51 protein-coding genes are annotated in these 54867 nt (G+C 39.9%); 30 read left to right on the top strand and 21 right to left on the bottom strand.

The window, feature by feature from the left end:
• Window positions 1-165: 165 nt before the first annotated feature.
• The 6 genes from hemF to H5159_RS18350 form a co-directional block, all read right to left on the bottom strand.
• Window positions 166-1116, bottom strand: coding sequence for an oxygen-dependent coproporphyrinogen oxidase (hemF, locus tag H5159_RS18375; RefSeq protein ID WP_024594982.1), 951 nt, complete (start codon window positions 1114-1116; stop codon window positions 166-168).
• Window position 1117: 1 nt separating this feature from the next.
• Window positions 1118-1681, bottom strand: coding sequence for an L-threonylcarbamoyladenylate synthase (locus H5159_RS18370; RefSeq protein ID WP_004335153.1), 564 nt, complete (start codon window positions 1679-1681; stop codon window positions 1118-1120).
• Window positions 1682-1706: 25 nt separating this feature from the next.
• Entirely contained in the window at window positions 1707-2282 is a 576-nt protein-coding gene (locus tag H5159_RS18365) for a type I DNA topoisomerase (protein ID WP_004335155.1), read from the bottom strand.
• Between the two features lie 114 nt (window positions 2283-2396).
• Window positions 2397-2870, bottom strand: coding sequence for a DUF494 family protein (locus H5159_RS18360; RefSeq protein ID WP_182780807.1), 474 nt, complete (start codon window positions 2868-2870; stop codon window positions 2397-2399).
• Between the two features lies 1 nt (window position 2871).
• On the bottom strand, window positions 2872-3963 hold the full coding sequence (dprA, locus tag H5159_RS18355; RefSeq protein WP_024594983.1) for a DNA-processing protein DprA: 1092 nt from the start codon (window positions 3961-3963) through the stop codon (window positions 2872-2874).
• Window positions 3964-3994: 31 nt separating this feature from the next.
• Window positions 3995-5113 carry a LysM peptidoglycan-binding domain-containing protein gene (locus H5159_RS18350; RefSeq protein ID WP_138489867.1) on the bottom strand — a complete coding sequence of 373 codons (1119 nt, stop codon included), beginning with the start codon at window positions 5111-5113 and terminating at the stop codon, window positions 3995-3997.
• A gap of 118 nt (window positions 5114-5231) precedes the next feature.
• Between H5159_RS18350 and def the strand changes: the two genes are divergently transcribed.
• From def to trkA, 4 genes are all read left to right on the top strand, one after another.
• Window positions 5232-5738 (top strand): peptide deformylase, encoded by a 507-nt coding sequence (gene def, locus H5159_RS18345; RefSeq protein WP_004335162.1) that lies wholly within the window; start codon window positions 5232-5234, stop codon window positions 5736-5738.
• Between the two features lie 21 nt (window positions 5739-5759).
• Entirely contained in the window at window positions 5760-6713 is a 954-nt protein-coding gene (gene fmt / locus H5159_RS18340; RefSeq protein ID WP_182738246.1) for a methionyl-tRNA formyltransferase, read from the top strand.
• Window positions 6706-8001 (top strand): 16S rRNA (cytosine(967)-C(5))-methyltransferase RsmB, encoded by a 1296-nt coding sequence (rsmB, locus tag H5159_RS18335; protein WP_182780806.1) that lies wholly within the window; start codon window positions 6706-6708, stop codon window positions 7999-8001. Before fmt ends, rsmB begins: the two co-directional genes overlap by 8 nt.
• Window positions 8002-8087: 86 nt before the next feature.
• On the top strand, window positions 8088-9464 hold the full coding sequence (trkA, locus tag H5159_RS18330; protein WP_154904167.1) for a Trk system potassium transporter TrkA: 1377 nt from the start codon (window positions 8088-8090) through the stop codon (window positions 9462-9464).
• Between the two features lie 85 nt (window positions 9465-9549).
• Here the strand turns inward: trkA and H5159_RS18325 are convergent, their stop codons facing one another.
• The 8 genes from H5159_RS18325 to H5159_RS18290 form a co-directional block, all read right to left on the bottom strand.
• Window positions 9550-9765 carry an EF-hand domain-containing protein gene (locus H5159_RS18325; RefSeq protein WP_182694279.1) on the bottom strand — a complete coding sequence of 72 codons (216 nt, stop codon included), beginning with the start codon at window positions 9763-9765 and terminating at the stop codon, window positions 9550-9552.
• A gap of 63 nt (window positions 9766-9828) precedes the next feature.
• Complete coding sequence (locus tag H5159_RS18320) at window positions 9829-10041, bottom strand: calmodulin (RefSeq protein ID WP_004335174.1); 213 nt, start codon at window positions 10039-10041, stop codon at window positions 9829-9831.
• Between the two features lie 140 nt (window positions 10042-10181).
• Window positions 10182-10394: an EF-hand domain-containing protein gene (locus H5159_RS18315; RefSeq protein WP_004335175.1), complete on the bottom strand. Its 213-nt coding sequence runs from the start codon at window positions 10392-10394 to the stop codon at window positions 10182-10184.
• A gap of 465 nt (window positions 10395-10859) precedes the next feature.
• On the bottom strand, window positions 10860-11519 hold the full coding sequence (locus H5159_RS18310) for a flagellar brake protein (RefSeq protein ID WP_024597190.1): 660 nt from the start codon (window positions 11517-11519) through the stop codon (window positions 10860-10862).
• 45 nt (window positions 11520-11564) lie between these two features.
• Window positions 11565-13016: a TrkH family potassium uptake protein gene (locus tag H5159_RS18305; protein ID WP_004335179.1), complete on the bottom strand. Its 1452-nt coding sequence runs from the start codon at window positions 13014-13016 to the stop codon at window positions 11565-11567.
• A gap of 96 nt (window positions 13017-13112) precedes the next feature.
• Window positions 13113-13727 (bottom strand): YigZ family protein, encoded by a 615-nt coding sequence (locus H5159_RS18300; protein WP_182780805.1) that lies wholly within the window; start codon window positions 13725-13727, stop codon window positions 13113-13115.
• 88 nt (window positions 13728-13815) lie between these two features.
• Window positions 13816-15138 carry a Xaa-Pro dipeptidase gene (pepQ, locus tag H5159_RS18295; protein ID WP_024599951.1) on the bottom strand — a complete coding sequence of 441 codons (1323 nt, stop codon included), beginning with the start codon at window positions 15136-15138 and terminating at the stop codon, window positions 13816-13818.
• 276 nt (window positions 15139-15414) lie between these two features.
• Window positions 15415-17301 (bottom strand): transglycosylase SLT domain-containing protein, encoded by a 1887-nt coding sequence (locus H5159_RS18290; protein ID WP_149601906.1) that lies wholly within the window; start codon window positions 17299-17301, stop codon window positions 15415-15417.
• Between the two features lie 192 nt (window positions 17302-17493).
• Between H5159_RS18290 and fadB the strand changes: the two genes are divergently transcribed.
• From fadB to tusA, 3 genes are all read left to right on the top strand, one after another.
• A complete protein-coding gene (gene fadB, locus H5159_RS18285; RefSeq protein WP_138489862.1) occupies window positions 17494-19653 on the top strand; it encodes a fatty acid oxidation complex subunit alpha FadB in 2160 nt (719 codons plus the stop codon).
• 4 nt (window positions 19654-19657) lie between these two features.
• Window positions 19658-20827 (top strand): acetyl-CoA C-acyltransferase FadA, encoded by a 1170-nt coding sequence (gene fadA / locus H5159_RS18280; protein WP_024597185.1) that lies wholly within the window; start codon window positions 19658-19660, stop codon window positions 20825-20827.
• 292 nt (window positions 20828-21119) lie between these two features.
• Complete coding sequence (gene tusA, locus H5159_RS18275; RefSeq protein WP_182696209.1) at window positions 21120-21359, top strand: sulfurtransferase TusA; 240 nt, start codon at window positions 21120-21122, stop codon at window positions 21357-21359.
• A 196-nt stretch (window positions 21360-21555) separates the two neighbouring features.
• On the opposite strand, the gene H5159_RS18270 is transcribed toward tusA, so the two are convergent.
• From H5159_RS18270 to dnaA, 7 genes are all read right to left on the bottom strand, one after another.
• Window positions 21556-22005 (bottom strand): hypothetical protein, encoded by a 450-nt coding sequence (locus tag H5159_RS18270; RefSeq protein ID WP_004335197.1) that lies wholly within the window; start codon window positions 22003-22005, stop codon window positions 21556-21558.
• Between the two features lie 74 nt (window positions 22006-22079).
• Window positions 22080-24149 (bottom strand): glycine--tRNA ligase subunit beta, encoded by a 2070-nt coding sequence (gene glyS / locus H5159_RS18265; protein ID WP_024597184.1) that lies wholly within the window; start codon window positions 24147-24149, stop codon window positions 22080-22082.
• A gap of 1 nt (window position 24150) precedes the next feature.
• The gene (gene glyQ, locus H5159_RS18260) at window positions 24151-25053 is read right to left on the bottom strand and encodes a glycine--tRNA ligase subunit alpha (RefSeq protein WP_004335201.1); all 903 of its coding nucleotides are present in this window, start codon (window positions 25051-25053) and stop codon (window positions 24151-24153) included.
• Between the two features lie 140 nt (window positions 25054-25193).
• Window positions 25194-27620, bottom strand: coding sequence for a DNA topoisomerase (ATP-hydrolyzing) subunit B (gene gyrB, locus H5159_RS18255; RefSeq protein ID WP_182738746.1), 2427 nt, complete (start codon window positions 27618-27620; stop codon window positions 25194-25196).
• Window positions 27621-27632: 12 nt separating this feature from the next.
• Window positions 27633-28727, bottom strand: coding sequence for a DNA replication/repair protein RecF (gene recF / locus H5159_RS18250; protein WP_004335205.1), 1095 nt, complete (start codon window positions 28725-28727; stop codon window positions 27633-27635).
• Between the two features lie 15 nt (window positions 28728-28742).
• Window positions 28743-29846, bottom strand: coding sequence for a DNA polymerase III subunit beta (gene dnaN / locus H5159_RS18245; RefSeq protein WP_004335206.1), 1104 nt, complete (start codon window positions 29844-29846; stop codon window positions 28743-28745).
• A 13-nt stretch (window positions 29847-29859) separates the two neighbouring features.
• A complete protein-coding gene (gene dnaA / locus H5159_RS18240; protein ID WP_004335207.1) occupies window positions 29860-31242 on the bottom strand; it encodes a chromosomal replication initiator protein DnaA in 1383 nt (460 codons plus the stop codon).
• Window positions 31243-31760: 518 nt separating this feature from the next.
• Between dnaA and rpmH the strand changes: the two genes are divergently transcribed.
• The 23 genes from rpmH (at window position 31761) to H5159_RS18125 (ending at window position 54453) form a co-directional block, all read left to right on the top strand.
• Window positions 31761-31895, top strand: a complete 135-nt coding sequence (rpmH, locus tag H5159_RS18235; RefSeq protein ID WP_004335215.1) for a 50S ribosomal protein L34 — start codon at window positions 31761-31763, stop codon at window positions 31893-31895.
• Between the two features lie 7 nt (window positions 31896-31902).
• On the top strand, window positions 31903-32325 hold the full coding sequence (gene rnpA, locus H5159_RS18230) for a ribonuclease P protein component (protein ID WP_004335217.1): 423 nt from the start codon (window positions 31903-31905) through the stop codon (window positions 32323-32325).
• Window positions 32326-32454: 129 nt separating this feature from the next.
• On the top strand, window positions 32455-32730 hold the full coding sequence (gene yidD / locus H5159_RS18225) for a membrane protein insertion efficiency factor YidD (RefSeq protein WP_004335219.1): 276 nt from the start codon (window positions 32455-32457) through the stop codon (window positions 32728-32730).
• Window positions 32731-32738: 8 nt separating this feature from the next.
• Window positions 32739-34376: a membrane protein insertase YidC gene (yidC, locus tag H5159_RS18220; RefSeq protein ID WP_182780804.1), complete on the top strand. Its 1638-nt coding sequence runs from the start codon at window positions 32739-32741 to the stop codon at window positions 34374-34376.
• A gap of 134 nt (window positions 34377-34510) precedes the next feature.
• Window positions 34511-35875 carry a tRNA uridine-5-carboxymethylaminomethyl(34) synthesis GTPase MnmE gene (gene mnmE / locus H5159_RS18215; protein ID WP_007584209.1) on the top strand — a complete coding sequence of 455 codons (1365 nt, stop codon included), beginning with the start codon at window positions 34511-34513 and terminating at the stop codon, window positions 35873-35875.
• Between the two features lie 1061 nt (window positions 35876-36936).
• Entirely contained in the window at window positions 36937-37386 is a 450-nt protein-coding gene (gene mioC / locus H5159_RS18210) for an FMN-binding protein MioC (protein ID WP_024604761.1), read from the top strand.
• Window positions 37387-37814: 428 nt separating this feature from the next.
• On the top strand, window positions 37815-39704 hold the full coding sequence (gene mnmG, locus H5159_RS18205) for a tRNA uridine-5-carboxymethylaminomethyl(34) synthesis enzyme MnmG (protein WP_182725189.1): 1890 nt from the start codon (window positions 37815-37817) through the stop codon (window positions 39702-39704).
• 15 nt (window positions 39705-39719) lie between these two features.
• Complete coding sequence (gene rsmG, locus H5159_RS18200; RefSeq protein WP_004335232.1) at window positions 39720-40340, top strand: 16S rRNA (guanine(527)-N(7))-methyltransferase RsmG; 621 nt, start codon at window positions 39720-39722, stop codon at window positions 40338-40340.
• A 14-nt stretch (window positions 40341-40354) separates the two neighbouring features.
• Complete coding sequence (locus H5159_RS18195; RefSeq protein ID WP_004335235.1) at window positions 40355-41140, top strand: ParA family protein; 786 nt, start codon at window positions 40355-40357, stop codon at window positions 41138-41140.
• Window positions 41141-41160: 20 nt separating this feature from the next.
• A complete protein-coding gene (locus tag H5159_RS18190) occupies window positions 41161-42087 on the top strand; it encodes a ParB/RepB/Spo0J family partition protein (protein ID WP_039488567.1) in 927 nt (308 codons plus the stop codon).
• A gap of 142 nt (window positions 42088-42229) precedes the next feature.
• Window positions 42230-42610, top strand: coding sequence for an ATP synthase subunit I (locus H5159_RS18185; protein WP_004335240.1), 381 nt, complete (start codon window positions 42230-42232; stop codon window positions 42608-42610).
• A 14-nt stretch (window positions 42611-42624) separates the two neighbouring features.
• On the top strand, window positions 42625-43482 hold the full coding sequence (gene atpB, locus H5159_RS18180) for a F0F1 ATP synthase subunit A (protein ID WP_024597178.1): 858 nt from the start codon (window positions 42625-42627) through the stop codon (window positions 43480-43482).
• 61 nt (window positions 43483-43543) lie between these two features.
• Window positions 43544-43786: a F0F1 ATP synthase subunit C gene (atpE, locus tag H5159_RS18175; protein ID WP_008112128.1), complete on the top strand. Its 243-nt coding sequence runs from the start codon at window positions 43544-43546 to the stop codon at window positions 43784-43786.
• A 41-nt stretch (window positions 43787-43827) separates the two neighbouring features.
• Window positions 43828-44298 carry a F0F1 ATP synthase subunit B gene (gene atpF, locus H5159_RS18170; protein WP_004335264.1) on the top strand — a complete coding sequence of 157 codons (471 nt, stop codon included), beginning with the start codon at window positions 43828-43830 and terminating at the stop codon, window positions 44296-44298.
• A gap of 16 nt (window positions 44299-44314) precedes the next feature.
• Window positions 44315-44848 carry a F0F1 ATP synthase subunit delta gene (gene atpH, locus H5159_RS18165; protein WP_004335267.1) on the top strand — a complete coding sequence of 178 codons (534 nt, stop codon included), beginning with the start codon at window positions 44315-44317 and terminating at the stop codon, window positions 44846-44848.
• A gap of 14 nt (window positions 44849-44862) precedes the next feature.
• Window positions 44863-46404, top strand: a complete 1542-nt coding sequence (gene atpA / locus H5159_RS18160; protein WP_004335270.1) for a F0F1 ATP synthase subunit alpha — start codon at window positions 44863-44865, stop codon at window positions 46402-46404.
• A 60-nt stretch (window positions 46405-46464) separates the two neighbouring features.
• The gene (atpG, locus tag H5159_RS18155) at window positions 46465-47325 is read left to right on the top strand and encodes a F0F1 ATP synthase subunit gamma (RefSeq protein WP_024597176.1); all 861 of its coding nucleotides are present in this window, start codon (window positions 46465-46467) and stop codon (window positions 47323-47325) included.
• Window positions 47326-47358: 33 nt separating this feature from the next.
• The gene (gene atpD, locus H5159_RS18150) at window positions 47359-48744 is read left to right on the top strand and encodes a F0F1 ATP synthase subunit beta (RefSeq protein WP_182780803.1); all 1386 of its coding nucleotides are present in this window, start codon (window positions 47359-47361) and stop codon (window positions 48742-48744) included.
• Window positions 48745-48757: 13 nt separating this feature from the next.
• Window positions 48758-49180, top strand: coding sequence for a F0F1 ATP synthase subunit epsilon (locus H5159_RS18145; protein WP_007377666.1), 423 nt, complete (start codon window positions 48758-48760; stop codon window positions 49178-49180).
• A 304-nt stretch (window positions 49181-49484) separates the two neighbouring features.
• Window positions 49485-50843 carry a bifunctional UDP-N-acetylglucosamine diphosphorylase/glucosamine-1-phosphate N-acetyltransferase GlmU gene (glmU, locus tag H5159_RS18140; protein WP_182780802.1) on the top strand — a complete coding sequence of 453 codons (1359 nt, stop codon included), beginning with the start codon at window positions 49485-49487 and terminating at the stop codon, window positions 50841-50843.
• Window positions 50844-50955: 112 nt separating this feature from the next.
• Complete coding sequence (locus tag H5159_RS18135; protein ID WP_024597175.1) at window positions 50956-51900, top strand: hypothetical protein; 945 nt, start codon at window positions 50956-50958, stop codon at window positions 51898-51900.
• Entirely contained in the window at window positions 51897-52502 is a 606-nt protein-coding gene (locus H5159_RS18130; RefSeq protein ID WP_024597174.1) for a DUF1240 domain-containing protein, read from the top strand. Before H5159_RS18135 ends, H5159_RS18130 begins: the two co-directional genes overlap by 4 nt.
• Before the next feature lie 157 nt (window positions 52503-52659).
• Window positions 52660-54453 (top strand): choice-of-anchor I family protein, encoded by a 1794-nt coding sequence (locus tag H5159_RS18125; protein ID WP_182780801.1) that lies wholly within the window; start codon window positions 52660-52662, stop codon window positions 54451-54453.
• The last annotated feature ends 414 nt before the right edge of the window (window positions 54454-54867 follow it).

Genomic DNA, 54867 nt, shown 5'->3' with positions numbered 1-54867 from the left:
CTGGAAAGATACCAAGCGCACAGGGCGTGCATCTGTGAAAGTGTTATGGCAAGGATGGCTTAAGTTACAAGCCATCCTGGAAGGCTACGATTTAGCAAAATCTCTTGAGTCAGACTTGTGATCAAAAGACAGCTAATTAGCGCCTTTTTGATTATTGTTTAATTTTTATAATTGCCACTCTCTGGCTATCAGCTCACTTGGTTGACTCGTTAACCACTCTTGCGGGCGTAAGTAATACTGATATAGGTTAGCTTCTGGGCTACTTGGCTCTGGTTTATAGTTATATTCCCAGCGTGCAAGTGGTGGCATAGACATTAATATAGACTCAGTGCGCCCGCCACTTTGCAATCCAAATAAAGTGCCCCTATCCCATACTAAATTAAACTCAACGTAGCGCCCGCGACGATAAAGCTGAAAATCACGTTGTTGCTCTGTGTATTCGTCATTTTTGCGACGTTCAATAATAGGTAAATAGGCATCTAAAAATCCATTACCCACCGATTGCATAAACGCAAAACTCTTTTCAAAACCAAGTTCGTTTAAATCGTCAAAGAATAAACCGCCTACTCCGCGAGTCTCATCTCTGTGCTTTAAATAAAAGTACTCGTCGCACCAGGTTTTGTATTTTGGATAAACGTCGCTGCCAAAAGGCGCACAAATGTCGTGAGCAACTTGATGCCAATGTTGTACGTCTTCTAATACTGGATAAAAAGGAGTGAGATCAAACCCGCCACCAAACCACCATATTGGCTCTTCGCCTTCTTTTTCGGCTATAAAAAAGCGCACATTGGCATGACTTGTTGGTACATGAGGGTTTTTAGGGTGAATAACTAACGACACACCACACGCATGAAAGCTGCGCCCTGCAAGCTCTGGTCTGTGCGCTGTTGCCGAACCAGGCATTGAAGCGCCAAATACATGAGAGTAATTAACTCCGCCTTGCTCTATTACAGTGCCATTAGTGGTTACGCGTGTACGACCACCACCGCCTTCTGCTCGCTGCCAGTTATCTTCTATAAATTTAGCACTGCCATCTGCAGCCTCCAAACCTTGGCAAATAGTGTCTTGCAAAGCCATAAAGTATGCTTTTACTTGATTTAATAATTCGCTTTGCATATTAACCTCTAAATATTTTGCCAGTCATGGCGTCTTTGATTGTGCTTGGTTGAGTATTACCACCTAACGGCTCGTCAACGTAAAAGCCAACTTGTTCTGCAAATTGCGCTTTGGCTTGCTCAATACTAATTACCGTTTCTTGACCGGTTAAGTTTGCACTGGTTGATACTAATGGCTTACCAAACTCTTGGCACAAACGCTTTACTGTTGGATGGTTTGTTACTCTTACCGCGATGGTATCAAACTGCCCTGTGAGCCATTTAGGCGTATTTTTAGATGCAGGCATAACCCATGTAATTGCAGCAGGCCAACTCGAAAAAATATCAGCGCGTTTATCCATTGGTATTTTTGCATCATCTACGTATTTTAATAATTGTCCGTAGTTATCAGCGATTAAAATAAGCCCTTTTTCAACCGGGCGCTGCTTAATAGCTAATAGTGCCTCAACGGCTTGTTGATTATCTGGATCACAACCTAAACCATATACAGCTTCTGTTGGGTATAAAATAACTTCGCCTTGCGTTAAGCATGTTATTGCAGTGGGCGTATTTGAAAGGTCTGACAAAGTAGTCTCCAGATATAATTAAACGTTATTCAGTTGGGGTGAGCTTATGCATGCAGCTTTTTTGTGGGCATTGCAATAATATGCCGTTTGCCATATTTCTTTCTATGACGATAGGCCAGTCACATTCAGGACACGGATGTTCAACCGGTTTATTATTAAGCGTGTATTTACAACTTGGGTAGCAATCACAAGAATAAAATACTTTACCAAACTTATTACTGCGCGCGACTAAATGACCTTTTTTGCATTTAGGGCAACTAGGCAAAGTATCTTCGCTTTGCTTTTCTTCATTTTCGTTAGCAATGTAATGACACTCTGGATAACCCGTACACCCAATAAACATACCATAGCGGCCATTTTTAACCACCAGCGGTTTGCTACACTCAGGACATGCTGAATCTTCTAATATTTTGATTTCGTTACTGTCGTGATGTGCCAGCGGCCTAATAAAGTCGCATTTGGGATAACTTGCGCATCCTAAAAAAGGGCCTGATTTACTATTGCGGATCACTAACTCTGAACCACACTGTGGGCATATCTCGTATTCTTTTTCGAGGGCGTGCTTGTTCGCCGAGAAAAGCGAATGGTCGATTTTACTCATGGTGATCCTAATAGGTTGGTGAATTTTCGCCTAATATACCCAAACCACTTAAAGATACAAGCAATGCCGTGCTTATCCTTTTGAGTAATTTGAGTACAATCAAGATAATTATCTCTAATGAAGAAGTTCGCTGGGTTCATCAAAAATCAAATCTTCCATTTGCTCATATGCCTCTTCAGAGCCAGGAACGTTAAACAAGATCATAAGTACAATCCACTTTAAGTCTTCTAGGCTTATAGTTGGTTTATCGAGAGAGGCTAAACAGTCCATTACCATTTCACGTGTTACATTGTTAATTACGCCTATTTGTTCAATAAACATTAAAAAGCCAAGACACTCAGCGCTGAGCCTTTGGCATTCACTATCGGTAAATATACGCACAGCATCTTTAGGGTTAGCAATAAGATAAGGAGACTCATCGCTGTGTTGTAAATCGGCTAGTTGCTCTAACCAATCAAGAGCTTTAAATATCTCAGGCTTATTAAAGCCAGCACGCAGTAGCTCATCGGTTAACTCATTTTGCTCTGCAAATATATCCGCTTCGCTATGAATGTAATTTTCAAAAAGATACAAAAGAATATCAAACATATTACCTTCCTGCGCTTAACTTGATGTAACCATCTAACACTCGCTCAATCTGATCGTCTAATTCTAAATCGAGCAACCTACTGAGTACTTTATCTATTGGCCACTGCGCACGACGCACAATGTCATCTACACTGGTTACTTCAAAGCCAATACTATTTAAAACCTCACATTGAGAATTGGCTTGAATCGGCTGCTCTTTATTAAATACATTATTGTCGTAAGTAAAACTCACCTCATCAAGAATGTCAGCCACGTTTTCTACCAGCTTAGCACCTTGCTTTATTAAAAAGTGACTTGCCTGCGCTAATGGGTTTTTAATAGAACCCGGTACTGCAAATACCTCTTTATTTTGTTCAAGTGCATAGCGTACTGTAATTAACGAACCACTTTTAATTTCAGCTTCAACAATAAGCACTCCTAACGATAATCCAGAAATAATACGATTACGGCGCGGAAAGTTGTGCGCATGAGCAGCTGTGCCTGGTAAAAACTCACTCACCAGCAAACCGCTTTCTAAAACTTGGTCTGTTAATAGTTTATGGCGTTTGGGGTAGTAAATATCAACCCCAGTACCAAGCACCGCTATGGTTTTCCCCGTACCAGCAAGAGAGCCTTTGTGTGCTGCACCATCTATTCCCCGCGCCATACCTGAAGTAACTGTAATACCCGCCAAAGTTAACTCGTATGCAAATTCTGAGGCTATTTCAAGCCCGGTAGGTGTAGCATTACGACTGCCAACAATTGCAATTTGTGGAGTTGATAATAACGAGACATCTCCCCTGCAAAATAGTAATAAAGGCGCACTGGCAATCTGCCGGAGATCTTCTGGGTAAAGCGCATCAAAAATACAGACAACAGTAATGTTGTTCAGCGCTATTAATTGCTCATAATGACTGACTTGTTGCCAATTGGTGTTGAGTAAATTACTCGCTTGATTAGCGGTTAACCCAAGCTGTAAAAGCTTGTCATGAGATAAGTCGAATAACGACCCAAGGGAATAGTTTGTAGATAGTGCTAAAAGGGTTTTTATACCCAACCCTTTACACATATAAAAGGCAAGCCAGTGGGCTAGCTTGCCAGATGACTGATCCATGCTCTCTCCTAGAACACCGACTCGCTACTTCTTAATGAATAACTGCAATATCTCCAATGCGAATTGGGTGCTGGTTTTTAGTTATTAATGCATAACTTACTTTGTCATACACTTTAAAGACAATTAGCTCACCAACTTTTTCTTTAGGCATGGTCCACGTTGTGTTTTGTTCGTCAGACTCATCACCAAATAATTGGCTCACATCAGATAAAAGCTTCTCATATTTACTAGAATCTTCTGGGTAACGAGGGCCACGAGGACCATCAATAACCGTTGGTGATTGACGCTCTAGATCTAATACATGACCCGCTTCTATATTTTGTTCACTGCCTAAGTTTAGCACCACAACATCCATTGTGCTGAATTCTCTAACTTCGCGTGGTGAAGCAATAATATTACCTGTTACAGGTTCTAAAGGACGGTGTATATCAAAGTACGCAGGAAGCATTTGGCCTTCCATTGCCGGCATTAAAAAATCACCTTGCTGAATTTCTCGTTTAACAGACTCAACACGTAATGATGAAGGCACGCCATTTTTCTCATCGCCCGCTCTAAAAGCACGTGCTATACCCACATAAGATGCACGCGTTGCTAACACCTCACCGGTTAAGTCAGTGTAGGGGTCACCTTTATGGTAAATGGCATATGCTTTATGTACTTGTAAGTCGCCTTTAACATATAAAATATGGCCTAGCGTTTGTGTTTTAGTATTTTCGTTTGCACCTAAAATATAAGGTTTACCTTTAATATCGTCACTGTTCATTGCTTGCTCATAACTGATATAAGGTTTGATCATTTCAAGCGGCAAAGTAGTAATAGCATCACGCCCTTTTGGTGTAATACGACCCTGAGGAGATAGCTTTCTATATCCTTTATTGATCACTAAACGTGGGTTTCCATCTGCATCGTATATCAACGCTAATGCATCACCGGGGTAAATTAGGTGTGGGTTGTCAATTTGTGGATTCATTTGCCAAAGTTCAGGCCATAGCCAAGGCTCATCTAAATAGATGCCAGAAATATCCCAAAGTGTATCGCCTTTTTTTACAACATACTGTTTTGGTGCGTCTTTTTTTATTTTAAGTACATCAGCAACTGCGGGAAACGCAGCGCTTAACGTAAGCATGATTGCAAGTAGTGGAGATTTCATCGAGCTTCCTTGTATTGTTTTTTCATTATTATTGCCCAAAACCTGTTAAAGGTGAACGCGAATGGCTAAAATAAGAGCATACAATACCCTAAATTAAGCACAAGTGAAAAAGGTAACTATGGCTAGGTTAGAAGTTTTAAGATTTCCAGATGAACGTTTACGTACTGTAGCAAAAGATGTTGTACAAGTTGATGACACAGTACGCCAAATTGTAAAAGACATGCTAGAGACAATGTACGATGAAAATGGCATTGGTCTTGCGGCCACGCAAGTAGATATTCATCAACGAATCGTTGTTATTGATGTATCAGAAGAGCGCAATGAGCCACTGGTATTAATTAATCCACAAATCATTAAAAAAGACGGCTCTACCGTTAGCGAAGAAGGCTGTTTATCAGTACCTAACTCTTATGCAAAAGTAGATCGCGCAGAAACAGTAACAGTCGCTGCACTTAACGAAAACGGTGAAGAATTTGTATTAGATGCAGATGAATTATTGGCTATTTGTATTCAACATGAACTAGATCACCTTCAAGGTAAGCTATTCATTGATTACTTATCTCCATTAAAGCGCCAACGTATTCGTAAAAAGCTTGAAAAAGAAGCCAAGTTTGCAGAACAGTAATAAGCACCTTAGGAAAACTCAGTGACTCAACCATTACGCATTATATTTGCCGGTACGCCGGACTTTGCCGCACGTCATTTACAAGCGCTGATACAAAGCGAACACCAAATAGTGGGTGTATATAGCCAGCCAGATCGCCCTGCAGGTCGTGGTAAAAAATTAAAAGCCAGTGAAGTGAAAGAGCTAGCGCTTGAGCACAACTTACCGGTTTTTCAGCCACAGTCATTAAAAAATGATGAAGCACTAGCTGAGCTAACAAGCTTAAATGCCGACATTATGATTGTTGTAGCATATGGCTTAATTTTACCTAAAGCTATTTTAGAAGCGCCACGTTTAGGTTGTTTAAATGTGCATGGCTCTATATTACCGCGCTGGCGCGGTGCTGCACCTATTCAACGCGCAATTTGGGCAGGTGATGAACAAACCGGCGTAACAATAATGCAAATGGATGAAGGGCTAGATACCGGCGATATGCTACATATAAGCCGCTGCCCTATTAGCACAACAGAAACTAGCGCAAGCTTATATACAAAGCTTGCTGAGCTAGGTCCAGATGCGTTAATTGAAACCATTAATAAATTAGCTAATGGTGAGATCACCCCTGAACCTCAAAACGATGAACTTGCTAACTACGCTAAAAAGCTTTCTAAAGAGGAAGCTGATATCGACTGGTCCATGAGTGCGCTTCAAATCGAGCGAAACATTCGCTCTTTTAACCCGTGGCCAATGTGCTTTACCCAAATGGGTGGGCAAACAGTAAAAATTCATCAAGCGCAGGTTATGCTGCAATCAGGTGATCCTGGGCAAATTTTATCAAGCGACAAAAATGGCGTAGTAGTGGCGTGTGGCGAACACGCTTTATGTATTACGCAATTACAGCCGCAAGGTAAAAAACCAATGGCAATTAACGACTTTTTAAATGGTCGTAGTGACTGGGTTACTCCTGGCACAATATTAGGCGAAAACAATGAGTAATGTTCCAAACGTACGAGCGCTTGCCGCTGAAACTTTATATAACGTAGTTGATAAAGGCGCATCGCTTAATCAAGAACTTCCATTTGCAAGCCAAGGCTTGCCGCCTAAAGATAAAGCGTTGCTACAGCAAATTTGTTATGGCGTTTTACGCTACTTACCGAGCCTTGAAAATTACTGCCAACACTTAGTAGAGCAGCCATTAAAAGGTAAACGTAGAATATTTCAGTTTTTATTATACGTAGGTATTTATCAACTGCAGCATATGCGCGTACCACCTCATGCTGCCATTTCAGAAACGGTTAACGCACTGGCTCAACTACGCGCTTTAGGATTAAAAGGACTGATAAACGCCATTTTACGTAGCTTTCAGCGTCAACAAGCTGAGCTTGAAGAAAAAGCGAAGCTTATTCCGGTATGTTTATACAACCATCCAAATTGGTTTATTAAACAGGTGCAAACAGCCTACCCAGATAGCTGGGAAGCACTACTTGAAGAAAACCAGCAACAAGCGCCAATGTGGCTTCGTGTCAATCAAGCCCAATTTAGCACGCAAGAATACAGTGACATGCTCAGCGCTAACGATATTGAACACACCTTAAACCCTGATTTTATTGATGGGATTAAGCTTGCCAAACCACGTGATGTATTTTCGTTACCTGAGTTTGATACAGGTGCATGTTCAGTACAAGATGCTGCAGCACAGTTGGCAGCCCGCTTTTTAGAACCTAAAGCAGACGACTATATTTTGGATGCCTGCGCAGCCCCTGGCGGTAAAACATGTCATATTTTAGAGCTTGCTGATGCTGATGTACTTGCACTTGATAGCGACTCAACTCGCCTTGAACGTGTTAAGCAAAACTTAACTCGTATTGGCTTAGGTGCAGACCTACAATGTGGCGATGCATCGCAACCACATATCTGGTGGGATGAAAAATTATTTGATCGTATTTTACTTGATGTGCCTTGTTCGGCCACTGGCGTAATTCGCCGTCACCCTGACATAAAATGGTTACGTCGCGCATCAGATATCGAAGACTTAGCCAAGTTACAAAGCGATATTCTTGATAGCATTTGGCCACTGTTAAAACCAGGTGGCACATTGGTATATGCTACGTGTTCAGTTCTTCCACAAGAAAACCAACAGCAAGTTGCTAAGTTTTTAGCTAATAACGATGATGTAGAACATATACCTCTACACGAAAACGATACCGTAACAACGCCAGGTTTGCAGTTACTGCCCGGTGAAAGTGATGGATTTTATTACGCTAAGCTAGTTAAAAAAGCCTAATAGCCGTACACTAAATAGTTAGCCATTTATGAAACATTAAATGGCTATTTTTTTAATTAAATTATGATCAATACCACGGGTAAATAATGAAAATAATTATACTCGGTGCCGGGCAAGTTGGTGCTACGCTTGCTGAAAACTTAGTTGGCGAACAAAACGAAATTACCGTTGTTGATATAGACGGTAACCGATTACGTGAACTTCAAGATAAGTACGACTTACAAGGGGTTATGGGCCACAGCGCGCATCCTGATGTATTACGCCGCGCAGGTGCTGAAGATGCCGATATGATTATAGCGGTAACCAGTTCAGATGAAGTGAACATGGTTGCATGCCAAGTGGCATACAGTATTTTTAAAACGCCTACTAAAATTGCTCGTATTCGCTCAGAGCAATACTTAAAATACCGCGAAAAACTTTTTCAAAACGATGATTTACCAATCGATCATTACATTGCTCCCGAAGCACTGGTCACTAAGTATATTCGCCGTTTAATTGACTACCCTGGTGCTCTGCAAGTATTGCAGTTTGCTGATGGCATGCTCTCGTTAGTAGCCGTAAAAGCTTACTATGGCGGTTTACTTGTAGGTTATGCGTTATCTGCACTTAAAGAACATATTCCTAATGTAGAAACTCGTGTTGCCGCTATTTATCGTCAAGGTAAAGCAATAAAACCATTGGGTACCACCGTTATTGAAGCCGATGACGAAGTATTCTTTATTGCCGCTACAAAACATATACGCGCAGTAATGAACGAGCTACAAAAACTTGAGCGTTCGTACAAAAAAATTATGATAGCTGGTGGCGGTAACATTGGGGCAGGCCTTGCCCGCTCACTTGAAAAAAACCACACCGTTAAACTAATTGAACGCAGTAAAGAACGTGCTGAGCAACTCTCAGAAATGCTCGATAACACGGTCGTTTTTTGTGGTGACGCATCTGATCAAGAACTGCTCTCAGAAGAGCATATTGAACAAGTAGATGTGTTTATTGCCGTAACCAATGACGATGAAGCAAACATTATGTCGGCTATGCTTGCAAAACGTATGGGCGCACAAAAAACCATGGTGCTTATCCAGCGTGGAGCTTACGTTGATTTGGTACAAGGCGGCGAAATAGACATTGCCATATCGCCACAACAAGCAACTATATCAGCGTTATTAACGCACGTACGCCGTGGTGATATTGTTAACGTGTATTCACTGCGTAAAGGCGCAGCAGAAGCCATAGAAGCGGTAGCTCATGGTGATGAAAGCACATCTAAAGTGGTTGGTCGTGCGATTGCCGACATAAAACTTCCTGCGGGTACAACTATTGGCGCAATAGTACGTAATGACGATGTACTGATAGCCCACGATGATACAATTATTATGTCGGGCGATCATGTCATCATGTTTTTAATCGACAAAAAACATATTACCGTTGTAGAAAAACTATTCCAAGTAAGTGCTATATTCCTTTAACTAGTTACGCTAATTAGTTAGTTAATTTAAAATACAAAAAAGCCGCTGACTAAGGCGGCTTTAGTGGAGTATCTTCGAATATTGATTACTGTACCTTTGAAAACTCTTCTTTAGAGATTTCACCATTTCCATCAGTATCTAAATCATCAAAAATCTTCACAAGTTGAGGGTTAACCTTCGCTTCTTCCATTGAAATCGCACCGTCGCCATCTGCATCAAAAGAGGCAAAATCTACTGCAGCATATGCTGCTGATGAAGATGCTAAAACGATAACTGCAAGTGTTGTATTGAATGTTTTCATAATAATATTCCTAGTAATATGGGAAGTCCTTTTCAAAGATCCCTGACTGTGAAAAATGTTTAATTAGTAATTAGCGAACTCTTCTTTAGAAAGCTCGCCGCTACCGTCGGTATCTAGCTCAATAAATTCAGCCATTAAATCGGTATCGACTGCCGCTTCGCTTGGGCTAATTGTGCCGCTACCATCGATATCAAGGCTGTCAAAATCTGATGCTGCAAATGCAGCTGAAGAAGATGCTAGTACTATAAGTGCTAATGCTTTATTTAAATGTTTCATAACTTAATCCTTCAATGTTCTATCAAAAAAATTGCTTCGTTTAACTTAAAACGTAATTTTTCACTTCCTTGTTATCCTCTTTCGTAAGCTCCCTTGCCTACTTAGGTTGTCTTTGGCAACTCAGGATAAATACTTTTTAATTAAGCTTCTGAAAATTCTTCTTTTGATAACTCACCATTTTGGTCAGTATCAAGCTCAGAAAACATGCTCATTAATTTTGCGTCTACTGATGCTTCTGCTTGGCTAATTGTGCCACTGCCGTCTACATCAAGTGTGTCAAAATCTGTTGCTGCAAAAGCGGCTGAAGAAGATGCAATAGCGATAAGTGCTAAAGTTTTATTAATGCTTTTCATAATATGTATCCTTCAAATTTATGTGTGTGCGATTAAGTGTTTCACTTTGAATCACGATTTCGTTCAGTACACCCTGACTATTACAACTTAAATGCCAACATTGAAAAGCCATTAAATTTCAAGAAGTTAAAAAGAATACGTACAATAAGTAGGAATTTTCAGAGTCATTACTGTTGCCTTTTCGCAACACGCTTTAGAGGTAAAGAACTAAAGTCATTAAAAACAACTAGTTATGTTTATATAAAAAGATACATTTTAAAATGTAGAGCTATAAAAGGAGGGATTTTAAAAAATAATTAAGGTTAATTTTAACGAAGTAGCTATAACAACAAAAAACAAGCCATAACAAAAAATACGTAAAACATTGTTTTATCTGAATAATATTTTTAATTATATAAAAACAAAAAAACACTTTATAAATACTCACGTAAAACGACATTTTGTTGCAAATAAGCGAAAAACGATTTAGTCAACGGTGGGCTCAAGCGCAGATGGGTCTATAAAATGCTCTTTCATAAAGGTTTTCATTTCATCCTCGCTTGCTAGTAGCTTAATTCCGCAGTGCACACCTGCGACATGCTCTTTAACACTGCAAATTTCACCTTCAAAATCTTTATCACTACTATTGAGTACGACAGTGCATTGCATATCTTTAATACCTTCAGCTTGCTGATCGCCTCTAATATCAAACATTACACCAGTGAGTGAAATGTCCTTAATAAGGCCTTCAAGCACTCTATCGTCACTTAGTTTTAACTTTGCAGGTAACAAGGTAGGTATGCGTGTTTGCGAGCGTAGCGCAAATAGCTGCACTTGCTTAGGAAAATTAATAAAGACGAGTTTAGCGGGATGAGAGGCTACTGACATAATTTGCTGGCGAAACGCAATAACTTGCCCGCCACTGCCTTCAATCAGTGCTCTTACAACAACCATTACACCATCACGTAAATAGTCACTCGCTGCAGGTAAACGCTTAGCATTGGGATAATTTAAAATAATAAACTGTTTATCGAGTAAACCAACTAATTCAGTTTTAACACGCTTACTGCTTGTAGGTGTTAATATTTCTAGGTCAACTAAACTGCCTACACCTATATGCTTTAGCTTTTCTAAATTTGTTGGCATATCCCTTTTTCCAATATTTTGTAATTTAAAACTTAAGCCGCTCGTTTATCCACGCCAAAAAGTAGGCGTAAATAACACTAATAAAGTAAATATTTCTAGGCGACCAAACACCATTGCAATAGTAAGCAACCATTTAGCACCATCGGTTATAGCACCATAATGCGACGCTACATCTCCTAAGCCAGGCCCTAAGTTATTTAAACAAGCCGCAGTGGCTGAGAACGCAGTTATGTTATCCATACCCGTGCCCATAAGCGCTAACATGATAATAATAAATACAAGCGCATATGCAGAGAAAAATCCCCACACGGCTTCTACTACTTTGTCTGGCAACGCCTTACGACCCAGCTTGATTGAATATATAGCCCGTGGGTGCACTAAACGATTGAGCTCACGCACGCCCTGCAAATAAAGTAAAAATACGCGCACTACTTTCATACCACCACCGGTAGAGCCTGCACAGCCACCAATAAAGCTCGAAAATATAAGTAAAATAGGTAAAAACAAAGGCCATGTTGAAAAGTTATCAGTAGCAAAGCCTGCTGTTGTACTCATTGAAACAGCTTGAAATAACGCCTGATCGAGGGTTTCATCGCCATTAGCAAATATTTCGTTAGAGGAAAGTACGGTAAAACAAATAACCACCAGCGCTAATTGAATACACAAAAACACCTTAAACTCTGGGTCTCTAATATAAACTTGTATATTTCGGCTCGCCACTGCGGCGTAATGCAGGGAGAAGTTAACAGCGGCAATAATTAAAAAGAACACACAAATAAAGTTAATTACAGGGCTGTCAAAGTGCCCCATGGAGGCGTCGTAAGTAGAAAAACCACCTATCGCCACCGTTGAGAATGCATGGCATATAGCATCAAACCACTCCATTCCTGCAGCCCAATAAGCCAGCATACAAGTAATAGTCAACGACACATAAATATACCAAAGGTGCTTTGCAGTATCGGCAATTCGCGGGGTCATTTTAGAATCTTTTACAGGCCCTGGTATTTCAGCGCGGTACAACTGCATACCACCAACACCTAGCATTGGGAGTATAGCAACAGCGAGTACGATTATACCCATACCGCCAAACCACTGGAGTTGCTGGCGATAAAACAATACCGACTTGGGTAAATACTCAATACCGGTAAGCACCGTAGCGCCGGTGGTTGTTAAGCCAGAAAATGCTTCAAATACCGCATCGGCGAGCGATAAGTTAGGTTCTTGTAAAAAGATAAGCGGCAAGGACGCAAACGCCCCAAGTACCAGCCAAAACAAAACAACAATTAAAAAGCCTTCACGTGCTTTTAAGTCACCGTTTTCATGGCGGTTTGGGTAATAAGCCATCATGCCAATAACAACACTAAAGATAAATGCTAAAACAAAAGGAACACCACCACCGTCTTTATATATTAAAGACACCAGTGCCGGTGGCACCATGGTAATACTAAACAGCGCAACAAGTTGGCCAAGAATTTTTATGATGGTACGAAATTGCATTTAGCTTGTCGCTTTTATTATTAGTAAATTCAGGCTGAGTAGTATCAACCAAATTAAATAGGGTCAGTATGCATTACATGCAATTTGTCTAGGTTATTACTCTTTAATAGTTAACTCAACTGCGCCGTGACTTAAATCAAAAATATCTTTGATTGCTTGCTGAGCTTCGCGACTATCTATTGTAATCACCCAATCAATATTAGCAGTAAATTGCTTATCAATATTAAGCACTTGATACTTTGTTTTTAATAGCTGCTCAATCGCGCCTTGCATGCTGTACTCACTACTCCCTATAATTTCAACACTGGGAACTTTAAGCACTGTTTGCAATTTTACTAATGCATTATTTAATGAGCCACCATAAGCACGTACTAATCCGCCTGTGCCTAATTTTATACCGCCAAAGTAACGTGTGACTACAGCTGTGATTTCGCCAAGGCCTGAACCCACCAGTACATTTAACATAGGCTTTCCTGCCGTGCCATTGGGTTCACCATCGTCCGAAAAACCATAAACATGACTACCACCGGGGTTGCCTGCCACATGTGCCCAGCAGTTATGACGCGCATCGCTATACTTTTCTTCAATGCTTTTAATAAATGCTTTGGCTGAATTTAAATCGGGGGTATGTGCAATGTGGACTATAAACGTACTTTTTTTAATTTCTTCTTGGTGAAAAACGTTAGCAGCAGGATATTTATATTCAGACATATTTTAAACTTGTAAAAAGGGGGCCAAAAGGCCCCTTTAAGTAATGTACGTATTTTAACGTGTATAAATTAATTAGTGTTAACTAGAATTAATCGAGTTCTAAATTACGCGTCATATTCTCTAGGCTATCTTCGTGAACAATAATGTTATCTTCAATACGAATACCGCCAAATGGTTTGAATGACTCAACCTTTTCCCAATTAATAAACTGTTTATTATCGGTTTGCGCTAAATCACTAAGCAGTGAGTCAATAAAGTATAAACCGGGTTCAATAGTAAACACTTGGTTTTTTTCGATCAGGCGAGTACAACGCAAGAACGGATGCCCTTCAGGCGATGGCTGATGCGTGCCCTTTTCGTCACTCATAAAACCTCCCATATCATGCACTTGTAAACCTAGGTGATGCCCTAGTCCATGCGGGAAGAAAGTAGAGGTAATTTTACGCTCTACAATTTCCTCAGCGGGTAGGTTAACAATTTTAAAGTCACTAAGTATTTGTGCAATACGGTTATGGCATTCAACGTGTAAATCACCATAAAGCATACCCGGCTTCAAACCTTTACCTAGTTCGATTTGTTGAACCGTCATCGCTTGTACAAGCTCGGCAAACTCACCCTGCTTTTTAAAATCATACGTACGAGTAATATCAGCGGCATAACCATTAAAGTTTGCACCGGCATCTATTAAAAATGAGTTATGTGTTTGTGGCGCTTTTGGATCAAAGTGCGTGTAGTGCAAAATAGCGCAGTTTTCGTTAAGCGCAACAATGTTGCCGTACGGCATTTCATTTTCGCTTTGACGTGTCGCCATTAAGTACGCTTGCTGAATGTCGAACTCGCTACCACCATTAAAGAATGTATCGCGTGCAGCTTTATGCCCATCTACTGCAATGCGGTTAGCGTTGCGTAAACATTCAAGTTCGTACTGCGTTTTATAAGCGCGGTGGTAATGAAAATAGTTAAGTACAGGCTCAGGGTTCATAATACTAAAACCAAGAGCTTGCGCTACTTCAATGTATTCACCCATGTAAGCATATTTAGCTTTATCGTATGGTAATAACTTTTCTACTTGATCAGGCTGAAGTAGTAGCTCTATATCAAAGTACTCAGCCCAAAAGTCGCGAGGCTCGTCTGGTACTTTATGCCAAAAATCTACTGGACGATAAAATATTAGCTTTGGTTTGTCGCTGCCATTTACCACAATCCAGCAATGAGGATTGTCAATAACCGGTAACCACGCTTTAAACTGTGGATTAACTTTAAATGGATAATACATATCATCTAAAAACTGGCGCTTAGCTTGGCCTGAATGAATTACTAATCCTTCTAACCCTTCGCTATTACAAATTGTACGAGTACGCTGTTGCAGTGTTGCAATATGTTCGGCGTATAAAACGGCTAATTTATCCATTGTTAATCCATCTGTTAAATTTAACTTGCTATGAGTCTATCACTTATACCAATTGCATTAAATTAATGATCTATTATAGCGATAAGAAAATAGCTTAATAACAAGGCTAAAATTATGATACATAGTTGTTCTATATAAATAATTTTTAACGCAGTTATTGAATTATTTAATACGCTAGAATGATCACGTTTTTAATAAAATTGGTATTACCCTCAGCGCTCAAAAAAGGGGATATCTAAACGCATTAGATATCCCCCTACTTTAAACTTATGTTTACTAACCGCCCATTTTCATTTCGAGTAGCGGCGCTAATACATTACCTTCTCGGCCCATTCTTGTATGGTAAACCTGCCTGTACGCAAATACATTTTTTACGTAATCGCGGGTTTCGCGATACGGAATAAGCTCTACCCATAACTCAGCCGGAATAGCGTCATCAGGTAACCAACGCTTTATACGGTGATAACCCGCATTATAAGAAGCCGTAGCCAGTACTTCATTGCCATGGTTTTTCTTTTTTAAGTACTGTAAGTAACTCGTACCTAACCTAATATTTGTTTTAGGTTGATATAAACGACTACTTGTCACACTGCCTTTATTTACATACTCAGCAGTACTAGGTAATAACTGCATTAAACCACGCGCATTAGCATGCGAGCGTGCATCTGGCGCAAAAGAGCTTTCGCGCCTTGCAATAGCAATACTCCAAGCAACATCTATCTTGCTACGTTTACTGTAGCGCTCAAAAACATCTTGAAACGCAAACGGAAAACGTTGCTCTACGTTATCCCATGCTTTAATTTTTGCTAAAGTAAAAATAGTACTGTCGTGCCAACCTAAATCGGTAGATAACTGTGATGCTGCCAGCTTTTCTTCATCGCTGGAGGTATCCGTTAGGTAATTCCATTCACGGCGTGCCGACGTAAAGCGCTCAATATCATAAAGTGCTTTTGCACGCTTAAAGCCTGGTGCATTACTCACTTTATCTACAAGTACCTTATCGACTGCTAAAGGCTGATTATTTAAATCAACGGGCAACCCCAAACGTGCTGCGGCTAAAAAGCCGTAATAATCACGATTAGCCGCTACTTTTTTCCAAATGTCGTCTGCTTTTTGTTGCTCGCCACGTTGTGCATAGCTATAAGCTAACCAATATTGCTGACCAAGACTTAAATTTTCTTTACCTGTAAAAAATGCAGCAATTCCTTCCCAATCTTGGGTTTTGAGCATATTGCCCAGTTGCCACTGAATAAGCTTGCTGTCTAGTCGCTCTTTTGGCACTTTATTTAGCCAAAAGCTCGCTTGTTTATGCCCGCTAGAGGCAAGTGACAATGCAAAAGTGTAATACACATCCGCTTTTTCTTCATCGCTGTACTTAAATATTTTTTCTAGCTTTTCCCATGCTTTTAAAGCTAGCTCTTTATCGCGCCAAACCAAACGCTTAACACCATAAATAGCTATTTGCCCTTCTTTAGCCGACTTGTTTTTATATCTATATAATCCAGCGGCTGCGCTTGGATCTTTTCGCACTTTTAAATATAAGTCAGCTAAGTAACGCTCCTTACTTGGTAATAAAGTTTTTAAGTAAGGTAATAAGCTTTGCGTTCCGCCTTGTGCAGCAAGTGTTACACGCTTCCAAACCGTTTCTTCTTTCATGTAGCCTTTTTTACGCCACGTAGAAAATAAACTATCACAACCATTAGGTTGCGATTTACCTACAGCCCATAAGTCGGTCACCTGATTTAGAATTGCCTTTTCGGGCGCACCTAAATCAAGCTGAAAATCTAAATAAGTACAAGTAAGCTCCGTATTAGACGTTTCACGATAGTTGCGGATATACGCCGCCTTTTCGTTGTTATCTTTTAAATACTCTAACCACGCTTTACGGACCGGCCACTCAAGCGGCGTATGCTGGTATATATTTAAATATTCTTCTATTTCTGCCTGATGTTTAATGCTCGGATGGCGTTGCCAATACGTTTTTTCAACATAAGGTTTTAACGGGTGATTTAGGTTACTAACCGCTTGTTTAAAGTCTTGGTAACTGCCGTACCTTACTTTTTTTTCGGCATCTAAAAATGCATCGTTATCGTTACTTGCCTCGGCAGAATGAAGAGGAAAAATGAATGCAGCTGCCGCAACACTTAGTAAATATTTTTTCATAATGTCCTTTAATAAAAATTAAAGTTGTGAATAAAAACTTTTCAACCACCTTAGCACCAAACCAGCTATATTTTAACCAGTCGATTGTAACCGAGTTAAATTTTTCGTTGCATTTTTAATTTAAAGCAAGCACACTGATTGAAATGCAAACTCATCGTACCAGTCTTAGTTCGTCAACTAGGGAGAATAATAATGTTATATAAAAGCGATTCCTTTGAAGTTAGCTTCCTGAAGGAAAACATCGCCGAGTTTAAGTTTTGTGTTGCAGGTTCTGTAAACACACTATCTCAAAAAACTCTTTCAGATTGCGCAGCAGCATTAAAAGAATTAGCCGCCAATACTGATATCAAAGGCATGATTTTTACCAGTGATAAAGACCACTTTATTATTGGTGCCGATATCTTCGAATTTTTACCTACATTTACTAAACCTGAAGAAGAATTAGTAGTGTGGATCAAAAACGCAACCGACGTTTTTGATGCAATTGAAGATTTACCATTCCCAACTCTAAGCGCTATAAACGGTATGGCACTTGGTGGTGGTTGTGAGTGGGCACTTGCTACCGATTATCGTGTGGCAAGCGAAACAGCTAAAATGGGCCTACCAGAAGTTAAACTTGGCATAATGCCAGGGTTTGGTGGCACAGTGCGCTTACCACGTATCATTGGCGCCGATAACGCGATGATGTGGATTACCTCAGGCGCAGAAAACCGCGCAGCAGATGCCCTTAAAGTAGGTGCGTTTGACGCGGTAGTTAGTGCTGACAAACTTCTAGAGTCAAGTGTATCAACACTTGAACTGGCGATTGCTGGCAAGCTAGATTGGCAAGCAAAACGCAACGTAAAACTACAGCCACTTAAATTAAACCGTGTTGAGCAAGGCATGAGCTTTGCTATGGCAGAAGGTATGGTAATGGGTAAAACCAAAGGCCACTATCCTGCACCGGTTATGGCTGTACGTACTATTAAAGCAGCGGCAAACTGTACTCGCGATGAAGCAATGGCAATCGAAAACGCTAACTTTGCTAAATTAGCACGTACACCAGAAGCAGCAGCACAAACTGGTATATTCCTAGCTGATCAATACATTAAAGGTAAAGCACGTAAATTTGCTAAGCACAGCGATGTAGAAATTAAACAAGCCGCTGTATTAGGTGCTGGTATTATGGGTGGCGGTATTGCATACCAGTCTGCTTATAAAGGCACACCTATTATAATGAAAGACATCCAACAAGATGCGCTTGATTTAGGTATGGGTGAAGCATCTAAATTGTTAGGTGCAAAAGTTAAGCGTGGCCACATGCCAATGGAAAAAATGTTGGCAACACTTAGCAAAATTAAACCAACACTTAACGAGTCAGACCTACAAAGTGCCAACATCATTGTTGAAGCCGTTGTAGAAAACCCTAAAGTTAAGCAAGCAGTACTCGCTGATCTTGAAAAGAACATGCCAGAAGGCACTGTACTTACTTCAAATACATCGACTATTTGTATTGATTTACTAGCACAAGCGCTAGATAAGCCAGAAAACTTCTGTGGTATGCACTTTTTCAACCCTGTGCCAAAAATGCCATTAGTAGAAATTATCCGTGGTGCAAAAACCTCAGATAAAACAATTAATGCAGTAGTTGATTACGCGCTTAAATTAGGTAAATCGCCAATTGTTGTTAACGATTGCCCAGGCTTTTTTGTAAACCGTGTTTTATTCCCTTACTTTGCAGGTTTTAGCAAATTAGTGGTTGAAGGCGCTAACTTTGCAAAAGTAGATAAAGTAATGGAAAACGTATTTGGCTGGCCTATGGGTCCGGCTTACCTACTTGATGTTGTAGGTATTGATACAGCGTTCCATTGTACTGGCGTAATGGCTGACGGTTTCCCTGAGCGTATGGCGCGTGCTGATAAAGACCCTGTGACTATTTTTGCCAACGAAAAACGTTTTGGACAAAAGAACAAAGCCGGTTTTTACAAATACGAAACAGATCGTCGCGGTCGTCTTAAAAAGTCTCATGACGAGACAGCAATTGAGCTATTAAGCCCAATTACAGACGCACCAAAAGAATTTGATAAACAAGAAATCATCGACCGTTGTATGATTCCAATGATTAACGAAGTGCTACTGTGTTTGCAAGAAGGCATTGTTGCCTCGCCGCAAGAAGCAGATATGGCATTAGTTTACGGTGTTGGTTTCCCTCCATTTAGAGGCGGCGCGTTCCGTTACTTAGATCAAACTGGTTTAGCTAACTTTGTTGCAGCAGCAGACAAATACGCTCACCTAGGTGCGATTTACCAAGTATCTGAACAAACTCGCAAGTGGGCCGAAGAAGGTCGTGTTTTCTATAAGGTGGAAGGTTAATATCATGAATAATCCAGTAATTGTAGATTGTATCCGCACACCAATGGGTCGCTCTAAAAGTGGTGTATTCAAACATAAACGTGCAGAAGACTTAAGCGCACATTTAATGAAAGGCTTACTAGATCGCAACCCTGCAGTTGATCCTGCATCAATTGACGATATTTATTGGGGTTGTGTACAGCAAACATTAGAGCAAGGCTTTAACGTAGCACGTAACGCATCATTGCTTGCCGGTATTCCGCACAGCGTTCCTGCTGTTACGGTTAACCGTTTATGTGGCTCTTCTATGCAAGCATTGCATGACGCAGCACGCGCAATAATGACAGGCGCTGGCGACACTTACCTAATTGGTGGTGTTGAGCACATGGGTCACGTACCTATGACTCACGGCAACGACTTTCACCCAGGCTTAGCAACATCAATTGCACAAGCGTCTGGCTCTATGGGCTTAACAGCAGAATACCTTGCAACGCTTCATGGCATTAGCCGTGAGCAACAAGATGAATTTGCTTACCGTTCACATCAACGTGCACAAGCTGCAACTGTTGAAGGCCGCTTCCGTCGCGAAATTTTAGCAATGGAAGGTCACGATGCAGATGGTTCGCTTATCTTAGTTGAAGACGACGAAGTAATTCGCCCAGAAACAACAGTAGAAGGTCTATCAAAGCTTCGCCCAGTATTTAATCCTGCATCAGGTACGGTAACAGCCGGTACTTCTTCAGCACTTTCTGACGGCGCATCTGCAATGTTAGTAATGAGCGAAGAAAAAGCAAAAGAACTTGGTTTACCAATTCGTGCGCGCATTAAAGCAATGGCAGTTGCTGGTTGCGATCCATCAATTATGGGTTACGGCCCAGTACCAGCAAGTAAAAAAGCACTTGCTCAAGCCGGTATTACAATTGATGACCTAGGCGTAGTAGAACTTAATGAAGCCTTTGCAGCACAATCATTACCTGTAATGAAAGATTTAGGGTTAATGGATGTTGTTGACGAAAAAGTGAATTTAAATGGCGGCGCAATCGCACTTGGTCACCCACTGGGTTGTTCGGGTTCGCGTATTAGCACATCGCTTATTCACTTAATGGAAGACAAAAATGTACGATACGGTTTAGCAACTATGTGTATTGGTTTAGGCCAAGGCATTGCAACTGTATTTGAACGTGTTCAAGACTAATTAGTTTAAACATGTAAAACCATCTTGGTGATTAAAAAGGCGAACTGATTTTATTCAGTTCGCCTTTTTTATTAGCTTCAATTTATAAAACGTCCCTTTATCAAACAAGCATGTAACAGCGTAATTATGTGATCGGGCGTATTATTAAATAAAGCATTTTGAAACTGCTAAAAGCATTAAGTAAAATAGTTAAATTACACATAAAATTGCGTTAAACTGCCAAACTTATTAATTGCTATACCTAAGCACTCGCGTACACAGCAATCACTTTAATTAAACAGGCCAATTTATTATGAGCTTTGATAATCCCGATCACCAATTAGATGCCATAGGCCTTCGCTGCCCAGAGCCAGTAATGATGGTACGTGCTGCTATTCGTAAAATGAATGACGGTGAAACGTTATTAATAACTGCTGATGACCCGTCAACCACTCGCGATATTCCGAGCTTTTGTACGTTTATGGATCACACGCTGGTAGCTAAAGATGCAGAAGCAGCACCGTATAGATATGTGGTGAAGAAAGGGCTTTAAACTCACGTAGGTCGGGTTGAGTTTTACGAAACCCAACGTATTTAATAACCACCAAAATAGTTTTGTTCGCCACACATGTTGGGTTTCGCTTCACTCTACCCAAACTACGAACCCCCCTTGGTGTTAATGCTGAATAAATCCTACAACGTCCTTGTCACAAATCCATCAACCCACTAGGGCTATTAAATAGCTAAAATCACTTCTTCGTTATCGTCACTTGTGGCTTATCGTAGTCACTGTAATCAATACTTACTATGTACGTGCCTTTTATTGCTGGTGTGAAACTAAAGTAGTTATAAATAGTATTACAGTCTGCGATAGCTGGCTGGCCCAGTGTTAGCTTTTGTCCTGCTGGTTGTGCGTCGCTGTAACCACAGTTGTAACCTTCACTAAAATCGGCATCGGCTATTTTAAATTCGTACACTTTACCTGGGGTCGAAAATTTAACTTGCGCTTGATAAAGCGCAGGGCCAACTGGCGCAAACTGATACTGGGGCTCTGCATCCCACAGTGTAAAGTCGCCACGTAAGTAAATTGTGCGGTCAAGCTCTTGCTGTGGCAATACATCGTTAATCGAAATTTGGCTTGTACAGGCAGTAAGTAAGCCAGCAATTGCTAAGGTTAAAATTCGTTTCATAGAAATCATCAATGGGTTTCCTTTGCATACAGTGAAAACTAAAAAGCCAGCAAAACGCTGGCTTTTAAAATTGCTAATCGGTGTTATTTTTGTAAAACAGAAATATCTGCAATACCTAAAAACAATCCGCTTAACTGGCTTAATAGCGCTAGACGATTTTGCTTAACAGCTTCATCGTCGGCCATAACCATTACGTTGTCAAAAAAGTTATCAACACTTTCACGAATACCCGCCAATTGGCTTAATGCTTCTTGGTAGTTTCCATCTGCGTAAAGTGGTGCAAGGTCAGTGGCAAATTTTGCTACTTGTGATGCCAATACTTTTTCGGCGTCGTCGCTTAATAAGCTCTCATCAACACTACCTTGGCTGGTAATATCGTTTTTAGCCAGAATGTTACCTACACGCTTATTAGCTGCTGCAAGCGCTTCTGCTGCGTCTAATGTACGGAAGTGGCTTACGGCTTTAACACGGCGGTCAAAATCAACAGGTTTAGTCGGACGACGTGCAAGCACTGCTTGAATTACGTCTACTTCAATACCTTCGTCTTGATACCAAGCACGGAAGCGCCCTAGCATAAACTCAAATACGTCAGTTGATACATTTAAGTTAGTTAACTTGTCGCCAAACAATGTTTGCGATTTAGCTACTAGGTCTAAAATATCAAGTGGTAGTTCTTTTTCTACCATGATGCGCAGTGCACCAATAGCAGCACGACGAAGAGCAAATGGGTCTTTGTCACCTTTAGGTGCTTGGCCTATACCAAAAATACCCACCAGCGTGTCAAACTTATCAGCAATCGCTACTGCGCAGCTAATTAAGTTTGTTGGTAAGTTATCCCCTGCAAAGCGTGGCATGTACTGCTCGTTTTGCGCTACGGCTACATCTTCGGCTTCACCATCGTGGCGAGCGTAATGCATTCCCATTACACCTTGCACGTCGGTAAATTCCATAACCATTTCAGTCATTAGGTCAGTTTTACTTAATAAGCCTGCACGCTGTGCTAGGTCTTTATCAGCACCTAATTGCTCAGCAATATAACCTGCAAGTTCACTAATGCGCTCAGACTTATCTTTAAGCGTACCAAGTTGCTTTTGGAACAATACGCTATCAAGCGACTCTAATCGGCTTTCTAGGGTTTTCTTTTTATCTGTTTCAAAGAAGAACTGTGCATCGGCTAAACGCGGGCGCACTACTTTTTCGTTACCAGAAATAACCACACTTGGATCTTTACTTTCGATGTTAGATACAAACAAAAACTTATTTAAAAGTTTGCCGTTTTGATCTAATAACGGGAAATATTTTTGATCGTCTTTCATAGTGTAAATTAACGCTTCGGCTGGTACATCTAAAAATGCTTCTTCAAATGTTGCCGTTAAAGTAACTGGCCACTCTACAAGTGATGTTACTTCTTCTAGTAAATCTTCATCCATTGCAACAACAGCGTTAACTGCGCTTGCAGCCTCTTCTATTTGTGCTCGAATTTGCGCTTTACGTTGCTCGTAATCAGCAATAACGTAAGCAGATTTAAGTACGTCAAAAACGTCATCTGCATGGTTAATGCTAATTTTTTCTGGGTGATGAAAACGATGACCCTGAAGCTGGTTAGTTATTTGCTTACCAAGAATTTCGCCTTCAAGTAGCTCATCACCAAATAAAATAGTGACTGTGTGCACTGGACGAATAAATTGTGTTTTATTCGCGCCCCAACGCATTGGTTTAGGGATTGGTAATTTACTTAACGCTTTAGTGATAGCATCTGTCATTAGCGTTTTAGTTTCTTGCCCTGCTACTTTAGCAATGTGCAATAACCAAGCGCCTTTATCGGTTTCAAGTGTTTGTGCGTCTTTTACTTCAATACCACAACCACGTGCCCAACCCATTGCTGCTTTTGTTGGGTTACCTTCGCTGTCAAACGCTGCCTTTGTTGCTGGGCCACGCTTTTCAACTTCTTTGTCTTGTTGCTTAGCTTCAAGCGCTTTTACTTGTAAACCCAAACGACGAGGCGATGCATACCAGCTTACGCCTTGGTGTGCTAATTCTAATGTTTCTAGCTCTTGAGTTAAGTTTGCAGCAAAGGCTTCTGCTAATTTACGCAGTGCTTTTGGTGGTAACTCTTCTGTGCCAATTTCTACTAATAAATTTTGTGCTGACATTTTACTTATCCTTACACAGCGGGAAACCAAGCGCTTCACGTTTGTCATAGTAACTTTGTGCACACGCTTTTGATAACGCACGAACGCGTAAAATATAACGCTGACGTTCGGTTACCGAAATTGCGTGGCGTGCGTCTAGTAAGTTAAATGCGTGCGATGCTTTCATTACTTGCTCGTATGCAGGTAGTGGTAAGTTAGCTTCAATTAACTTTTGGCTTTCTGCTTCACACTTATCAAACTGTGCAAATAAGTCTTCTACGTTTGCATGTTCAAAATTATAAGTAGATTGCTCTACTTCATTTTGATGGAACACGTCGCCGTATGTTACGCGCCCTAGTGGACCGTCTGCCCATACTAGGTCGTAAATGCTATCTACGCCTTGAATGTACATTGCTAAACGCTCTAGGCCGTAAGTAATTTCGCCTGTTACTGGTGAGCACTCTAAGCCACCCACTTGTTGAAAGTAGGTAAACTGCGTTACTTCCATGCCGTTTAACCAAATTTCCCATCCCAAGCCCCATGCGCCTAGCGTAGGTGATTCCCAGTTATCTTCTACAAAGCGAACTTCGTGAGTAAGGGTATCAATACCCATTGCCGCTAATGAGCCTAAGTAAAGCTCTTGGATGTTATCTGGCGATGGCTTTAAAACTACTTGGAATTGGTAGTAATGTTGTAGGCGATTTGGGTTTTCACCATAGCGGCCATCCGTAGGACGACGACACGGCTGAACGTACGCGCTCGACATTGGCTCTGGACCAATAGACTTTAAAAATGTTTGCGGGTGAAATGTCCCGGCGCCCACTTCCATATCAAGTGGTTGAATAATGACACAGCCTTGCTGCGCCCAATAATCCTGTAAAGCCAGGATCAAACCTTGAAAGGTTTTTACGTCATATTTTTGCATATTTGGCTTTTTACTATCTAAGAAGTAGCGTGAAAATTACCCTTAGTATACCGTGTGTACACTCAGGTTTTAAGCAGTTTGTGTAATTGAAAAAATAAAAAAGGAGCCATTAGGCTCCTTTTTCGGTGCAAGTGATATTTTTACACGTCTAGATTAACTACGCGTAGAGCGTTAGTTTCGATAAACTCTCTACGAGGCTCTACTTGATCACCCATTAAGGTGGCAAATAATTGATCCGCGCCAACAGCATCTTCAATCGTTACTTGTAACATACGACGAGCACTAGGATCCATTGTCGTTTCCCAAAGCTGGCTTGGGTTCATTTCACCCAGTCCTTTATAGCGTTGAATGTAGATCCCGCGCTTAGATTCTGTGATCAACCATTCCAAAGCATCCACAAAGTTATCAACAGGTTTTGTTTTCTCACCACGTTGAATATAAGCACCTTCTTTTAGGATGTTTGCAATGTTAGTACCAGTCACAGCAATGCGTTGGTAGTCACGTGATGCAATAAAGTCATAATGAAGTACATGTGCTTTATCAACACCGTGCTGACGAATATTCACAACCGGGTAATACATATTACGCTCAGCGTCAAACTCTGTACCCGCATGGAAAATAGTTGCATCTTCATCACGTGCAATCAGGTCATCAACTAACTCTTTTGTCCAAGCAATTACTTTAGCTTCGTCAGAAAGGTCATCAGTTTTCAACTCTGTTTGGTAGATTAAGCGCTCCATTACCGTGTTAGGATATTTACGCTTTAAACGCTCAATAACTTTAACTGTATTTTGGTAATCGTGAACGACTTTCTCTAGCGCTTCACCTTCTAGCGCAGGAGCATCTGCACTTGGATATAAAGCAGCATTATTAAGCGCAAGCGACGTTAAGTATTCTACTAATGCAGGATCATCTTTAATATAACGCTCTTGCTTACCTTTTTTCACTTTATAAAGTGGTGGTTGAGCAATATAAATATAACCGCGTTCTACAATTTCAGGCATTTGACGATAGAAGAATGTTAGTAGTAACGTACGAATGTGAGAACCATCCACGTCCGCATCGGTCATGATGATGATACGGTGATAACGTAATTTCTCAGGGTTATATTCGTCACGACCAATACCACACCCTAATGCAGTAATTAGTGTTGCTACTTCTTGCGAAGATAGCATTTTATCAAAACGTGCTTTTTCTACGTTTAATATTTTACCTTTAAGCGGAAGAATAGCTTGGTTTTTACGGTTACGTCCCTGCTTGGCTGATCCGCCAGCAGAGTCCCCTTCCACTATATATAGTTCAGATTGTGCTGGGTCTTTTTCTTGGCAATCAGCTAGCTTACCTGGTAAGCCTGCTAAGTCCATTGCACCTTTACGTCGTGTCATTTCACGGGCTTTACGCGCCGCTTCACGTGCACGTGAGGCATCAATAATCTTACCTACAACAATTTTGGCATCAGTTGGGTTTTCTAGTAAAAACTCAGTGAATTTTTCAGCCATTGCTTGTTCAACCGCAGATTTAACTTCACTTGATACTAGCTTGTCTTTAGTTTGTGATGAGAACTTAGGATCAGGAACTTTAACACTAACAACAGCCGTTAAGCCTTCACGGGCATCATCACCGGTAGCATTGCTGGTTGTTTTAGCTTTTTTGTTAAAGCCTTCTTTTTCCATGTAGTTATTAAGTGTACGTGTTAGCGCTGATCTAAAACCGGCTAAGTGAGTACCACCATCACGTTGTGGAATATTATTTGTGAAACAGTAAATGTTTTCTTGGTATGCATCATTCCACTGCATTGATACTTCAACACTAATACCATCTTCTTCACGTTCGTGAGTAAAATGGAACACACCTTTATGTATAGGTGTTTTATTACGGTTTAAGTACTCTACGAAAGCTTGAATACCGCCTTCATATTTAAAGTGGTCAGATTTATTTTCTTCACGCTCATCATTTAAGATGATGCTCACACCTGAGTTTAGGAATGAAAGCTCGCGTAAACGCTTAGCTAAAATGTCGTAATGAAAATCTAAATTTGTGAATGTTTCAGCGCTTGGCCAAAAACGTAATTCTGTACCAGTTGTTTCTGAGTCACCAATTACAGCTAAAGGTGCATCTGGAACACCCATAGTATAAAACTGCTCATGAAGCTTTCCTTCACGACGAACAGTCAGTTTTAGTTTTTCTGAAAGTGCATTTACAACAGAAACACCAACACCGTGTAAGCCACCTGATACTTTATAAGAGTTATCATCAAACTTACCACCGGCATGAAGTACCGTCATAATAACTTCGGCTGCAGATACGCCTTCTTCTTCATGGATAGAAGTTGGGATACCACGACCGTTATCTCGAACTGAGACAGAACCGTCTAAGTGAATCGTTACATAAATATCATCACAATGACCTGCTAAGGCTTCATCGATCGAGTTATCAACGACCTCAAACACCATGTGGTGTAAGCCTGTGCCATCATCGGTGTCCCCAATATACATTCCAGGACGCTTTCTTACTGCGTCTAATCCTTTAAGTACTTTAATACTCGACGAGTCATAATTCTCAGACATGGTTAATCCCACTTATCTTGTTATTAGGTTGCCATGTTTCACGTGGAACATTTGTAGTTCTCGTTGCATGGGTTCCACCACAGCAGAAATACTTTCAGATAAAATTGAAGAGATAAAAATTTGAGAACTACAGTGAGCAAGTAATTGTCCCACTTTCTCTTTTGTATCTTCGCCTAATTCTGAAGGTAGATCATCTATTAGCAATATAGATTGCTTATCTGTCTCTGACTCAATTAAGCTATTTTGCGTAACTTTCAACGCATACAATAATAGCTTCAATTGACCGCGTGAGAATGTATTCTCCACACTGTTACCAGCGACACTAAAACTAAAATCGGCCTTATGAGGGCCTTTACTTGTAAACCCTTGGCGAGCATCTCGCTCAAAGTTTTGCTCTAACGCATCTGCAAGAGATTCAGTCTCTTTCCAGCCTGCGCTAAAGGTCATTTCTAAATCACGTACAAGCGTCAATTCTGCACACATTTTATCAAAAAATTGCTGCTTAAACCTACTTATATACGCCAATCTTAATTTATTTATTTCTTCAGCCAGTCTAACAAATTCTTTGTCCCAAAACTTAATTTGGTCAAAATAATTCTTGGGCTTAGTTTTTAACAATGCATTACGTTGTTTCAGTACTTTATTAAATGATTGCCACAAAAAAAAGAACTCATGTTCCACGTGGAACAAACCTAAATCTAAAAACTTTCTGCGCTCTTTAGGTCCACCAAAAAACAAAGAATAACTCTCTGGTGTAATAATTTGTACAGGCATAAGTTGAGCGAGTTCTGATATCCTACGACTCGCCTTACCTTGAATTTTTAAATTAGTCTCACCCGTTTGCGTTTTACTAATACCAATTGGAATTGATAAATCGTGTATTGTTTTACGCCCGTGAATTACAAATTGCTCTTGCTGGTGCGCAATAATACTTTTGTGTTTTGGAGTACGAAAAGATTTGCCATGAGAAAGGTAATATATAGCCTCTAAAAGGCTGGTTTTTCCGCTGCCATTTTCACCATAAATTATATTAACGCCGTTGACTGGTTCTAGCGTCAGTGCCTCAATATTACGAAAATATTTGAGGCTCAAATGACTTAAGCTCATTATGTATTTATAGTCTTATAAACGCATAGGCATAACAACGTACATTGCTTCTTCATCGCCTGCACCTTCAATTAATGCACTGCTGTTTGAGTCGGCTAATGTAAATAGTACGTCTTCTGTTTTTAATGTGTTTAGTACATCTAATACGTAAGACACGTTGAATCCTATTTCTAGGTCCGCGCCTTCGTAACTTACTTCAACAACTTCTTCAGCTTGTTCTTGCTCTGGGTTATTGGCAGTAATTTTTAATAAACCGTTTGATAGATTTAAGCGTACACCACGAAATTTTTCATTCGATAAAATAGACACTCGTTGAAACGCATTTCGTAACCATTCTCGGTTAGCTGTAATTACTTTGTCACCACCACGTGGTAATACACGACGGTAATCAGGAAAGCGTCCATCAACTAGCTTACTTGTAAATGTAAACTCAATATCAATAATACGTATATGGTTAGCACCAAACTGAATTGTAACCAATTCGTCGTCAGCTACCATAAGGCGCATAATTTCTTGCACACCTTTGCGAGGTATAATTAATTGACGTTGAGTGTTAAGCGATTGCGTTAATTGCTTTTGTGCAATAGCTAAACGGTGACCATCTGTTGCTACTGTTTTTATATCTGTATTATCTACTTCAAACGACATACCGTTTAAGTAATAACGTACGTCTTGATTTGCCATCGAAAAATGTGTGCTTTCGAGTAATTTACGAAGCTCTAAACGAGTTAGTTGAAATTCAACCTCACCATCCCACTGCTCTAAATTAGGAAAATCATCAGCAGATAAAGTCGTTAATGAAAAACGGCTTTTACCACTGGTTAAAAGTAATTGGTGCTCTTGCAAGCTTAAAGTAATGTCTGAACCATCAGGTAGACTTTTACAAATATCGAGTAACTTTTTAGCGGGTAACGTTAGTTTTGTATCGGCAATATCATCACCTACAAATACGCCAGAAACTAATTCAATTTCAAGGTCAGTACCCGTCATTGAAAGTTGTCCGTTTTCTACCACTAACAAAACGTTAGATAAGATTGGTAGCGTGTGTTTGCGCTCTATTGCACCCGACACTTGCACCAATGGCTTTAAAAATTGTTGTCTTGATATTGTTATTTGCATAATAAAGTCAGCCCTAAGATGACAATGTTCTTATTAAGTTTTGGTAATCTTCTTTAATTTCGTGGCTTTCGTCACGTAGTGATTTTATCTTACGACATGCGTGTAATACGGTCGTATGATCGCGTCCACCAAATGCGTCACCAATCTCAGGTAAGCTGTGATTAGTTAATTCTTTAGATAATGCCATGGCAACTTGGCGTGGCCTTGCTATAGAGCGGCTGCGGCGCTTAGACAATAGATCTGACACCCGAATTCGGTAGTACTCAGCAACGGTGCGCTGAATATTATCTATCGTAACCAGCTTATCTTGCAAGGCAAGTAAATCGCGTAGTGCTTCTTTTACAAAATCAATCGAAATTGGACGACCTGTAAAATTAGCATTAGCAATTACACGGTTAAGTGCGCCTTCTAGTTCACGTACATTTGAACGTAATTTTTTGGCGATAAAAAAGGCAACTTCATGTGGTAAGTTAATCTTACTTTGCTGTGCTTTCTTCATCAAAATAGCAACGCGAGTTTCAAGCTCTGGTGGCTCAATCGCGATTGTTAATCCCCAACCAAAACGTGATTTAAGACGGTCTTCGACCCCTTCAATCTCTTTTGGATAACGGTCAGAGGTTAAAATAATTTGTTGGTTGCCTTCAAGCAATGCATTAAAGGTATGAAAAAACTCTTCTTGTGAACGCTCTTTATTAGCAAAAAATTGAATATCATCAATCATTAATGCGTCAACACTGCGGTAATAACGCTTAAATTCTTCTATCGCATTATTTTGTAGTGCCTTTACCATGTCTTGAACAAAGCGTTCTGAATGCATGTAAACAATTTTAGCATCTGGCTTGTTTGCCATAATGCCGTTACCTACAGCATGTAATAAGTGAGTTTTACCTAAACCAGTACCACCATAAATAAATACAGGGTTAAAAGCAGAGCCAGGATTATCGGCAACTTGAGTGGCCGCTGCTTTTGCTAATTGGTTTGACTTACCCTCAACAAAACTGTCAAAGGTATAGTTTTCTTTAATGTTAGATTTGTAACCTGACTTAGGTGCAGGTTCAACAACAGGCTTTTGCTCACGAGGCTGTTGTTTTGTAGAAGCTTGTGGTGCTGATTGCGTTTCTATAACCGGTGCAGCTTGTGCATTTAATAAAGGCTTACTACCTACATCAAAACGTAGCTTTGGTGCTTCAACACCACAAATTTCTACTAATAATTCGTTAATTCTATTTAGGTACTTTTCTCTTACCCAATCAAGCACAAAGCGATTAGGTGCATAAATCGTCAAGGTATCTTCGGTACTTTCTGCTTGTAGTGGTCTTACCCACATACTGAATTGCTGCGAAGGCAGCTCATCTTGCAATACATATAAACAACTTTGCCAAACCGACAGATACACAGTTAAACTCCCAGAGATATAATTTTTATTCCCGCACATCATTAATGATTATAAATCATACATTTATTGCGTTCAAATGGTCCAATAAGCGACCCAAGACCGCGTATTATGAAGGCACTTTATCCACAAGTAAAAGATTGATTTTTATAAAATTGTTGATATCGATGTATAAAATCATTAACAATCTGATTTAAAACAGTTTTTATTTTAGATCCGAAGAGAAGATCATAACAAAATAACACCAAGATCGCGAACCAAATTTACGATCCAATTTTCTTTTCCCCCGCTTTTATTCACTTTTTATACAGGGGCTGTGGAAAACTTCTTATTTATGATGATCCTATCAGATCGCTCTACATGATCTCTTTATGGACCATAAGTAGACTATATACTGCGAACGTAATTATGATTGACTTTACGTTACTTACTCTATAATATCTCGCGCTCGCAATGGCACCTATGCCAGGATCGCGACCTGTATAGGATGTTTTAACTTTAACCGATCGGATGAGATTGTTATGAAAAGAACTTTTCAACCTAGCGTTTTAAAACGCAAACGTGCACACGGCTTCCGTGCTCGCATGGCAACTGTAAATGGCCGTAAAGTATTAGCACGTCGCCGCGCTAAAGGCCGCAAAGTTCTTTCTGCTTAATTTATAAGTGGAAGACTTTAGCTTTGGCAGGGAGTTACGTCTGTTAACTCCCTCGCATTACTCTCGCATATTTAATGAACCCGCTCGGGCTGCAACTCCTTTCTTTACTCTATTAGCTAAACCAAATGACCAAGAAAAACCTCGGTTAGGTCTTACTGTTGCTAAAAAACGCGTAAAAAAGGCATGCCAACGAAACCGTATTAAACGTCTCGCTCGCGAAAGTTTTCGTTTAAATCAACACAGCATCGATAATATTGATATTGTGCTTATGGTGAAAAGTGGTATTGATGAACAGTCTAATGAAGAATTAACCAAACAACTTACTAAATTATGGCGAAAAATTAACGAACGCTGTAAACCAGGTGCACCTAAACCGCCACCTTTTAAGAAACGCCCAAACAAATCAGCTAAATCTAATAAACAAACCTAATTGCAATAGAATTGCAGGGTTAATTAATGTATCTTTAGCTCACCTTTTAATCATGCATTTAAAATTTCTAATTGAGTCTTTAAATACATGATATCTATCTCACTAAACTTAAGTAGGGGCATAAACATCATGAGGTTAATTAAACCACTTGTTGCTTTTCCTAAGATTTGTTTAGTGTTATTTATCCGCGGTTATCAAAAGTGGATTAGCCCGCTGTTAGGTCCGCATTGTCGTTTTAATCCAAGCTGCTCACATTATGCAATTCAAGCAATTAATTTGCATGGATTTATAAAAGGTAGTTGGTTAGCTTTAAAACGCATATTAAAATGCCATCCTTTACATTCAGGTGGAGACGACCCCGTACCTGAAAAATTAACCCATATTAACCACCAACACGAGAAATAAGAGCTGTTATGGAATCGCAACGCACGTTTTTATTAATTGGCCTAATGCTAGTGTCGTTTTTATTGTTCCAAGAATGGGATAATGATTACAACAAGCCTAAAGCCGATCCAAGTGCCACAACACAAACACTACAAGCAAATTCACCAGAGTCGGATGATTATATTCCTTCATCGTCAGATTCAGGTTTACCCGCTTCAGCAACTTTAGCTAAACGTTCAGTTATTGAAATCACAACTGACGTTTTTAAAGTTAAAATTGACACCAAAGGCGGTGACATTGTTGAAACAGACCTTCTTCAATACGAAGAAACTAAAGGAAGTGAAACACCTTATATGCTTCTTGGTCAGCTTGATAGTGGCAAACAATACTTTTCACAAAGTGGCTTAATTGGCTTAAATGGCCCTGACGCATCAGCTAACGGTCGCCCTACTTATAGTACCGAACAAAAATCATATACCTTAACGGGTGATGAGCTTCGCGTTCCACTTCAGTTTACTGATAGTAATGGTGTTAGTTTTACTAAAACATACGTATTCAAAAAAGGTCAGTATGACGTAGGCTTAGAATACAAGATCAACAACACTACCAGCGCACCTCTTCAAGTACAGCTATACACGCAAATTAAGCGTACCGTACAAGAAAAAGGTAGCATGGTTGATCAAAACTATTTAGGTGCTGCATACGGTACTGACGAAGAACCATACGAAAAGTATAGTTTTTCAGATATGGCTGATAAAAACCTAAACAAAAACACGCAAGGTGGTTATGTTGCATTTATACAACATTACTTTGTAAGTGCTTGGATTCCAATGCAGGATCAAACAAATACAATTTATAGCTTAATTACAAAAAGTAATGCCGCTATTATTGGTGCTAAAGATCCCGCTGTAAATATTCAAGCTGGTAGTGAGCAAACACTAACTGCTACTTATTATATGGGTCCGAAAGAGTCAGATATTCTTGAAGCGATTCACCCAGACTTAGACTTAACTGTAGATTACGGTTGGTTATGGTTTATTTCGCAACCTTTATTTGTATTGCTAAAATGGCTACATAGCATTTTAGGTAACTGGGGTGTAGCAATTATTGCCATCACTATTATCGTTAAATCGTTAATGTACCCACTTACTAAAGCGCAATACACTTCAATGGCAAAAATGCGTGCGCTACAGCCTAAAATGGCAGCTCTTAAAGAAAAGTTTGGTGACGACCGTCAAAAGTTCGGCCAAGCAACTATGGAAATGTACAAGAAAGAAAAAGTTAACCCAATGGGTGGCTGTTTCCCTATTTTGCTACAAATGCCAATTTTCTTAGCCTTGTTCTACGTATTCTTAGAGTCAACTGAACTTCGCCATGCTGAATTTATTTTTTGGTTAACAGACCTTTCTGCACAAGACCCGTACTACGTATTACCAATCTTATTTGGTGCGAGTATGTTTGTGACGCAAAAACTTCAGCCTATGACGGTAACTGATCCAATGCAGCAAAAAATGATGACCTTTATGCCGGTTATCTTCTCTGTATTCTTCTTATGGTTCCCATCGGGTTTAGTTCTTTACTGGTTAGTGTCTAACCTTATTTCTATTGTCCAGATGTTAATCATCTACCGTGGCATGGAAAAGAAAGGAATTAAAGTAAGAGGCTAACCAAGCTCCTACTTATATAAAGGCGACTTCGGTCGCCTTTTTTATTGCCTGTTTTTCACCAGAGTATTCGCGAGTGTTTATTTCATAGGTTACAATACCGCCATAAAGTTACTCATCGTTGGCAAATTAATAGCATGATCAATCAAGATACAATTGCAGCACAAGCAACTGCCCCCGGACGTGGTGGTGTTGGTATTATTCGCGTTTCAGGTAGCCTTGCTAAAAGTGTCGCCGAAAAAGTAGTAGGTAAAATTCCTAAAGTTCGCTACGCCGATTACGTGCCATTTAAAAGCCTAGCTGGCGAGCAACTTGATCAAGGTATTGCCATTTACTTTGCAGGTCCTAACTCATTTACAGGCGAAGACGTACTTGAACTACAAGGCCACGGCGGTCCTGTAGTACTTGATATGCTACTTAAAGAAATTAGTAAAATAGAGGGCGTTCGTTTAGCAAAGCCTGGTGAGTTTTCTGAGCGCGCATTTATGAATGACAAGCTTGATTTAACACAAGCAGAGGCCATCGCCGACTTAATTAATGCTACGAGCGAACAAGCTGCCAAAAGCGCCCTACAGTCTCTCCAAGGTGAATTTTCTAAACACATAGAAACGCTTGTAGAAAAAGTAATTCACTTACGTATGTATGTAGAAGCGGCAATAGATTTTCCTGATGAAGAAATTGATTTTTTATCAGACGGTAAGGTATCAGGCGACTTAGACGCCATTATTACCCAGCTTAATACCGTAACCAACCAAGCAAAACAAGGCAGCATCATGCGCGAAGGTATGCGTGTTGTTATTGCTGGTCGCCCAAATGCCGGTAAATCAAGCCTACTAAACGCCCTAGCCGGTCGTGAAGCTGCAATCGTAACAGAAATAGCCGGTACCACTCGCGACGTACTACGAGAGCATATACATATAGATGGTATGCCACTGCATATTATAGATACCGCAGGCCTACGAGAGAGCCCTGACCGCGTAGAACAAATAGGTATTGAACGGGCGTGGGATGAAATAAACCAAGCCGATCGCGTTTTATTTATGCTTGATGGCACTGACACTATAGATACTGACCCGCATAAAATTTGGCCTGAATTTATGGCCAAATTACCAGAAGGTATGGGGGTTACGGTCATCAGAAATAAAGCTGATTTATCGGGTGATATAGTCGGAATGGAGCAAGAGCAACAATACCCGGTCATCAGCTTAAGTGCTAAAAATGCTGACGGTATTGAACTTGTTCGCGAGCATTTAAAAGCCTGTATAGGCTTTCAAGGCGCAACAGAGGGTGGCTTTATGGCGCGCCGTCGTCATTTGGATGCACTAGAGAGTGCTGCGTATCATTTAGAAACAGGTAAAACACAATTAGAAATGCACATTGCTGGTGAAATATTGGCTGAAGAACTACGTTTAACACAGCAGTATTTAAACGAAATAACCGGTGAATTTACCTCAGACGACTTACTTGGCAAGATATTTAGCTCATTTTGTATTGGTAAATAAGCACCTTATTACAGATATATGTTTATTATAAGAGCACTTAGGTGCTCTTTTTTATGTAAAATATTCACTATAAAATATGTATTTATACCGTCAATCCCAGCCAGTTCTGCCAATAAAATCATACCCAAAGCGATAATTATTACCAGCCAGATCATCTAGATTAGACAGTGAAAAGAGCCTTTAAGTAAGGTATTAATAGCGCAAGTAACACCCATTTTAAGGTCAAAACCGATACATATTTCAAACAAAAATACGTTTTAAAATCGTTATCCTCCACACAAAAGTTAGTTATAAATAGCTTTTTTATAATTACCTAGCTCATAAAAACTAATGTTATTTGCTCAATTTAAGAGCTAAAACGTGACGATAAACACTCTAAATAATCAACTTTATACAACATATGGACAGACGATCACTGCGGCTTTTTAATAAAAATGACTCGAGATTTGAGTGCATCAAACTTTTGATCTACTAATCCACCAGCAAAATACATAAAAAAAGCAGCTATAAATACGCATTAAATTAAATATATTGAGATCACTTATCCACAAAACCTAATTTTTAGCTCAAATAAATAGTAAATTGAGCCACCTCGCAGAGAAAAACCTAATGATCTATTAAAAATTATCTGTTTATAAGCTTATTTTTAATTAATTTCGTTAGATCAGCTCAATTAGATCATTTAATAAAATTATTTTCGATCTAAATTTAAGGTTATCAACAACCTTTATATCCACATTATGATCACCTTGTGCTTTTTATGCCTAGATTTATAATTAAATCTTTCACTAAATAGTAATATCAATAACTTAGCGATTATTAAACAACCTAAAAGGTGTGTTTAAACAGAGCTTTCCCCACTGTTATCAACAACTTGATCAGAAGATTACATTTAAAGATATTTTGTTAATTCTTATAATATCAACAACTTAAGGAGGCACTTTCAAATAAGAGTAAAATTAGCACAAAAATAGTTATACAAAAAAGCACTCTTAACTTTACTGTTACTCACACTCAGTTATCATAGGCAGCAATTAAAACCAATGTGATCACTAATATTCATGAGTTCAGTAAATCTTATTGTTGGCAGCCAAATGGGATCAGCCGAGTATGTTGCAGAGCAACTAAGCGACGCGCTTAATAACCTTGGTATTACTACACAACTACATGATCAACCTGAATTTAGCGATATTGATCAGCAAAATACCATTTGGTTAATTTGCACATCTACTTATGGTGCAGGTGATTATCCTGAAAACTTTATTAGCTTTGTTGAAGATGTGACTCAAGCTAATGATTTATCAGAATTAAAATACTCAGTAATCGCTTTAGGTGATACCAGTTATGACACTTACAACCAAGCTGGACGTAATATAGATGCCTTATTATCTCAAAAAGGCGCTATAAAAGTAGCAGAACGCTTAGAGCTTAATATTCTCGATGAAGCACTACCAGAAGACACAGCATTAGCATGGTTAGACTCTTGGATAACCAAAACAGGCTTAAAATAGATAGATCAAGTAAAAAGTTATATAAAAAGTTACCCACAATTTACTAATAATTTAATAGATTTTGTGGATAAAGATTGAATAAACTGCTTTTTAAAGCATGCTTATCCATGGGATAAGATCCAACTGATTCAGCCCTGTGCATAAGGTGCCTTTTTGATCAGAGCTTATCTGCTGGATGATCCGATCATATTAACACCTTTAGATCTGATCTAATTTCATGTTTTAAATGAAGATCTAAACCTTATCAACAGAAAAGCTGATCAGTAGTAGTAATAGTAATAAAAGATCTCTTTAAAAGATCCTTTATATTATTAGAGATCACATACTTAGATCTTGCTCTTTGTTTAATCATTTATCTTCTGCCAATTTCTAGGTAGAATACGCTCCCTTTTGAAGTTTACCGGTTTGATTTAAGTAGGATCCCATTAATGATTTTTCACGAAAATTTTGACGTTATCGTAGTAGGTGGTGGACATGCTGGCACTGAAGCCGCATTAGCAGCTGCCCGTATGGGGATGAATACCCTGCTACTGACTCACAATATGGATACCCTTGGTCAAATGTCTTGTAACCCAGCGATTGGTGGGATTGGCAAAGGTCATTTGGTAAAAGAAATTGATGCGCTTGGCGGTGCAATGGCACAGGCCATTGACAAAGGCGGGATCCAATTTCGCACACTAAACTCTTCAAAAGGACCTGCTGTTCGTGCAACTCGAGCACAAGCAGATCGCGCTTTGTACAAAGCAGCTATTCAAGCAACATTACAAAATCAAGATAACCTTAAGATTTTTCAACAATCATGTGATGATCTTATTGTTGAAAACGATCGTGTTACTGGCGTAGTAACTCAAATGGGTTTACGTTTTAGTGCTCCAAGTGTTGTTTTAACCGTGGGTACTTTTTTAGGTGGCCAAATACACATTGGTTTAGAAAATTACAAAGGCGGTCGTGCTGGTGATCCACCATCAATTGCATTGGCTGAACGTTTACGCGAACACCCTTTTAGAGTGGATCGCTTAAAAACAGGTACTCCGCCACGTATTGATGCACGTACTGTTGATTTTACAAAAATGGAAGCACAGCCTGGTGATATGCCAACACCTGTATTTTCATTTATGGGTAAACAATCAGATCACCCACAACAAATACCGTGTTACATCACTTACACCAACGAAAAAACACATGATGTTATTCGTAAAAACCTACATCGCTCACCTATGTACTCAGGTGTTATTGAAGGTATTGGTCCACGTTACTGCCCATCAATTGAAGATAAAATTGTACGTTTTGCGGATAAAGATAAGCACCAAATATTTGTTGAACCTGAAGGCTTAACATCATACGAATTATATCCAAATGGTATTTCTACTAGTTTACCGTTTGATGTACAACTTGAGATTGTGCAATCTATTTCTGGTTTTGAAAATGCACATATTTGTCGACCAGGCTATGCAATAGAATATGACTACTTTGATCCACGCGACTTAAAACAGTCTTTAGAAACAAAATTTATCGAAGGCTTATTTTTCGCGGGTCAAATTAACGGCACTACCGGTTATGAAGAAGCGGGTGCACAAGGCTTAATTGCAGGTATGAATGCTGCGTTAAAAGTGCAAGGTAAAGATTCTTGGACGCCACGTCGCGATGAAGCTTACGTGGGTGTATTAATCGACGACTTAGCAACACTGGGTACGAAAGAACCGTACCGCATGTTTACTAGCCGTGCCGAATACCGTTTACTACTTCGTGAAGATAATGCAGATATTCGCTTAACTGAAAAAGGCCGTGAGCTGGGTTTAGTTAATGACGAACGTTGGCAGGCATTTAACGAAAAAATGGAAGTAATTGAGAAAGAAAAACAACGCATTAAAGATACGTGGATTCATAAAGATCACGTTGTTGTTGATCAAGTAAATGCATTACTAAAAACACCATTAACTCGTGAAGCAAGTTTAGAAGAATTACTTCGTCGTCCAGAGATTCGTTATAACGATCTTATGGCTATTGACGGTTTAGGATCTGAATTTACAAACGTAGCAGCACTTGAACAAGTTGAGATCCATACTAAGTACGCAGGCTATATTGCGCGTCAACAAGATGAGATCAATAAGCAGCTTCGTCATGAGCAAACAATTTTACCAAAAGAGTTTGATTACAAAACTGTATCAGGTTTATCAAATGAGGTTGTTGCTAAGCTTATTGAGTCACGTCCAGACACTATTGGCCAAGCATCGCGTATTTCTGGTATCACCCCAGCGGCGATTTCGCTATTATTAGTGTATCTGAAGAAGCAAGGCTTATTACGCAAATCTGCGTAACGATGAGGGTACATAGTGTTACAGCAACAATTAACTACATTGTTAGCGCAAACTGATATTGCGCTAACGGAAAAACAACAGCAACAGCTAGTTCGTTACGTCGAGTTATTAGATAAGTGGAATAAAGCTTATAATTTAACTTCGGTACGCTTACCTGAAGAAATGATGATTAAGCATATTATGGATAGTTTAGTTGTTGCACCTCACTTACCCGGTCATCATTATATTGATGTTGGCACAGGGCCTGGCCTTCCAGGCATTGTATTAGCGATTGCATTACCTAACACACAATTTGTGTTACTAGATAGTCTAGGTAAACGCGTTCGCTTTTTAATGCATGTTAAACATGAGCTTGGCCTTGATAACGTAACACCTGTTCAGTCAAGAGTTGAAGAATATCAGCCAAGTGTTAAATTAGATGGCGTACTCAGTCGTGCATTTGCTTCATTACAAGATATGGTTGACTGGTGTTCGCACTTAATTGATCATTCGGGTAAATTTATAGCGCTTAAAGGTGTGTTCCCTAGTGAAGAGCTAGAGTCATTACCTACTGGCGTTAAGTTTGAGCAAAAAATTGCATTAGAAGTACCTAAGTTAGATGCACAACGACATTTAATTATTCTTTCTAAAGACTAGGGATCAGAGACACTGTGGCAAAAGTCATCGCATTAGCAAATCAAAAAGGTGGAGTGGGTAAAACTACAACCGCTGTTAACCTCGCTGCGTCTATGGCTGCAACGAAACGTAAAGTGCTGTTAATTGATCTCGATCCGCAAGGCAATGCGACTATGGGAAGTGGCGTAGATAAGTACGGCGACGTACCAACTATTTACGACTTACTCATTGAAGATAAACCTATAGAAGACGTTATTATCAAAGAAACGTCTGGCGAATACCATATGATTGCTGCAAACGGTGATGTAACCGCTGCAGAAGTTAAACTTATGGAATTATTTGCCCGTGAAGTGCGCTTACGTAACGCACTTGAAAAAATTCAGGATCAGTACGAATTTATTTTTATCGACTGTCCACCCTCTTTAAATATGTTAACTGTTAACGCAATGGCCGCAGCTGATTCTATTTTAGTGCCAATGCAGTGTGAGTATTATGCACTTGAAGGGTTAACCGCATTAATGGATACGATTACGCAGCTTGCTAAGTTAGTAAACCCTAGCTTACAAATTGAAGGCATACTTCGTACTATGTACGATCCGCGTAACCGTTTAGCGAATGACGTATCAGAACAATTAAAACAACATTTTGGCGACAAAGTATACCGTACGGTGATCCCGCGTAATGTTCGTTTAGCAGAGGCACCTAGTTTTGGTACACCTGCTATGTATTATGACCGGGCATCAAGTGGCGCTAAAGCATATTTAGCACTCGCTGGTGAAATGTTACGTAGAAAAGAAAAAACAGCGTCCGTTGTCGCCTAACTTTGAGGTAAAAAAATAACATGTCTGCTAAAAAACGAGGTTTAGGCCGAGGACTCGATGCACTTTTAAGTTCGTCAAAGCCTACACCGAGCGCAAGCAAGGAACAAGACACATCAAACGTGACTGAAGCTGTAAAAAATGCGGCTGGGCCAAATAACAGTGAATTACAAAAACTCCCAATCGAGTTTTTACACTCTGGTAAATATCAACCTCGTAAAGACATGTCCGAAGAGGCACTAGAAGAGCTTGCTAGTTCTATTCGCTCACAAGGTATTATTCAACCTATAGTCGTGCGCCCTATTGCACAAAATAGTTTTGAAATTATCGCCGGTGAGCGTCGTTGGCGTGCAGCGCAAATAGCTAAGCTTGAAACAGTACCTTGTATTATTAAAGACGTACCAGATGAAGCTGCAGTAGCTATTGCGCTAATAGAAAATATTCAACGTGAAGACTTAAATGCCATGGAAGAAGCGGTTGCGTTAAATCGCTTACTCAATGAGTTTGAACTAACACATCAACAAGTAGCAGATGCGGTTGGCAAATCACGCACTACAGTAACTAACTTACTTCGTTTAAATAATTTAAACAGTGATGTAAAAATTCTGTTAGAACATGGCGACATTGAAATGGGGCACGCTCGTTGTTTATTAGCCCTTGAGGGAGAAGCACAATCAGATGCTGCTCGTTTAGCTGTTGCTAAAGCACTAACCGTTCGTGAAACCGAGAAGTTAGTTCGTTCAATTTTAGAACCCGTGCCAGCTAAAGAAATAGCTGAAAAAGATCCAGATGTTAAACAGTTAGAGCAACAACTAGCTGAAAACCTAGGTGCCAAAGTAGAAATAAATTACAACAAAAAAGGCAAAGGTAAGCTTGTTATTTCTTATACTAATTTGGACGAACTTGACGGCATTTTAAATCGCATTAATCAAGACAATACCCACCATTAGTTTTCTACATGTCTAAAAAGGGACATTTGTAGCTATTTCGTGTTACAAAGCGTCTACTCAAGTTGCAAAACTGGCAGGATTAAGTATAATTTCGCCAGTTTTCACACCCTAACAATTAGAACGCAATAAAGGTTAACTAAACGTGACTGATAAGTTAGCGAGTCCATATCGACTTGCCGTATTAAAGTTAATTTGCCTTCAGGGTGTTGTAGCATTAGTTGCTGCTGTAATTATTTGTTTTAGTTCGGGAGTCAATGCAGCGCTTTCATCACTCGCTGGTGGAGTTGTCGCAGTACTTCCGCACTTTGTATTTGGTCTTTATGCATTCCGACATATGGGTGCAAGTCGAGCAAATCAAGCGTATGCCTCGTTGAAACGCGGCAACGGATTAAAATTTATGCTAACAATTGTATTGTTTGCGCTAGTACTGAAGCATTTTCCGGTAATTTTATTACCCTTTTTTAGTACTTATATACTGGCGCTCTTTACTGGATTGTTCGCACCCGTTTTTTTTAAACATTAACTTTGGGATATAACATGGCAGCAGAAGAAGTTACTCTATCTGGCCATATCCAGCACCATTTGACCAATGCTAAGATGTGTTCGACCGATACAGGTCTCGCCTTCAATAAAGCATGTACGGATAGTGGTTTCTGGACATGGCATATAGATACCCTCGCATGGTCTATCGGTTTAGGTCTTATATTTTTATGGATCTTTCGTAGTGCCGCTAAAAAATCAACACTAGGTGTACCTGGAAAATTTCAATGTTTCATTGAAATGGTAGTAGAGTTTGTTGGTGACAACGTACGTGATACTTTCCATGGTAAAAGCAAGCTTATTGCACCATTAGCATTAACAATATTCGTTTGGATATTTTTAATGAACTTAATGGATTTAATACCGGTTGACTTTTTACCTGCATTAGCTGGTTTTGTTGGTGAAACTGCGTTTGGTATGGATTCACACGATGTGTACATGAAAATTGTACCAACGACTGACATTAATATGACTGCAGCGCTAGCGCTGGGTGTATTTATTTTAATGATAGGCTACTCAATTAAAATAAAAGGAATCGGTGGTTTTATTAAAGAACTAACACTTCACCCGTTTAGTTCAAATAATACTGCACTACAAATCCTTTTAATCCCGTTTAACTTATTACTTGAACTGATTGCGCTGGTTTCTAAACCGTTTTCATTAGCGCTACGTCTGTTTGGTAACTTATATGCAGGTGAATTGATTTTCATCTTGATCGGCGCTATCGGATTTATGCAATTACCATTGCATTTTGTTTGGGCTGTATTCCACATCTTAGTAATTGTATTGCAAGCATTCGTATTTATGATGCTTACGATTGTATACCTAAGCATGGCAAGTTCAGATAATCACTAATTTTTAGATTTACAATTTTACTTTTACTTTTAACTTTACAATTGAAACTTTGGAGAAATAAATGGAAGCTTTAGAATTATTAAACGGCTTAAAATACATCGCAGTAGCTTTACTAATCGGCTTTGGTGCAATCGGCACAGCAATCGGTTTTGGTAACATGGGCGGTAAATTCCTTGAAGCATGTGCGCGTCAACCTGAGCTTGCACCTTCGCTACAAGTTAAGATGTTTATTCTTGCTGGTCTAATCGATGCTGTAGCAATGATTGGTGTTGGTATCGCTATGGTATTGTTGTTCGTACTTTAATTTTATTTTTTGAACAGCTTACTATTTAAGGAGGAGCGGTTGTGAACTTAAACGCCACTCTTATCGGTGAATTGATTGCGTTTACGGTGTTCGTATTATTTTGTATGAAATACGTATGGCCACCACTAAACGGTGCAATTGAAGCTCGCCAGAAAAAAATCGAAGATGGTTTAGCTGCCTCTGATAGAGCCGAAAAAGACTTAGAACTTGCGCAAAAGAAAGCTGCTGAACAGCTTAAAGATGCAAAAGCTCAAGCGGCTGATATCATTGATCAAGCTAAAAAGCGTGCAGTGCTAATTGTTGACGAAGAAACACTTCGTGGTCAGCAAGAGCGTGAAAGTATCATTGCTCAAGGGCACTCTGAAGTTGAGTCTGAACGTAATCGCATAACAGAAGAGCTACGTAAGCAAGTAGCAACTCTGGCAGTGATTGGTGCAGAACGTATTTTAGAGCGTGAAATTAATCAAGCCGCACATAGTGACATCGTTGAAAAACTTGTCGCTGAGCTGTAATTAGGAGGGTATGAGCATGTCTAATTTGACTACTATCGCTCGCCCATACGCTAAAGCGGCTTTTGAACTTGCCGTTGAGAAAGGCACTCTAGAAAGCTGGAATGATATGTTGTTCTTTGCAGGCCACGTAGCCAGCAATGAACAAGCATCATCTGCTTTAGCAGGTATGCCTACAGCTACTGCACAAGCTGAATTATTTATTCAACTTTGTGCTGAGCAGCTCAACGAACAAGGTCAGAACCTAGTTAAGGTGATGGCTGAAAATGGACGTTTGACAGCTCTACCTGACGTTGCTGAGTTATTTGCTGAATTTAAAGCAGAATACGACAAAGAAATCGAAGTAGATGTGATTTCTGCAACTCCTCTTGTTGCTGCGCAACAAGAGTCATTGGTAGCGGCACTTGAAAAACGTTTCGCACGCAAAGTTAAGCTGAATTGTAGTGAAGACGCGTCAGTGGTTGGTGGACTTATTATTAGGTCTGGCGACACTGTAATCGACGGTACTATTCGCGGTAAATTAAGCCGCTTAGCTACAACACTACAATCGTAATTGGGAAAAAGAGCATGCAACTTAATTCCACTGAAATTTCAGATCTGATCAAACAACGTATTGAGAAGTTCGAAGTTGTAAGTGAAGCTCGTAACGAAGGTACTATTGTATCTGTTACTGACGGTATCATCCGCATCCACGGTCTTGCTGACTGTATGCAAGGTGAAATGATTGAGCTTCCTGGCAGCCGTTATGCTATCGCACTAAACCTTGAGCGCGACTCAATTGGTGCAGTAGTAATGGGTCCGTACGCTGACCTTACTGAAGGCGTAAAAGTATATACAACTGGTCGTATTTTAGAAGTTCCTGTTGGTCCTGGTCTACTTGGTCGTGTTGTAAACACACTAGGTGCTCCAATCGATGGTAAAGGCGCTTTAGATAACGACGGGTTTGAACCTGTAGAAAAAATTGCACCAGGTGTAATCGAGCGTAAGTCAGTAGATGAGCCAGTTCAAACTGGTTATAAATCTATCGATGCGATGATTCCAGTTGGTCGTGGTCAACGTGAACTTATCATCGGTGACCGTCAAACAGGTAAAACTGCACTAGCAATCGATGCAATCATCAATCAAAAAGACACAGGCGTTAAGTGTGTGTACGTTGCGATTGGTCAAAAAGCATCTACTATTGCAAACGTAGTTCGTAAATTAGAAGAGCATGGTGCACTAGCAAATACTATCGTAGTTGTTGCATCTGCTTCTGAATCTGCGGCACTTCAGTACTTAGCACCGTTCGCGGGCTGTACTATGGGTGAATACTTCCGTGACCGTGGTGAAAACGCATTAATCGTATATGATGATTTGTCTAAGCAAGCAGTTGCTTACCGTCAAATTTCATTACTACTTAAGCGTCCACCAGGCCGTGAAGCATACCCAGGTGACGTATTCTACCTTCACTCTCGTCTTTTAGAGCGTGCATCGCGTGTAAACGCAGATTACGTTGAAAAGTTCACTAATGGTGAAGTGAAAGGTAAAACTGGTTCATTGACGGCATTGCCAATCATTGAAACTCAAGGCGGCGACGTTTCTGCGTTCGTACCGACTAACGTTATCTCTATCACCGATGGTCAGATCTTCTTAGAAACTGACTTATTCAACTCAGGTATCCGTCCGGCAGTAAATGCTGGTATCTCGGTATCGCGTGTTGGTGGTGCTGCACAAACTAAAATCGTTAAGAAACTAGGTGGCGGTATTCGTCTAGCCCTAGCTCAGTACCGTGAATTAGCTGCGTTCTCGCAGTTCGCGTCTGACCTTGATGATGCAACTCGTGCTCAACTTGAGCATGGTGAGCGTGTAACAGAGCTAATGAAGCAGAAACAGTACGCGCCAATGTCTGTTGCTGAAATGTCTTTGTCGTTATTTGCTGCTGAAAAAGGCTTCCTTCAAGACATCGAAATCGCGAAAATCGGTGACTTTGAAGCAGCTTTACTTTCTTATGCAACTAGCACATACGCAGAGCTTGTGGCTCAAATCAATGAAACTGGTAACTTGAATGCCGAGATCGAAGCGCAGCTTAAAGAACTTCTTACGAAGTTCAAGTCTACGCAAACTTGGTAATTTAGTTATTAATGGTGCGCTTTAGGAAACTAAAGCACACCTTGATTCGGAGAGAGAGTCATGGCCAGCGGAAAAGAGATTAAAAGCAAGATCGGGAGTATTAAAAATACTCAAAAGATCACTAGCGCAATGGAAATGGTTGCTGCGTCTAAAATGAAAAGGGCGCAAGAACGCGTTGCTTCAAGCCGTCCATACGCTAATAAATTACGTGAAGTAATTGGTCGTGTTGCTCAAGCAAATCTTGATTTTACTCACCCGTTCTTAAAAGAACGTGAAGTGAAACGAGTTGGTTATATTGTTATCTCTACAGACCGTGGTCTGTGTGGCGGTCTAAACTCAAACGAGTTTAAGAAAGTTGCACTTGATGTTAAAGCGTGGAAAGAGAAAGGTGTTGATGCTGAATTTGCTACTTTAGGTAGTAAGGCAGCAGGCTTCTTTCAACGTTTTGGTGGTCAACTACTCGCTAAAAAAGCGGGCCTAGGAGATAAACCTTCAGTACAAGACGTTATTGGTCCTGTAAAAATTATGCTTGATGCATTTTCTGAAGGCAAAATAGACCGTTTATTCTTGGTATATAACAAATTCGTTAATACCATGAAGCAAGAGCCAATTATAGATCAGTTACTCCCTTTGCCAAAAGCTGAAGAAGAAGTATCTGCTCACACATGGGATTACTTATACGAGCCAAACCCAGAGGCTATTTTAGAGTCTTTGTTAGTACGCTTTATTGAGTCTCAAGCATACCAAGGTGTGGTAGAAAATGCTGCCTCAGAACAGGCTGCTCGTATGGTTGCAATGAAAGCTGCAACTGATAACGCAGGTGACCTTATGGACGAGCTACAGCTTGTTTATAACAAGGCTCGCCAAGCAGCAATCACACAAGAAATTAGTGAGATTTGTTCTGGCTCAGCAGCAGTTTAATGCTTCAGGTAAAGATTAACGAGAGGAATAGACATGAGTTTAGGTAAGGTCGTCCAAATTATCGGCGCCGTTGTGGATATTGAATTTCCACAAGATAGCGTGCCAGCGGTATACCACGCACTAAGAGTAACAGATGGCGATTTAGCTGGTTTGACTTTAGAAGTTCAACAACAGCTAGGTGGCGGTGTAGTGCGTACTATCGCTATGGGTACTACTGATGGTTTACGTCGTAGTGCTTTAGTTATGAATACAGGTGAATCGATTCAAGTTCCAGTTGGTAAAGCAACACTTGGTCGTATCATGAACGTACTTGGTGAGCCAATCGATGAAGCGGGTCCAATCGGCGAAGAAGACCGTATGTCTATTCACCGTGCAGCGCCTTCATACGAAGAGCAATCAAGTTCAGTTGAACTTTTAGAAACAGGTATCAAAGTTATCGACCTTGTATGTCCGTTTGCTAAAGGTGGTAAAGTTGGTTTATTCGGTGGTGCCGGTGTTGGTAAAACCGTAAACATGATGGAACTTATCCGTAACATCGCAATCGAGCACAGCGGCTACTCAGTATTCGCAGGTGTTGGTGAGCGTACACGTGAGGGTAACGATTTCTACCATGAGATGAACGATTCAAACGTACTTGATAAAGTATCGCTTGTATACGGTCAGATGAACGAGCCTCCAGGTAACCGTTTACGCGTAGCGTTAACTGGTCTTACTATGGCTGAAAAGTTCCGTGACGAAGGTCGCGATGTACTTTTCTTCGTAGATAACATCTACCGTTATACACTTGCTGGTACAGAAGTATCTGCACTACTTGGTCGTATGCCATCAGCGGTAGGTTACCAGCCTACACTTGCTGAAGAAATGGGTGTGCTTCAAGAGCGTATCGCTTCTACTAAGACGGGTTCAATTACTTCAATCCAAGCGGTATACGTACCTGCGGATGATTTAACAGATCCATCTCCAGCAACTACCTTTGCTCACTTAGACGCAACAGTAGTACTTTCACGTGATATCGCATCGCTTGGTATCTACCCAGCGGTAGACCCACTTGATTCATCTTCACGTCAGCTTGATCCACAAGTAATTGGTGAAGAGCACTATGGTATTGCACGTGGCGTTCAAACAGTTCTTCAGCGTTATAAAGAACTTAAAGACATCATTGCAATCCTAGGTATGGACGAGCTTTCTGACGAAGATAAGCAACTTGTATCTCGTGCACGTAAAATCCAACGTTTCCTATCTCAGCCATTCTTCGTGGCAGAGGTGTTTACAGGCGCGTCTGGTAAATACGTATCACTAAAAGATACAATTGCTGGCTTTAAAGGCATTTTAAACGGCGAGTTTGATGAGCTTCCAGAGCAAGCGTTCTACATGGTTGGCTCTATCGAAGAAGCTCAAGAAAAAGCCAAAGGCATGTAACTAGGAGGGTAGTATGACAGCTATGACTGTACATCTTGACGTAGTAAGCGCTGAGCAGAGTTTGTTCTCTGGTCTTGTTGAATCGATTCAAGTATCTGGTAGTGAAGGCGAGCTGGGTGTAAACCTAGGCCATGCTCCACTACTAACTGCCCTTAAACCTGGTATGGTACGTTTAGTTAAGCAATTTGGTCACGAAGATGTGATATATGTTGCTGGCGGTACATTAGAAGTTCAACCAAATCACATCACGATTCTTGCAGATACTGCGGTTCGTGGTGAAGATTTAGATGAAGATTCTGTACAAAAAGCTAAACGTGAAGCTGAAGAACATATGGCGAATTCGTCAGCTGTTGAGTTTGATTATCAGCAAGCGGCTACGCGACTGGCAGAAGCAGTTGCTCAGTTACGCGTAATTCAGCAATTACGTCACAAGTAAGCCTATCCGGTTTTTAAAAGCCCACTTTGAGTGGGCTTTTTTGTGCCTATAATTTAGATATTTAATAGCCGTTTTTTATAAATGCTAAATAATGGGTTTATCAGATTGTTATCTACACATTTACACTTATATCCTTAACCAATCCTCGCTACAATGACGGCATTCAATTAAGTGTGTTTTTCAGTCAAGATTCAGTACTAATAAACTAACCTACTGAGTATTTGCACAAGAAGTGATTTACGTAATCTTCTGATCAAACATAAAACTTATTTAGCTAAAACAACGAAAAAAGGAAATTGTTTTAATGGCTCTAACAACAGTTATTCTTGCTGCGGGTAAAGGTACTCGTATGCGCTCTGCTCTACCTAAAGTTCTGCACAACGTTGCAGGTAAACCAATGGTGCAGCATGTTATTGATAATGCGATGGCATTAGGTGCAACAACCACAAACTTAGTTTACGGACACGGCGGCGAACTATTACAAAAACAACTTGCCGATAACGATGTAAATTGGGTACTCCAAGCAGAGCAACTTGGTACTGGCCACGCAGTAGCTCAAGCTAACCCACACATTAATGACGACGACACCGTACTTGTTTTATACGGCGATGTACCACTTACAAAGCAATCAACGCTTGAGCGCTTATTAGCTGCAACACCTAAAAATGGTTTAGCAGTATTAACAGTTAATTTGGTTAACCCAAATGGTTACGGACGTATGCTGCGTGAAAATGGCAAGCTTGTTGGTATTGTTGAGCAAAAAGATGCAAGTGCAGAGCAGTTACTTATTAGCGAAGTAAACACCGGCATTATGGCGGTTAACGGTAAGCTTTTAAAAACATGGTTAGGCAATCTATCTAACAACAATGCACAAGGCGAATACTACCTTACAGATATTGTTGCTATGGCTCACAGTGAAGGTGTAGAGATCACTTCAGCGCAGCCAGATCATGCAATGGAAGTTGAAGGCGCAAACAACCGCGTACAACTTGCAGGCTTAGAGCGTGCTTATCAAGCATGGCAAGCAGAAGAGTTAATGTTAAATGGTGCCACCCTAGCCGACCCGGCGCGTATTGATGTACGTGGCGATGTTAAAACAGGCGAAGACGTATTAATTGATATAAACGTTATTTTTGAAGGCACGGTCACGCTTGGTAACAATGTACAAATAGGTCCAAACTGCGTACTTAAAAATTGTAGTATTGGTGATAACGTGGTAATAAAGGCGAATACCTTAATTGAAGATGCAAGCGTAGCTGCTAAATGTACGCTGGGCCCTTATGCTCGCCTTCGCCCTGGCGCTGTTATGGAAGAAGACTCACACATTGGTAACTTTGTTGAGATGAAAAAAACCCGTTTAGGCAAAGGCTCAAAAGCCAACCACTTAAGTTATTTAGGTGATGCTGAAATTGGCGAAAAAGTGAATATTGGCGCTGGTACTATTACCTGCAACTACGATGGTGTTAATAAATCAAAAACTATTATTGGCGATAATGCTTTTATTGGCTCTAATTCATCACTCGTTGCCCCAGTAAATATAGGCGCAACTGCAACAATTGGTGCAGGCTCTGTGATCACCAGTACCGTTGAAGATGACCAATTAGCAATAGCACGCTCTAAACAGCGTAATTTAACTGGCTGGAAACGACCTGTTAAAAAATAATAAGCCAACACCTTTTTAAAGCGAGTTATATACTCGCTTTTTTATTGCTTATATTTTGACTATTATTTAAACTTATGATTAACGGATTAAAAAATACACTTAAGGAACTCCTATGTCTGCATATGCTCGCCGTGCTATTGCCGAAAGGCAACGTCAAAATCAAATTAAAAGTCTTCTATCAGGTAACAATCACACGCTGATACAAATGAATTCTGCAGAGTTTGTAGAATACATTATTTCTGTAAAGATGAAGCAAGGTAAATCTCGTTCAGAAGTGGTTGATTGGCTTGATGAGTTACTGGAAGAGCATAATTCACTATCAAGTAAATGGAAACGAATTAAAGATCCATTAAAGACAGGGGGTGGGTTATACCCTTTATTTGATGATATGAAGGCATTAGCCATTATAGCGGCTGCAATGCAGCGCCAAGGTAATGTTTTTGGTAAGTTTAAAATTAAAGTTTATAATGGTTCCCCTGCTATTATAATGTCTTCTTATCCTGGTATCAAAGCTCATTTAACGGGTACTCGTTATTTAGCAAGTAACCCCAAACTTTTTACTATCGGTGTCGGTAAATTAGAAGCTGCAAAAGCTATGAAGGGTGGGTTTGTGCTCACTCTAGTAATTTCAGTGACATTTCATGCTACAGACTACCTTTTAAACGATCAAAAAACATGGCATGACTTAGTGGCAGGTGTAGCCGTGGATATGGCTGTAGTTGGAGCTGCTATTGTGACTACTAGTACAATATTAGGTGTCGCATCAGCAGCATCAGCAGGTTTAGCAACAATAATTGCAGGTACAGTATTAGTGCCCTTGTTGGTTGTTGTAATCGTTGGGGTGGCTTTTTCAATTGCATTTTCAGATACCAGTGATTATGTAAAAGTACTTTCTGATGAGTTAAGAAATATTGAAAATAAGATACAGAGTGGTGTAGTTAAAATTAAGGCTGGAGCGCAAAAAATTAATAGCGAATATAAAGAAAATCCAAATGAATTTTTACATGAAACCTTTGGAGTTCCTATGTTTAAAAAAACTAGGTCTTATAACTTGTGAAGTTTTTAGAATGGAAAAAAGCAGATAAAAAGTTATCTCTTGCAAATATGAAAGAATTAGCATCTGTTTTTTTCTTGTTAATTGTTAGTGGGGGACTGTGCTACAAGATAGCCTTAAACTTTTTTTCCGAAGTGGAAACTATATTTTTAGTTAGTCAGCCTCAATTTTTTATCAAAGAGCAAGCCACCATACTATTATCTTTTTTATTATTACCTTGCTTATTTTTAACGTTTTTATCAACTTTACAGCGTTTTTTGGGGTTTGATATAAAGTTAACTTTAATTAATGCATTTAAAAGTGCAGTTGTAGGTTTAATTGTTTTATTAATTCTATCAATCCCGACGAATCTTGTTATAGAGTCTAATTTAAAAAGCAAAGGTTACACTTATTGTAGTTGGTACACCGGACCCTCACTTCGAGCGCCTGATGTTTGGCTAAAAAACGATGAGTTATGCTTACAAGGTGGCTCTGTCATAATCAGTGATATAGCCGATTGGTTCGAGCAAAAAAACCAACAAGGTATTGAACCTTCTGTTGATGAGCTAAAAGAGTTTATAGAAGAAACTCGAAAAAGGCGTAATGAGCATATTAATAGCTTTTAGTTACAAAGCTGATTTCATGGGTAATAAGCTACTCCTTAGCTGCAAGCGAGTTTAACACTCGCTTTTTTATTGCCGAAAGCTAATCAAAATAAAACTGCCATAATCTTGTCATGCCTGTGTGTTGATATTTAGCAAATACAATACTAAGGAAAATCACATGTTTAAAAAATCAATTATTGCGCTGTCACTTATATCTGTTCTTACTGGTTGCTCACTTGATGGTGACGATGGTCAAAACGGCTCTCAAGGATTACAGGGAGAACAAGGCACAGATGGAATTAATGGGTTAAATGGTATAAATGCCAATTCAGCATTAAATATTAACCTTGTGGGTAGAGGTGTATTAAATGCACAAAGCCCAGAAGGTGCAGCTGAAATAGTTGCATATCAAGCATCTAAAAAATGGATTTACGCTATTAACAGTTCAGGTGATGACGCTGTTGTTAATATTTTACCCGCAGACACCTTTGATACTGCCGCACTTGTTAAAGATAACGAAGGGGTTATAAGCGCCACTAACTTAACCTCGGTCATTACGCTACCTTTAAACGAGAACACCCAAGGCGATGCAAACAGCATTGCTATTGATGAAAACAATAATTTACTAGCGGTTGCAATGGCTGCTGAAAGCACGGGTGATGAAGGTCAAATTGCTTTTTACGATATAAGCGGCGAATCACCTGTCTTTATTAAAAATGTTACAGTCGGATTTTTACCAGACATGGTGACGTTCACCCACGATGGCGCAAAGGCAGTGGTTGCTAACGAAGGTGAACCAAGTGGCGACTACAGCGTAGATCCTGAAGGTTCTATTAGTATTATCGATATAACAAATAATGTAATAGCTGATACAGCAATAAATATTGATTTTAAAGCCTATAACAACAAACAAACCGAACTAGAAGCGCAAGGGGTCGTTTTTGCAAATCCAAATGGTCGTACTATTAACGGTAATCTAATAAATACCACAGTAGCTATGGATTTAGAGCCCGAGTACGTTAGCATTTCTAAAGATAACAAATATGCTTATGTATCTATTCAAGAAAACAATGCACTTGCAATAGTTAACCTACAAGACAACAGTCTTGAGCTAAAGGGCTTAGGCTTTAAAGAGTGGTCAAGCTTACAACTTGATGCCTCAGATAAAGATGGCGGCGTTAATTTTAAATCATACCCAGGGCTCTATGGTATGTACCAGCCCGATACTATCTCAAGCTTTAGTTGGAAAGGCGCTAACTTTATAGTCACTGCCAACGAAGGTGACGCAAGAGAATACTTTTTTGATACAACGGATGAAGCAGACTGTATAGCAAAGGGCGGACTTGATTACGATGAAGACGATGGCTGCTTAGCTTATATAGATGAAAGCCGCGTTGAAGACTTAACGCTTGCAGCTAATTTTGATTACTTAAATAACGACGATAACGATATTGGTCGCTTAAAAGTAACAACAATAAAAGGCGATACTAATAATGATGGTCAATACGAATCGCTTTATGCTTATGGTGCACGTTCGTTTACCATTTTGGACAGCAATGGGCTGGTGGTGTTTGATTCAGGCGATGATATAGGTCGTATTACGGCATCGGTTCATGGTGAAGCATTTAACAACAATGAAGATGAAAACAAAGGTGACTCACGTTCAGATGATAAAGGCGCAGAGCCAGAAGCGCTGACTATTGGTAAAATTGACGATCGTACATTTGCTTTTATAGGGCTTGAGCGTATGGGTGGGATTATGGTTTATGATATTACCAATCCATATAATGTGCAGTTTGAAGACTACTTCTATAATAGAGGCTTAATTAAAGACGCTAATATTACAGGCGATTTAGCGCCTGAAGGAATGGTATTCGTTCCAGCGGAGCAAAGTGCTACAGGAAACCCACTCTTAATCGTTGGAAATGAAATATCAGGCTCTATTGCCGTATGGGGAATAGCATCTAAATAAACCTTTAATTTAAAATAAAGCTGTGTGTTGTTTGTTTAACATACAGCTTAGTTTAAACCTTACTAATACCTCATCAATAGATACTTATATTGTGCGTGTTTTTTAAACTAAAAGTATCCTGTAGCCCTTTATTTGTATAGCTTTCATACTAAATTCATTTAATTGTCAAAAAGCTGAAATAAAACATTGACCCCCGCTCGAATCTCCCTATAATGCGACCCCACTGAGACGGGAAACAGCAACGCATAGCGAGGCACGAACAACTCAGGGTGTTAAGTAAAACTTAGAGTGAATCTTTTTAGAAAGTTTAAATTTAAGTGTTGACAAAAAAATAGGAAAGCGTAATATGCGCAGCCCTAGCGAGATAAAGTTCAACTTTATAATCGCAACGTTCTTTAACAATATAAAGCAATC

This window comes from Pseudoalteromonas sp. SG43-1 (assembly GCF_014164415.1).
GTDB classification, from domain to species: Bacteria; Pseudomonadota; Gammaproteobacteria; order Enterobacterales; family Alteromonadaceae; genus Pseudoalteromonas; species Pseudoalteromonas distincta.
This window is presented reverse-complemented; position numbering and strand designations above follow the sequence as displayed.

What these genes read in the sequence shown, in the direction of transcription:
- mnmE (WP_007584209.1), top strand. Translation starts at nt 34,511, where the DNA reads ATGATCAATCAAGATACAATTGCAGCACAAGCAACTGCCCCCGGACGT.
- yidD (WP_004335219.1), top strand. Translation starts at nt 32,455, where the DNA reads ATGAGGTTAATTAAACCACTTGTTGCTTTTCCTAAGATTTGTTTAGTG.
- H5159_RS18135 (WP_024597175.1), top strand. Translation starts at nt 50,956, where the DNA reads ATGTCTGCATATGCTCGCCGTGCTATTGCCGAAAGGCAACGTCAAAAT.
- H5159_RS18190 (WP_039488567.1), top strand. Translation starts at nt 41,161, where the DNA reads ATGTCTGCTAAAAAACGAGGTTTAGGCCGAGGACTCGATGCACTTTTA.
- def (WP_004335162.1), top strand. Translation starts at nt 5,232, where the DNA reads ATGGCTAGGTTAGAAGTTTTAAGATTTCCAGATGAACGTTTACGTACT.
- dnaN (WP_004335206.1), bottom strand. Translation starts at nt 29,846, where the DNA reads ATGCAAATAACAATATCAAGACAACAATTTTTAAAGCCATTGGTGCAA.
- H5159_RS18325 (WP_182694279.1), bottom strand. Translation starts at nt 9,765, where the DNA reads ATGAAAACATTCAATACAACACTTGCAGTTATCGTTTTAGCATCTTCA.
- fadB (WP_138489862.1), top strand. Translation starts at nt 17,494, where the DNA reads ATGTTATATAAAAGCGATTCCTTTGAAGTTAGCTTCCTGAAGGAAAAC.
- glmU (WP_182780802.1), top strand. Translation starts at nt 49,485, where the DNA reads ATGGCTCTAACAACAGTTATTCTTGCTGCGGGTAAAGGTACTCGTATG.
- rsmB (WP_182780806.1), top strand. Translation starts at nt 6,706, where the DNA reads ATGAGTAATGTTCCAAACGTACGAGCGCTTGCCGCTGAAACTTTATAT.
- gyrB (WP_182738746.1), bottom strand. Translation starts at nt 27,620, where the DNA reads ATGTCTGAGAATTATGACTCGTCGAGTATTAAAGTACTTAAAGGATTA.
- rpmH (WP_004335215.1), top strand. Translation starts at nt 31,761, where the DNA reads ATGAAAAGAACTTTTCAACCTAGCGTTTTAAAACGCAAACGTGCACAC.
- glyQ (WP_004335201.1), bottom strand. Translation starts at nt 25,053, where the DNA reads ATGCAAAAATATGACGTAAAAACCTTTCAAGGTTTGATCCTGGCTTTA.
- atpG (WP_024597176.1), top strand. Translation starts at nt 46,465, where the DNA reads ATGGCCAGCGGAAAAGAGATTAAAAGCAAGATCGGGAGTATTAAAAAT.
- H5159_RS18305 (WP_004335179.1), bottom strand. Translation starts at nt 13,016, where the DNA reads ATGCAATTTCGTACCATCATAAAAATTCTTGGCCAACTTGTTGCGCTG.
- fadA (WP_024597185.1), top strand. Translation starts at nt 19,658, where the DNA reads ATGAATAATCCAGTAATTGTAGATTGTATCCGCACACCAATGGGTCGC.
- atpD (WP_182780803.1), top strand. Translation starts at nt 47,359, where the DNA reads ATGAGTTTAGGTAAGGTCGTCCAAATTATCGGCGCCGTTGTGGATATT.
- yidC (WP_182780804.1), top strand. Translation starts at nt 32,739, where the DNA reads ATGGAATCGCAACGCACGTTTTTATTAATTGGCCTAATGCTAGTGTCG.
- hemF (WP_024594982.1), bottom strand. Translation starts at nt 1,116, where the DNA reads ATGCAAAGCGAATTATTAAATCAAGTAAAAGCATACTTTATGGCTTTG.
- H5159_RS18290 (WP_149601906.1), bottom strand. Translation starts at nt 17,301, where the DNA reads ATGAAAAAATATTTACTAAGTGTTGCGGCAGCTGCATTCATTTTTCCT.
- trkA (WP_154904167.1), top strand. Translation starts at nt 8,088, where the DNA reads ATGAAAATAATTATACTCGGTGCCGGGCAAGTTGGTGCTACGCTTGCT.
- H5159_RS18145 (WP_007377666.1), top strand. Translation starts at nt 48,758, where the DNA reads ATGACAGCTATGACTGTACATCTTGACGTAGTAAGCGCTGAGCAGAGT.
- H5159_RS18310 (WP_024597190.1), bottom strand. Translation starts at nt 11,519, where the DNA reads ATGCCAACAAATTTAGAAAAGCTAAAGCATATAGGTGTAGGCAGTTTA.
- atpH (WP_004335267.1), top strand. Translation starts at nt 44,315, where the DNA reads ATGTCTAATTTGACTACTATCGCTCGCCCATACGCTAAAGCGGCTTTT.
- H5159_RS18320 (WP_004335174.1), bottom strand. Translation starts at nt 10,041, where the DNA reads ATGAAACATTTAAATAAAGCATTAGCACTTATAGTACTAGCATCTTCT.
- tusA (WP_182696209.1), top strand. Translation starts at nt 21,120, where the DNA reads ATGAGCTTTGATAATCCCGATCACCAATTAGATGCCATAGGCCTTCGC.
- mnmG (WP_182725189.1), top strand. Translation starts at nt 37,815, where the DNA reads ATGATTTTTCACGAAAATTTTGACGTTATCGTAGTAGGTGGTGGACAT.
- atpA (WP_004335270.1), top strand. Translation starts at nt 44,863, where the DNA reads ATGCAACTTAATTCCACTGAAATTTCAGATCTGATCAAACAACGTATT.
- H5159_RS18350 (WP_138489867.1), bottom strand. Translation starts at nt 5,113, where the DNA reads ATGAAATCTCCACTACTTGCAATCATGCTTACGTTAAGCGCTGCGTTT.
- H5159_RS18125 (WP_182780801.1), top strand. Translation starts at nt 52,660, where the DNA reads ATGTTTAAAAAATCAATTATTGCGCTGTCACTTATATCTGTTCTTACT.
- atpB (WP_024597178.1), top strand. Translation starts at nt 42,625, where the DNA reads ATGGCAGCAGAAGAAGTTACTCTATCTGGCCATATCCAGCACCATTTG.
- H5159_RS18365 (WP_004335155.1), bottom strand. Translation starts at nt 2,282, where the DNA reads ATGAGTAAAATCGACCATTCGCTTTTCTCGGCGAACAAGCACGCCCTC.
- H5159_RS18360 (WP_182780807.1), bottom strand. Translation starts at nt 2,870, where the DNA reads ATGTTTGATATTCTTTTGTATCTTTTTGAAAATTACATTCATAGCGAA.
- H5159_RS18315 (WP_004335175.1), bottom strand. Translation starts at nt 10,394, where the DNA reads ATGAAAAGCATTAATAAAACTTTAGCACTTATCGCTATTGCATCTTCT.
- recF (WP_004335205.1), bottom strand. Translation starts at nt 28,727, where the DNA reads ATGAGCTTAAGTCATTTGAGCCTCAAATATTTTCGTAATATTGAGGCA.
- dprA (WP_024594983.1), bottom strand. Translation starts at nt 3,963, where the DNA reads ATGGATCAGTCATCTGGCAAGCTAGCCCACTGGCTTGCCTTTTATATG.
- glyS (WP_024597184.1), bottom strand. Translation starts at nt 24,149, where the DNA reads ATGTCAGCACAAAATTTATTAGTAGAAATTGGCACAGAAGAGTTACCA.
- atpE (WP_008112128.1), top strand. Translation starts at nt 43,544, where the DNA reads ATGGAAGCTTTAGAATTATTAAACGGCTTAAAATACATCGCAGTAGCT.
- mioC (WP_024604761.1), top strand. Translation starts at nt 36,937, where the DNA reads ATGAGTTCAGTAAATCTTATTGTTGGCAGCCAAATGGGATCAGCCGAG.
- H5159_RS18270 (WP_004335197.1), bottom strand. Translation starts at nt 22,005, where the DNA reads ATGATTTCTATGAAACGAATTTTAACCTTAGCAATTGCTGGCTTACTT.
- H5159_RS18300 (WP_182780805.1), bottom strand. Translation starts at nt 13,727, where the DNA reads ATGTCTGAATATAAATATCCTGCTGCTAACGTTTTTCACCAAGAAGAA.
- pepQ (WP_024599951.1), bottom strand. Translation starts at nt 15,138, where the DNA reads ATGGATAAATTAGCCGTTTTATACGCCGAACATATTGCAACACTGCAA.